58 protein-coding genes, 1 tRNA gene and 1 pseudogene (2 of these 60 only partly in view) are annotated in these 57,532 nt (G+C 49.3%); 49 read left to right on the top strand and 11 right to left on the bottom strand.

The features are described 5' to 3' along the window. The 6 genes from H9Q79_RS06510 to H9Q79_RS06485 all read right to left on the bottom strand — a co-directional run. Positions 1–203, bottom strand: partial view of an IS3 family transposase gene (locus tag H9Q79_RS06510; RefSeq protein ID WP_330596993.1) — the 5' portion only. Its footprint begins 595 nt before the window's first position; the window shows 203 of its 798 coding nt (coding positions 1–203); the start codon lies at positions 201–203; its stop codon lies off the left edge, out of view. Further along, complete coding sequence (locus H9Q79_RS06505) at positions 137–484, bottom strand: helix-turn-helix domain-containing protein (protein ID WP_249329465.1); 348 nt, start codon at positions 482–484, stop codon at positions 137–139. The genes H9Q79_RS06510 and H9Q79_RS06505 overlap by 67 nt, the downstream gene beginning before the upstream one ends. 77 nt (positions 485–561) lie before the next feature. Then, positions 562–1,518, bottom strand: coding sequence for a DUF1848 domain-containing protein (locus H9Q79_RS06500; protein WP_118646913.1), 957 nt, complete (start codon positions 1,516–1,518; stop codon positions 562–564). A gap of 28 nt (positions 1,519–1,546) precedes the next feature. Further along, positions 1,547–2,212 (bottom strand): DUF1638 domain-containing protein, encoded by a 666-nt coding sequence (locus H9Q79_RS06495; RefSeq protein ID WP_118646911.1) that lies wholly within the window; start codon positions 2,210–2,212, stop codon positions 1,547–1,549. 12 nt (positions 2,213–2,224) lie between these two features. Beyond that, on the bottom strand, positions 2,225–2,938 hold the full coding sequence (locus tag H9Q79_RS06490; RefSeq protein ID WP_118646909.1) for a GntR family transcriptional regulator: 714 nt from the start codon (positions 2,936–2,938) through the stop codon (positions 2,225–2,227). Beyond that, on the bottom strand, positions 2,922–3,572 hold the full coding sequence (locus tag H9Q79_RS06485) for a cobalamin B12-binding domain-containing protein (RefSeq protein ID WP_249329464.1): 651 nt from the start codon (positions 3,570–3,572) through the stop codon (positions 2,922–2,924). Before H9Q79_RS06485 ends, H9Q79_RS06490 begins: the two co-directional genes overlap by 17 nt. 167 nt (positions 3,573–3,739) lie before the next feature. On the opposite strand from H9Q79_RS06485, the gene H9Q79_RS06480 reads away from it, so the two are divergent. The 15 genes from H9Q79_RS06480 (at position 3,740) to H9Q79_RS06410 (ending at position 17,893) form a co-directional block, all read left to right on the top strand. After that, positions 3,740–4,552 carry a dihydropteroate synthase gene (locus tag H9Q79_RS06480; RefSeq protein ID WP_118646905.1) on the top strand — a complete coding sequence of 271 codons (813 nt, stop codon included), beginning with the start codon at positions 3,740–3,742 and terminating at the stop codon, positions 4,550–4,552. A 13-nt stretch (positions 4,553–4,565) separates the two neighbouring features. Continuing rightward, on the top strand, positions 4,566–5,213 hold the full coding sequence (locus tag H9Q79_RS06475) for a cobalamin B12-binding domain-containing protein (RefSeq protein ID WP_118646903.1): 648 nt from the start codon (positions 4,566–4,568) through the stop codon (positions 5,211–5,213). Between the two features lie 28 nt (positions 5,214–5,241). Further along, the gene (locus H9Q79_RS06470; RefSeq protein ID WP_249329463.1) at positions 5,242–6,507 is read left to right on the top strand and encodes an MFS transporter; all 1,266 of its coding nucleotides are present in this window, start codon (positions 5,242–5,244) and stop codon (positions 6,505–6,507) included. Positions 6,508–6,553: 46 nt separating this feature from the next. Beyond that, a complete protein-coding gene (locus H9Q79_RS06465; protein WP_249329462.1) occupies positions 6,554–7,954 on the top strand; it encodes a trimethylamine methyltransferase family protein in 1,401 nt (466 codons plus the stop codon). A gap of 161 nt (positions 7,955–8,115) precedes the next feature. Next, positions 8,116–9,066: an ABC transporter ATP-binding protein gene (locus H9Q79_RS06460; protein WP_249329461.1), complete on the top strand. Its 951-nt coding sequence runs from the start codon at positions 8,116–8,118 to the stop codon at positions 9,064–9,066. 1 nt (position 9,067) lies between these two features. Beyond that, positions 9,068–9,700: an ABC transporter permease gene (locus H9Q79_RS06455; protein WP_249329460.1), complete on the top strand. Its 633-nt coding sequence runs from the start codon at positions 9,068–9,070 to the stop codon at positions 9,698–9,700. Further along, positions 9,701–10,291, top strand: a complete 591-nt coding sequence (locus tag H9Q79_RS06450; protein ID WP_249329459.1) for an ABC transporter permease — start codon at positions 9,701–9,703, stop codon at positions 10,289–10,291. Beyond that, complete coding sequence (locus tag H9Q79_RS06445) at positions 10,288–11,196, top strand: glycine betaine ABC transporter substrate-binding protein (RefSeq protein ID WP_118646885.1); 909 nt, start codon at positions 10,288–10,290, stop codon at positions 11,194–11,196. Before H9Q79_RS06450 ends, H9Q79_RS06445 begins: the two co-directional genes overlap by 4 nt. A 200-nt stretch (positions 11,197–11,396) precedes the next feature. Then, complete coding sequence (locus H9Q79_RS06440; RefSeq protein ID WP_249329458.1) at positions 11,397–12,614, top strand: aminotransferase class I/II-fold pyridoxal phosphate-dependent enzyme; 1,218 nt, start codon at positions 11,397–11,399, stop codon at positions 12,612–12,614. A 31-nt stretch (positions 12,615–12,645) separates the two neighbouring features. Further along, on the top strand, positions 12,646–12,999 hold the full coding sequence (locus tag H9Q79_RS06435; protein ID WP_118646883.1) for an ArsR/SmtB family transcription factor: 354 nt from the start codon (positions 12,646–12,648) through the stop codon (positions 12,997–12,999). A gap of 47 nt (positions 13,000–13,046) precedes the next feature. After that, on the top strand, positions 13,047–14,408 hold the full coding sequence (locus H9Q79_RS06430) for a citrate/2-methylcitrate synthase (RefSeq protein ID WP_118646881.1): 1,362 nt from the start codon (positions 13,047–13,049) through the stop codon (positions 14,406–14,408). Positions 14,409–14,435: 27 nt separating this feature from the next. Further along, the gene (locus H9Q79_RS06425) at positions 14,436–15,308 is read left to right on the top strand and encodes a patatin-like phospholipase family protein (RefSeq protein WP_249329457.1); all 873 of its coding nucleotides are present in this window, start codon (positions 14,436–14,438) and stop codon (positions 15,306–15,308) included. After that, the gene (locus H9Q79_RS06420) at positions 15,305–15,883 is read left to right on the top strand and encodes a YqeG family HAD IIIA-type phosphatase (RefSeq protein WP_249329456.1); all 579 of its coding nucleotides are present in this window, start codon (positions 15,305–15,307) and stop codon (positions 15,881–15,883) included. Before H9Q79_RS06425 ends, H9Q79_RS06420 begins: the two co-directional genes overlap by 4 nt. A gap of 282 nt (positions 15,884–16,165) precedes the next feature. Beyond that, the gene (gene efp, locus H9Q79_RS06415; RefSeq protein ID WP_118646877.1) at positions 16,166–16,723 is read left to right on the top strand and encodes an elongation factor P; all 558 of its coding nucleotides are present in this window, start codon (positions 16,166–16,168) and stop codon (positions 16,721–16,723) included. A gap of 264 nt (positions 16,724–16,987) precedes the next feature. Continuing rightward, the gene (locus H9Q79_RS06410) at positions 16,988–17,893 is read left to right on the top strand and encodes a DUF5688 family protein (RefSeq protein WP_118646875.1); all 906 of its coding nucleotides are present in this window, start codon (positions 16,988–16,990) and stop codon (positions 17,891–17,893) included. A gap of 5 nt (positions 17,894–17,898) precedes the next feature. Here H9Q79_RS06410 and H9Q79_RS06405 read toward each other — a convergent pair whose 3' ends face one another. Further along, on the bottom strand, positions 17,899–18,129 hold the full coding sequence (locus tag H9Q79_RS06405; protein WP_118646873.1) for a hypothetical protein: 231 nt from the start codon (positions 18,127–18,129) through the stop codon (positions 17,899–17,901). 145 nt (positions 18,130–18,274) lie between these two features. Here H9Q79_RS06405 and H9Q79_RS06400 point away from each other — a divergent pair. The 14 genes from H9Q79_RS06400 (at position 18,275) to phnX (ending at position 32,559) form a co-directional block, all read left to right on the top strand. Beyond that, a tRNA-Arg gene (locus H9Q79_RS06400) sits at positions 18,275–18,347 on the top strand. 191 nt (positions 18,348–18,538) lie between these two features. Further along, complete coding sequence (locus tag H9Q79_RS06395) at positions 18,539–19,324, top strand: hypothetical protein (RefSeq protein ID WP_147371481.1); 786 nt, start codon at positions 18,539–18,541, stop codon at positions 19,322–19,324. Between the two features lie 200 nt (positions 19,325–19,524). Continuing rightward, positions 19,525–20,241 (top strand): pseudouridine synthase, encoded by a 717-nt coding sequence (locus H9Q79_RS06390; protein WP_249329455.1) that lies wholly within the window; start codon positions 19,525–19,527, stop codon positions 20,239–20,241. Continuing rightward, positions 20,234–22,186, top strand: a complete 1,953-nt coding sequence (ligA, locus tag H9Q79_RS06385; protein WP_249329454.1) for an NAD-dependent DNA ligase LigA — start codon at positions 20,234–20,236, stop codon at positions 22,184–22,186. The genes H9Q79_RS06390 and ligA overlap by 8 nt, the downstream gene beginning before the upstream one ends. Before the next feature lie 53 nt (positions 22,187–22,239). After that, positions 22,240–23,169 carry a homoserine O-acetyltransferase MetA gene (gene metA, locus H9Q79_RS06380; RefSeq protein ID WP_118646867.1) on the top strand — a complete coding sequence of 310 codons (930 nt, stop codon included), beginning with the start codon at positions 22,240–22,242 and terminating at the stop codon, positions 23,167–23,169. A gap of 149 nt (positions 23,170–23,318) precedes the next feature. Beyond that, positions 23,319–23,768: an N-acetyltransferase gene (locus tag H9Q79_RS06375; RefSeq protein ID WP_118646865.1), complete on the top strand. Its 450-nt coding sequence runs from the start codon at positions 23,319–23,321 to the stop codon at positions 23,766–23,768. A gap of 121 nt (positions 23,769–23,889) precedes the next feature. After that, complete coding sequence (locus tag H9Q79_RS06370) at positions 23,890–24,213, top strand: PadR family transcriptional regulator (RefSeq protein WP_118646863.1); 324 nt, start codon at positions 23,890–23,892, stop codon at positions 24,211–24,213. A gap of 14 nt (positions 24,214–24,227) precedes the next feature. Then, the gene (locus H9Q79_RS06365) at positions 24,228–24,920 is read left to right on the top strand and encodes a permease prefix domain 1-containing protein (protein WP_118646861.1); all 693 of its coding nucleotides are present in this window, start codon (positions 24,228–24,230) and stop codon (positions 24,918–24,920) included. 34 nt (positions 24,921–24,954) lie between these two features. Then, positions 24,955–25,941 (top strand): DUF4097 family beta strand repeat-containing protein, encoded by a 987-nt coding sequence (locus H9Q79_RS06360; RefSeq protein ID WP_249329453.1) that lies wholly within the window; start codon positions 24,955–24,957, stop codon positions 25,939–25,941. A gap of 256 nt (positions 25,942–26,197) precedes the next feature. Continuing rightward, entirely contained in the window at positions 26,198–27,067 is an 870-nt protein-coding gene (locus tag H9Q79_RS06355; protein ID WP_249329452.1) for a MurR/RpiR family transcriptional regulator, read from the top strand. A gap of 176 nt (positions 27,068–27,243) precedes the next feature. Further along, complete coding sequence (locus H9Q79_RS06350) at positions 27,244–28,011, top strand: ABC transporter ATP-binding protein (protein ID WP_249329451.1); 768 nt, start codon at positions 27,244–27,246, stop codon at positions 28,009–28,011. Between the two features lie 10 nt (positions 28,012–28,021). Next, positions 28,022–30,673 carry an extracellular solute-binding protein gene (locus tag H9Q79_RS06345; protein WP_408646473.1) on the top strand — a complete coding sequence of 884 codons (2,652 nt, stop codon included), beginning with the start codon at positions 28,022–28,024 and terminating at the stop codon, positions 30,671–30,673. Positions 30,674–30,689: 16 nt separating this feature from the next. Continuing rightward, a complete protein-coding gene (locus tag H9Q79_RS06340) occupies positions 30,690–31,790 on the top strand; it encodes a 2-aminoethylphosphonate--pyruvate transaminase (protein WP_249329449.1) in 1,101 nt (366 codons plus the stop codon). Beyond that, complete coding sequence (gene phnX / locus H9Q79_RS06335) at positions 31,783–32,559, top strand: phosphonoacetaldehyde hydrolase (RefSeq protein ID WP_118646855.1); 777 nt, start codon at positions 31,783–31,785, stop codon at positions 32,557–32,559. Before H9Q79_RS06340 ends, phnX begins: the two co-directional genes overlap by 8 nt. 75 nt (positions 32,560–32,634) lie before the next feature. Here phnX and H9Q79_RS06330 read toward each other — a convergent pair whose 3' ends face one another. Together H9Q79_RS06330 and H9Q79_RS06325 are read right to left on the bottom strand one after the other, a co-directional pair. Beyond that, positions 32,635–34,005 (bottom strand): DHHW family protein, encoded by a 1,371-nt coding sequence (locus tag H9Q79_RS06330; RefSeq protein ID WP_118646853.1) that lies wholly within the window; start codon positions 34,003–34,005, stop codon positions 32,635–32,637. Positions 34,006–34,068: 63 nt separating this feature from the next. Further along, positions 34,069–35,367 carry an MBOAT family O-acyltransferase gene (locus H9Q79_RS06325; RefSeq protein WP_249329448.1) on the bottom strand — a complete coding sequence of 433 codons (1,299 nt, stop codon included), beginning with the start codon at positions 35,365–35,367 and terminating at the stop codon, positions 34,069–34,071. Between the two features lie 468 nt (positions 35,368–35,835). Here H9Q79_RS06325 and H9Q79_RS06320 point away from each other — a divergent pair, with 468 nt between their 5' ends. From H9Q79_RS06320 to rlmD, 12 genes are all read left to right on the top strand, one after another. Continuing rightward, positions 35,836–36,795 (top strand): beta-ketoacyl-ACP synthase III, encoded by a 960-nt coding sequence (locus H9Q79_RS06320; RefSeq protein WP_249329447.1) that lies wholly within the window; start codon positions 35,836–35,838, stop codon positions 36,793–36,795. Positions 36,796–36,844: 49 nt separating this feature from the next. Continuing rightward, positions 36,845–37,783 (top strand): enoyl-[acyl-carrier-protein] reductase FabK, encoded by a 939-nt coding sequence (gene fabK / locus H9Q79_RS06315; protein ID WP_118646847.1) that lies wholly within the window; start codon positions 36,845–36,847, stop codon positions 37,781–37,783. Next, positions 37,776–38,696, top strand: a complete 921-nt coding sequence (gene fabD / locus H9Q79_RS06310) for an ACP S-malonyltransferase (RefSeq protein WP_118646845.1) — start codon at positions 37,776–37,778, stop codon at positions 38,694–38,696. Before fabK ends, fabD begins: the two co-directional genes overlap by 8 nt. Before the next feature lie 10 nt (positions 38,697–38,706). Continuing rightward, a complete protein-coding gene (gene fabG / locus H9Q79_RS06305; protein WP_249329446.1) occupies positions 38,707–39,447 on the top strand; it encodes a 3-oxoacyl-[acyl-carrier-protein] reductase in 741 nt (246 codons plus the stop codon). Between the two features lie 12 nt (positions 39,448–39,459). Continuing rightward, positions 39,460–40,698 carry a beta-ketoacyl-ACP synthase II gene (gene fabF, locus H9Q79_RS06300; RefSeq protein ID WP_249329445.1) on the top strand — a complete coding sequence of 413 codons (1,239 nt, stop codon included), beginning with the start codon at positions 39,460–39,462 and terminating at the stop codon, positions 40,696–40,698. 13 nt (positions 40,699–40,711) lie between these two features. Continuing rightward, positions 40,712–41,251, top strand: coding sequence for an acetyl-CoA carboxylase biotin carboxyl carrier protein (gene accB / locus H9Q79_RS06295; protein WP_249329444.1), 540 nt, complete (start codon positions 40,712–40,714; stop codon positions 41,249–41,251). 143 nt (positions 41,252–41,394) lie between these two features. Continuing rightward, on the top strand, positions 41,395–41,826 hold the full coding sequence (gene fabZ / locus H9Q79_RS06290; RefSeq protein WP_118646839.1) for a 3-hydroxyacyl-ACP dehydratase FabZ: 432 nt from the start codon (positions 41,395–41,397) through the stop codon (positions 41,824–41,826). 13 nt (positions 41,827–41,839) lie between these two features. After that, the gene (locus tag H9Q79_RS06285) at positions 41,840–43,180 is read left to right on the top strand and encodes an acetyl-CoA carboxylase biotin carboxylase subunit (protein WP_249329443.1); all 1,341 of its coding nucleotides are present in this window, start codon (positions 41,840–41,842) and stop codon (positions 43,178–43,180) included. 116 nt (positions 43,181–43,296) lie between these two features. Next, positions 43,297–45,117 (top strand): acetyl-CoA carboxylase carboxyltransferase subunit alpha, encoded by a 1,821-nt coding sequence (locus H9Q79_RS06280; protein WP_249329442.1) that lies wholly within the window; start codon positions 43,297–43,299, stop codon positions 45,115–45,117. Positions 45,118–45,271: 154 nt separating this feature from the next. Further along, positions 45,272–45,724 (top strand): MarR family winged helix-turn-helix transcriptional regulator, encoded by a 453-nt coding sequence (locus tag H9Q79_RS06275; protein WP_118646915.1) that lies wholly within the window; start codon positions 45,272–45,274, stop codon positions 45,722–45,724. Positions 45,725–45,850: 126 nt separating this feature from the next. Continuing rightward, positions 45,851–46,708 carry an arsenic efflux protein gene (locus tag H9Q79_RS06270; RefSeq protein ID WP_118643772.1) on the top strand — a complete coding sequence of 286 codons (858 nt, stop codon included), beginning with the start codon at positions 45,851–45,853 and terminating at the stop codon, positions 46,706–46,708. After that, complete coding sequence (gene rlmD, locus H9Q79_RS06265) at positions 46,708–48,132, top strand: 23S rRNA (uracil(1939)-C(5))-methyltransferase RlmD (protein WP_249329441.1); 1,425 nt, start codon at positions 46,708–46,710, stop codon at positions 48,130–48,132. Before H9Q79_RS06270 ends, rlmD begins: the two co-directional genes overlap by 1 nt. A gap of 331 nt (positions 48,133–48,463) precedes the next feature. Here the strand turns inward: rlmD and H9Q79_RS18265 are convergent, their stop codons facing one another. Together H9Q79_RS18265 and H9Q79_RS06260 are read right to left on the bottom strand one after the other, a co-directional pair. Further along, positions 48,464–48,589 (bottom strand): hypothetical protein, encoded by a 126-nt coding sequence (locus tag H9Q79_RS18265; RefSeq protein ID WP_283245096.1) that lies wholly within the window; start codon positions 48,587–48,589, stop codon positions 48,464–48,466. A gap of 15 nt (positions 48,590–48,604) precedes the next feature. After that, positions 48,605–48,883 carry a DUF3892 domain-containing protein gene (locus H9Q79_RS06260; RefSeq protein WP_249329440.1) on the bottom strand — a complete coding sequence of 93 codons (279 nt, stop codon included), beginning with the start codon at positions 48,881–48,883 and terminating at the stop codon, positions 48,605–48,607. Positions 48,884–49,200: 317 nt separating this feature from the next. Between H9Q79_RS06260 and H9Q79_RS06255 the strand changes: the two genes are divergently transcribed. From H9Q79_RS06255 to H9Q79_RS06220, 8 genes and pseudogenes are all read left to right on the top strand, one after another. Next, complete coding sequence (locus H9Q79_RS06255; protein WP_249329439.1) at positions 49,201–49,548, top strand: helix-turn-helix domain-containing protein; 348 nt, start codon at positions 49,201–49,203, stop codon at positions 49,546–49,548. 2 nt (positions 49,549–49,550) lie between these two features. Then, on the top strand, positions 49,551–50,186 hold the full coding sequence (locus tag H9Q79_RS06250; protein ID WP_249329438.1) for an ImmA/IrrE family metallo-endopeptidase: 636 nt from the start codon (positions 49,551–49,553) through the stop codon (positions 50,184–50,186). A gap of 58 nt (positions 50,187–50,244) precedes the next feature. Then, positions 50,245–51,264, top strand: coding sequence for a virulence RhuM family protein (locus tag H9Q79_RS06245; RefSeq protein ID WP_249329437.1), 1,020 nt, complete (start codon positions 50,245–50,247; stop codon positions 51,262–51,264). Positions 51,265–51,332: 68 nt separating this feature from the next. After that, positions 51,333–51,563, top strand: a pseudogene (locus H9Q79_RS06240) (hypothetical protein); the annotation flags it as partial. A 330-nt stretch (positions 51,564–51,893) separates the two neighbouring features. Further along, entirely contained in the window at positions 51,894–52,679 is a 786-nt protein-coding gene (gene mutM / locus H9Q79_RS06235; RefSeq protein ID WP_330596992.1) for a bifunctional DNA-formamidopyrimidine glycosylase/DNA-(apurinic or apyrimidinic site) lyase, read from the top strand. Between the two features lie 228 nt (positions 52,680–52,907). Further along, a complete protein-coding gene (locus tag H9Q79_RS06230) occupies positions 52,908–55,184 on the top strand; it encodes an ATP-binding cassette domain-containing protein (protein ID WP_249329435.1) in 2,277 nt (758 codons plus the stop codon). A 396-nt stretch (positions 55,185–55,580) separates the two neighbouring features. After that, positions 55,581–56,633, top strand: a complete 1,053-nt coding sequence (gene rsmH, locus H9Q79_RS06225; protein ID WP_249329434.1) for a 16S rRNA (cytosine(1402)-N(4))-methyltransferase RsmH — start codon at positions 55,581–55,583, stop codon at positions 56,631–56,633. Between the two features lie 150 nt (positions 56,634–56,783). Next, positions 56,784–57,532 carry the 5' portion of a MerR family transcriptional regulator gene (locus tag H9Q79_RS06220; RefSeq protein WP_249329433.1) on the top strand. It continues 70 nt past the right edge of the window, so the window shows 749 of its 819 coding nt (coding positions 1–749); the start codon lies at positions 56,784–56,786; the stop codon falls past the right edge of the window.

Here is a 57,532-nt window from a genome sequence, read left to right as displayed (position 1 = left end):
GCTGCAATTTCCGTTTTAGCCACTTCGTATTTGTCTGCGCAGCTTATCCGCTTTAGATGATAGTAGAAAGTTGCACGGGGAAGTTGAGCGATTGAAAGAAGGAGATCCAGAGCGTGTCTTTGCCTCAGCTTTTGAACTACCTGCGTTTTCTGCGCTGGCGTCGCTCGTCTTCCAAAACCAAGGCTTGCAAGTTTTTTAAGTATTCATTCTCCGCCCGCAACCGTTGAACTTCTGCCAGCAGATCCTCTTCTACCTCTTTCGGCAGCTTTCTCGGACGACCGGTGCTACCTCGGCCCCGGCGTTCGATTGCAAAGCCATCCGGCCCTTCTGACAGATAGATTCGTTCCCAGTCCTGCACGCGCTTGTGGCGAACTCCAAATCTTTCCGCTGTTTCACAATAGCCAAGATGCTCTTCTTGCATGGTTTCCACTACCAGCTTCTTGAATTCTGGTGTGTATTTTTTGTTCGGTACCCCTTTTGGCATAATTAAACACCCCACTTGTTATTCAGTATAACATACTGTCTAACAAATGGGGTGCAGTTCAATTACCGGCAGCTCCTTTATTTTCCGGAAAGGTCAAAAATTGTCAATTGGTCTTCTCTGAAAGAAACGGCTTTTCTTTCCCTGATGATATCGCCAGGCTGGGTGCTCCCGTACAGCAGAGGAGAGCGGGGATCGTGGGATTGATAATTTCTCCGCAGCGCCGCGGGGCTGTGGTTGGCGTAGCAATAGAGGCAACCATTCCGGCAGCTGTTGTAAGCTCCAATATCAATGCTTGACGCACAGCCGCATTCCGGGCGCTGGCCGGTATCCCGGCCGACAGACAGGCGGCAGCCGCCGATCCTCTCTAAGAGAGATTTGTCAATGCAGCAGCCGTGAGGGATTCCGAGAAATTCACTGTCAAGGGCCTCAGCGCAGGTATTCAGGCGGAAGCCGTGTGCCGCCGCTGTCTCAGAGAAGCGTTCCAGGAGTTCCAGCTGCTGGCCGGCGGAAGATGGATGAATCCGGAGCGGACGGGTGGCCGTAAAAGTATTGCTGTAGTAATCCAAAAAGCTCACCGTACAGGTCTCCATGCAGCCTTCCAGTTCTGAGGCCAGAAACCTGAAGCAGCGGCTATGGTATTCCAGCGTATAAGTATCGCTGAAGAAGACAGGGTCATACCGCCAGATCACCCGTTCTCTTCCGAGCAGAGAAGCAAGCTTCCGAAAAGCGGGAATCAGGACAGATTTCTTGGAAGGAAGGCCGGGCTCTGCGTCTTTTCCATAAGGGGTAAGGGTGAACTGAAAATAATAGCTGTATGGTTCCAGCACGGGGTCCTTTAACCGGTTCAGCATGGGCGCCGGGTTTTTCGTCCAGAAGACAATTCCGTCGACCACGCCGGGAGACAGGCTGACCTTCCCCACCTGCTTCTGGTTGACAGGATTTCTCACGAGAACATTTCCCTCTTCCAGACGGTGAAAGAACCAGTCGGAATAGTAAGACGGTATGTCGGTTCTGCGGCTGGCGCTGATGATCATCGGTTTCTCCTTTCAGTTTATTAGCCGTTCATTCCGGACAGGTACACTGTGACTGTTCCAGACGGGAATGGGGAGGAAGGATGATAAACCTTTCGGAGTCCCATTGGCCTGAGAGCAGTTCCTTCAGATAGTCTATGGTGCCGGGAAGCTGGATGTAGGAAAGATCCAGCTTCCTGGCTATTTCCTGTGTCTCGGCAATTGCCTTCTTCATGTCGAAGCATCCGGTGTCTATGAGCGCCAGGTTCCGGTAATTCTGAAACATGGTATCGAAGATTTCCTGCCCCAGCTCCGGTCCGTATTTGTGGATCGTGTATTCGTATTCCTTCCAGATATTCCGCTCGCCTTCCAGCCAGCCTTCGGTCATAAAATAGGTGCTGCCGGTGGCTGACTGCTCTTTGCGGCGGCTGACTGAGCCGAGAAGCAGAGAGATGCAGTCGTCGATGCGGGGCATAACAAGCTGGAAGTCATGAGTCTGGATTCCGGCCACTGAGTTCCCGCAGAAACCCATGGCGAGGAGGACCGTATCGCAATCTGTACATTGGTCGAGGAGGTCCTGCAGGGTGTTATGCAGTTTTTTAGGAAAATTGTGGAGCCCTGATTCGATCCAGCGGATCTCACAGGAATAACCGCAGGCAGACATCGCGGCTGCCAGTTCGTTTTGCAGGGTTTTACAAGCAACAATGATTGTACTCATAATAATCTCCTTCTAAAGTCGGTGTCCTGACATTCCATTCAGCTGCCCGTAGGGCTGTTTTACGTAAAACAGTGCGTAGCCGGCCAGACAGTCGTCCTGTTGGATGAAAAAACGTTCAATCAGAAGCAGAGGTTCACCTATGTCGCACTGCATGGTATCCGCCAGCTTCTCGTCTGCCGCAACGGCAGAAATACGGATACTGGTATACATGGAATAGGTGTCCATCTTGGGCAGGGTGATATCGGGAAAAACAGCGTAATTCAGTTCATTCTCCACGGAAGGGTGCGCCCGTTCATAGGGAAGATACTTTTTGCTGTAGGCGATGATTGCCCCGTCAGGATTGATTGTGAGCTGTTCGAATTCGATGACGACCTGCGAAGGGGAAATATCCAGCGCTTTTTGCACACGTTCATCCGGAAGCGTTCCATGGATATCCTTATACTGGGTGGTACATCCCTCGAAATACTCTGTAAAATTCACGGTAAAGTCGCTGTGGCGCGGTGTACAGACAAAATAACCGATCTTTGGGCGTGAATAAATCAGCCCTTCAGATTCCAGCTCCTTCAGGCCTTTGCGTACAGTTTCCCTGCTGGCATGGAATTCGGTACACAAATGACTTTCAGAAGGAAGCATTTCTCCCGGGAGAAACGACCCGTTAAAAATTTTAGAGCGCAGCTGTTTATAAATTGTGCTGTACAGAGGTCTCTTTTTAGTTGTTTTTGGCATAAGAATTCTCTATCACTTTCTTACAGAAGTCTACGGTATAAATAGTATCATAACCCCAGTTGTCGGCGCCGGTCTGCGTGCAGAGCTGCTCGCTGGCGCACTGGCCGCCGATGTAAATAATAGTATCCCTGCGGCCGGGTTCGGCGTTTAATTCTTTCATGGTCCTGGCGACGGCTGAGACGGATGCGCTCAGCAGGCCGCTTAACAGGATGATGTTCGGATGATAGGTTCGTAAGGCGTGTACAAAGCGCTGAGGCTTCACATCCACGCCGAGATCTATCACTTCGAAGCGTTCTGAGCGGAGCAGGCTGACGACAATATCCTTGCCGATATCGTGGATATCACCTTCGACAACGCCAATCACAGCCCGTCCTACAGGACGCGGATCTCCGGATTCTAGGGGAGGGATCAGAAGAGACAGCGCATGCTGGTAGATCATTCCTGACACGATCAGGTCAGCAATAAAATATTCGCCGTCTTCAAAATAGCTTCCCACCTCTTCAGAACCTTCTGTCAGGCATTTCCGAATGGCTGCGTGGGAGTAGCCTGATGCAAGCATTATTTGTACATACTTAAGAACGTTTTCTTCGTCCAGCTCAGCCATCGCTTTTGTTAATTTCTTTTGATAATCCATGCTAATCTCCATATACACGTATTTATTATTCAATTATACCAAAAAATAAAATATATAAAAGTGCTTTTTAACAAAAAAATAAAAAGAGATTGACTTATAAAAAAAATGGGGTATACTACTTGTATAGACAAAGTAAACATACAAAAAAGAAAGGAGGAAGATAAAGGGTGATAATCATAGGTGAGAAAATTAACGGAGCGATCCCCAGTGTCAAAGAGGCGATCGCACAGAGAAACGCCGATTTGATATGCCAGAGAGCGATTGCCCAGACAGAGGCGGGCGCCCATTATATCGACTGCGCTCCGAGTACGGCGCCGGACCAGGAATATGACGCCATGGTATGGCTGATCGGCCTGATCCAGGAAGTTACCGGTACGCCTGTCTGTATCGACAGCCCCAACGCGAAGCTGCTGGCAAGGATTATTGAAGAGGGCCATCTGAAGAAGCCGGGTATGGTGAATTCTGTCAATGAAGAAGGAGATAAATGCGAGACCATTTTTCCGCTGATCGCGGGCACAGAATGGAATGTTCTGGGCCTGACCTGCGACAAGGACGGTATACCCGCCCAGGTGGATAAGAAGCTCGACATAGCAAAACGGATCATTGATAAAGCGGTTAAATACGGAGTTGCGCTGGATCATCTGCACATCGATCCCTGCGTAATGGCATTATCCACAATGCCATCTTCGATGAAGGATTTTGAGCAGTGTATTATTGGAATCCATGAGTATGCTCCGGAGGTAAAGGTGACGGGAGCGATTTCCAACATCAGCTTTGAAATGCCAGCCAGAAAATACATCAACTCGAATTGTATGGCCTACGCCATCCGGGCGGGACTCGACTCTGCGATCATGGATCCCTGCAATGTGGACATGATGAGCACTGTATATGCCTGCGAAGCGCTGTGTATGTTTGATAAAGGCGGAAGAAAATACAACAGAGCTTACAGGAAAGGTATGATTGGAAAGAAACAAAAATAGGAGGAATTTTACCGTGATTGAATTTGAAGCTTTGGCAGAAGCAATGGGAGACCTGGATGAAGATGTGATGGTCGAAAGCCTGACACAGGTCATGGACGAAGGGGGTGCAGACGCACAAAAAGCCCTGGAAGCATGTCAGAAAGGTATGGATATTGTCGGAAAGCTGTTTGAGGATGGAGAGTATTTTGTCGGAGATCTGATTTACGCGGGAGAGCTGATGACAAAAGCCGTTGATATCCTGAAGGATGCTCTGGTGACAGGCGGCGATTCCGGAGAAAAGAAGACGAAAATGATTCTCTGCACCGTAAAAGACGATCTGCACGATATAGGGAAGAACATCGTGAGATCCATGCTGGAAGCAGCCGGCTTTGACGTAATGGATTTGGGGATCGACGTTCCGGCAGGGAAGATTGTGGAGACTGCGAAAAAAGAGGATATCCACATCATCGGCTTGTCTGGGGTGCTGACTCTGGCAATCGATTCCATGAAGAATACTGTCGACGCGTTCAAGGAAGCGGGGATGCGGGATCAGGTCAAGATTGTGATTGGCGGGGCACCGGTAAATGCGGAGGTTTGCGAACAGACAGGCGCAGACGCGTGGGCGAGCAGCCCCCAGACCACCATTCATTACTGCAAGGAGTGGGAGCAGGCTTTAGCATAAAATTTTGTGAGGTTTGAAGGAGGATTTTATGAGTAAAGGGTTACAATCAGCTAAATCTATCAGTAAGTTTACCAAATGGATGGTCATAGCGATCATCAGTTCAGGCGCCTATGTGGTTTATCTGACATATCTGGCGAGATATTCGTTCTATGACCAGGTAATTGACGGCCTGAAGATTTCCAACACTCAGCTGGGTGTTCTGTACGGGTTATATGGGACAACGGCAACGATTGCGTATTTTCCGGGAGGCGTCCTGGCAGATAAGATCAGAGTAAAATACTTGGCGACGCTGGGCTTCGCCATGAGTGCGGTGCTCACCTTCTGGTATTCAACGGTTCCCAGCTATGCGGAACTGAAGGTGATTTTCCTGCTGTTCGGTTTGTGTACCACATTGATTTTCTGGGGAATCCGTTACAAGGCAATCCGCCTTGTCAGCACCGAGGAAAATTATTCGACGGCGATCGGGTTTTCTTATGGAATTGTCGGCGTCGTAGGTCTCGTCGTAAGCTTTGTATCCATCGGGATTTTTGGCCTGTTCACAAATGCGACGGCAGGTTTCCACACTGTTTTAATGTTCTATGCAGCCATTAATGCGATATTTGCAGTGCTTTCCTTCATTTTCATTCCGAAGTTTGAAGATGAATTCGCTGGGGAACGCAAGAAATTCAACTTCAGCGAAGTGGTTCAGGCGTTTAAACATCCGGGCGTATGGCTCACGACCTTATGTATGTTCTTCATCTACACCATTTACACTTCCCTGGCTTATACGGTTTCGTTCCTGACAGCGATTGGAGCAGCTGCTGCCATAGCATCTATCGTAGGAACGATCAGGACATATGGGACCAGCCTTTTCTCTTCACCGATCGTAGGAGGCATTGCGGAGAAGAAGACACCGTCCAGAACCATTGTAGTGTGTACGGCTATTACGGGGGTTTGTCTCGCAATTATGGCTTTTGCGCCGAAGTCGCAGAGCTTGATCATTCCGTCCGTCATACTGATTATCGTGCTTTCCTTCTTCCTGAACGGCGCTTATGGAGTGACCTCCTCCATGATGACCGAGACAAAGGTGCCGGCTGCGATTTTTGGTTCTGCGTCGGGAATACTCTCTGTCATTGGATTCGTTCCGGACATGTTCGTATCTCCGATCGCCGGCAAATGGCTGGATACATATGATACAGCGGGAGCGTATACGAGGATTTTCGCAGTTCTCGCGGTGAGTGCGGTATGTGCGCTGATCTGCGCATTGCTGGTGAGGGTTTATAAAAGGAAATTGGCTGAAAAAGCGGCTAAGTGAGAGAGGATGCAGTTTCACTAAGATTTGATTATGGGAGAAAAAATTGATGGAATTAGAAAAATTTTTCTTTACAGAGGAAGACGCGGACTTTGTCCATGAACAATCTCTGAAAGTGCTGGCTGAGACAGGATGTGTCTTTGACGATGACAAGGCCATTGAGATCTTTAAAAAGCACGGGGCTAAAGTTGACGGGGTTACCGTATATTTTACGAAAGAACTGATTGATAAAGCTCTGTCCACGGTGACAGATTCCTTCGAGATCTACAGGCCGGACGGAACACTGTATTCCATGGGTAAGGGAAGCAAATCAATGTGTGCCGCGGGAAGCCCTCCGTACATATTGGACAATGACCAGTTTCGGTTTGCAGTCATGGATGACTATGTTAAAATCTGCAAGCTGGTACAGACAAGCGACTGCCTGGACATGACACATCTGAATCTGTGCGATGTGTATGATATTGACCGGAACGAGAGAGCGTATCATATGATGGCGGCACTGCTGAAATACACAACGCTGCCGATCTCAATAACGTCTCTGATGACTGCGAAAGAAGATACCGGTATGATCGCGGGCAACCTGATAGATATGGTATCACGGTTTATCGGCGTAAATGACGGCCATGTGCTGATCGGATGTGTGAGCCCGATCTCACCCCTGGCATATATCAAGGAGGCGTTGGACGCCCTGTACGTTTACTGCGAGAGAAATCAGCCGATCCAGCTGGCCACCTGTTCCCTGCCGGTTCTGACGAGCCAGGCTTCGCTGCTGGGGACAGTCATCCAGAACAATGCGGAGCTGCTGGCGGCAATCACGCTGATTCAGCTGATTAAACCGGGACTTCCGGTATTTTATGGGAATACTTCCACTTCGACGAATCTCAGAAAAGTGTCCATGTCTCTTGGATCAAGTGAGACAGCTCTGATCTCTCTTGCTACAGCGAAGATGGCGAAATATTACCATATGCCATTCCGGACCTCGGGCGCCCTGAATGATGCGGTGGACATCGACTATCAGGCGGGCGTGGAATCCACTCTGAATCTGATGTGCGGCGCTTTGAGCGATGTGGATCTGGTTTATTTTGCAGCGGGCATGCTCAGCGGATTTAATGTTACCTCCCTTGAAAAATATGTGGTGGATGAGCAGCTGATCAAGATGGTGAAGCGGCTGTACAAAGGAATGGCCATCGATAAGACAAAAGACTATACGGCTGAGATTAATAAGGTAGGACCCAGAGGAAGCTTCCTGAGAGGAAGGACGCCGAAGGAATACCGCGCGGAGCATTTTGTTCCAGATATATTTGTAAAACAAGATTACAAGTCCTGGGAATCGGAAGGAAGCGTCAGCATCAAAGAAAAGGCTTCCCAGGTAGTGAAACAGCGTCTGGAGGGTTATCAGGCACCGGATATTTCAGCAGAACAGCTGGCAATCATTGAAAAATACCTGTAATTGAAATGACGGCAACCCATTCGGATTGCCGTCATTTACTCGATTGAGGGAAAATGTCCTGAAGTTTCAGTACGACTTTCAGTTGTAATATTCAGTAGAAGAGACTAAAATGATTATAATGATATTTATTGCTCAGTATCGGATTATCACGGAGAAAAAAGATGATTGAATACAAGAATGTTAAAAAGTATTTTGGCGACCAGTTAATCATCCATGACGTCAGCATGACTGTGAATGAAGGAGAGTTTGTTGTAATCATCGGGCCTTCAGGATGCGGAAAGACGACGACCATCAAGATGCTGAACCGTCTGGTGGAGGCTTCTGAAGGGGATATCCTGATTGATGGCGTTAATAATAGAAAAATGGATCTGATACAGCTCAGGACTAGAATCGGGTATGTGATCCAGCAGATAGGCCTTTTTCCCAATATGACAGTGGAAGAGAATATATCAGTAGTCCCTCAGATCATGAAATGGGAGAAGGGAAGAACTGCCCAAAGGGTCAGAGAACTGATGGCTATGGTGAATATGCCATATGAACAATATGCGAAAAAATATCCGCGCCAGCTGTCCGGAGGACAACAGCAGCGGATCGGAGTTCTGCGGGCAATGGCGGTAAACCCGCCGATCATCATTATGGACGAGCCCTTTGGCGCGCTGGACCCTATAACGAGAGAGATCCTGCAGAATGAAGTTAAGAAGATACAGAAGAATCTGCACATCACCGTCCTGTTCATCACACATGATATGCACGAGGCAATGAAGCTCGCGGACAGGATCGTATTCATGGATCAGGGACGGATCCTTCAGGAGGCCACTCCCGGTGAGATGGTGCGGCATCCGGCAAATGAGACGGTTGCCCAGTTCATACGGCTGCAGGAAGTCAGGACCGAAGAGGGGCAGAAGGCAGCGGGAGAACTCATGCAGCCTGTTGCTGGACCTGTGGTGTCTGAGGGAGCGGTCTTCGTGCAGGAGAGCGACACCCTGGAGACGATCGGGAAGAATTATGATTTGTCTAACAGCAGGAAGATCTATGTGCAAGACCAGTCAGGCTCTGTGACAGGAGAAATTACGGTAGAGAGCCTGATCCTCAATTCTCTCAGGCAGGTGTGATATGCAGGAATTTATTGATAAATATGCGGAAAAATTAGGAGTTGCCATTCTACAGCATATCGGCTATGTGCTGGTGAGTGTGGGAATCGCGGTTGTGATCGCGCTGGTTTTGGCGGGCGCTCTGTCGAGGATCCGGAAGGCTGCCAGGGTTATCATACCGGTGATCAGCGTGTTCCAGACGATTCCCGGCATTGTATTTATCGGTTTGCTGATGCTCAGGCTGGGAATGACAAAGGTTACAGTGATATTCGCATTGAGCGTTTACGCCATCTTCCCCATTCTGAAGAATGCGTATCAGGGATTGGTGGATGTGGACCCGAGTATGATAGAGGTCGCTCAGGGCTGCGGAATGAACCGCAAGCAGATATTTTTCCGGGTGGAGCTTCCGCTCGCTATGCCGGCGATATTTTCCGGTATCCGCATGTCGATCATCTATACGGTGAGCTGGGCGATCCTCGCGGCGATGATTGGACAGGGCGGTCTGGGTGAATTCATATACAGGGGGATCGATGCAAACGTCAAAGAATACATCGTGATCGGTTCGATACCTATAGCTATTTTAGCGGTAGTATTTCGTCTGTTAATAGACAAGCTGGAAAAAATAATTGTTTCGAAAGGAATTCAAGGGGATTAAATGAGTCTAGAACTGGTTCTTGAACATTTATACTTAGTGGCAATTTCCTGCGTGGCTGTAATAGCGGTGGGTATCCCTCTGGGCATCTTCACATATTATCATGCCAGGGTAGGGAAGATAGTCCTTACAATAGTAGATCTGATCCAGACTGTGCCGGTCCTCGCCGTGATGGGTCTGCTCATGACTGTTTTCGGGGCGAACTCTGTTACGGTCATCATCGCCATGATACTCTATTTGCTGCTGCCCGTGGTTCGCAATACGAATACAGGGCTGAATCATGTGAATCCGCTGCTGAAGGAGACAGCGGACGCTATGGGAATGAGCGGCAGGCAAAAGCTGATGAAGGTAGAATTCCCTCTGGCATTTCCATTTATTCTGACGGGCATCCGCATCACCGTGGTCAATGCGGTGGGAGTGGCTGTGTTTGGGACGTTTGTCGGCGGCGGCGGGCTGGGCAGCATTTTATACCGGGGAATCCGGATACAGAACCTGAATTTAATACTGGAAGGGACATTGGCACTGATCGTAATATCCATGTGCTTTGATTATCTTCTGGGATTCTTTGAGAAAAAGATACGGAGGTTATTATGAGAAAATGGAAGAATCGGGTATTTCTGTTTTTTTCCTGTTTTGTACTGGGCTGTAATCTGGCCGGTTGTTCGGGTAAAAAAAACGAAAATACAATTACCGTCATCGACGGTGATTTTGCAGAAATGAAATTTTTTACCCAGGTTGCGAAAATCCTGATCGAAGACCAGACCACGCTGAAGGTGAATGTGCAGGATTCTATGGCCAGCAGCCTGGCGTTTGAGCAGATCAAATCAGGTAAGATGGATATTTATATGTCTTATGACGGTTCTCTTCTGGCTGCATATCTGGGCAAGGATCCGTCTGACGTCCCTGAAGGGACATCCCTGTATGATTATGCCAATCAGCTGGGACAGGAGACCGCAAATGTCATGCTGACTCCAAAGCTCGGTGAAGAGAATACATATATTATCGCAGTGAATAAAGAGCTGGCTGATAAATACGGTCTGGAATGTGTCAGTGACCTGAAAGAGTACGCGCCATCCCTGGTTTTTGCCGCAGAACATGAATTCTTTGACGAGGGATCGACCCACTATGACGCGTTTGTGGATTTCTATGGCCTTTCTTTTAAAGAAGGCACAACCATAGACAGGGGCCTGAAATATACGGGAATGAGTTCCGGTAATATGGACGTGACAGTCGTGTATACAACAGACGGCTTGAACCGCAAGTTTGACCTGGTCACCCTGGAAGACGACAAGAATTTCTTCCCGGAATACAACGGCGCTTATCTGGTGCGTGCGGACTTATACGAGGATCATCCGGAATTGGAGGGGGTGTTCGCTTCCCTGGAAGGGAAATTTACGAACGAACTGTGTACTGAGATGAATTACCGCATCGATGTGGAAAATGAAGATCCCCATGAGGCTGCCTATGATTTCCTGAAGGATAACGGGCTTATATCCTGAGAAAATGATAGTGTTTTGAGGCCGGTTAAGGTATGGTTACCGGGACGAAAAGCAGCGGGAGGCGTTCAGCCGTTCCGCTGCTTTTTGTCCCGGTATTCATGCTAAAATCCAAATATCTTGAAATTCTTGAAGGTTAATGCTAAAATAAACTATTATGGGCTTACTATTTAACGGTTGAGTCCGGAGAGGAGCAGATTAAAATGAGAACTTTTGGAAAATCCTCGAAGCTGGATCACGTTTTATATGATGTCCGCGGACCGGTTGTAGAAGAAGCTGCCAGGATGGAGGAAGAGGGAAAGAAGATCCTGAAGCTGAATATCGGGAATCCCGCTCCTTTTGGTTTTTCAGCGCCGGATGAGGTCATTGAAGATATGATGCAGAATGTCAGAGACTGTCAGGGGTATTCTGACTCGCGGGGTATTTTCTCAGCCAGGAAGGCGATCATGCAGTATTGCCAGCTGAAGGGGATTCCAGGCGTGATGATGAATGATATTTACACAGGCAACGGCGTCAGTGAGCTGATTAACTTGTCCATGCAGGCCCTTCTGGACGACGGGGATGAGGTTCTTATTCCAGCGCCGGACTATCCGCTGTGGACAGCTTGTGCGACGTTGGCTGGCGGGAAGGCAGTTCATTATATCTGCGACGAACAGGCTGATTGGAATCCGGACATTGACGATATCAGGAAAAAGATTACTGACAGGACGAAAGCGATAGTGATCATCAATCCCAATAATCCCACAGGCGCCTTGTATCCTAGAGAAGTTCTGGAGCAGATCGTGCAGGTGGCACGGGAACATGAGCTGATGATTTTTTCAGATGAGATTTATGACCGTCTTGTAATGGACGGGCTGAAGCATCTGTCGATTGCATCTCTGGCTCCGGACCTGTTCTGTGTGACTTTTTCCGGGCTGTCTAAATCGCACATGATTGCGGGCTTCCGCGTGGGCTGGATGGTTTTGAGCGGCGCCAAGGAGAAAGGCAGGGATTATATCGAAGGCCTGAACATGCTTTCTAACATGCGGCTCTGTTCTAATGTGCCGGCACAGTCGGTGATCCAGACGGCGCTTGGTGGTTATCAGAGCGTGGAAGAGTACATTTCACCCGGTGGAAGGATCTATGAGCAGAGAGAATTTATTTACAATGCGCTGAGGGATATTCCGGGGATAACGGTCGTGAAGCCGAAAGCGGCCTTTTACATTTTTCCGAGGCTGGACAGGACAAAATTTAATATTTCTGACGATGAGCAGTTTGCGCTGGACTTTCTTCATGAGAAGCAGGTTCTTGTGGTGCATGGCGGCGGATTTAACTGGGGAGAGCCGGACCATTTCCGGGTCGTGTACCTGCCGGATATCCGGACGCTGAAGCATGCGGCCGCTCAGCTGGGAGATTTCCTGGCAGGATACAGCCAGGCATGAACAGAGAATGCGTAAGCACAGGAGGAAAGGAATGTCTGAAAAAAAGAAGATAGAGGTATGCCAGGAATACTGTGTTCATGAACATATCACGAGGCAGGAGATTCCTTCTGACGATGAGCTTTACCGGTTGTCAGAATTGTTCAAAACCTTTGGCGACGTGACCAGAATCCGGATTTTAACAGCACTGTCCAAACAGGAGCTGTGCGTCTGCGATATAGCGGACCTTTTGGGTATGAGCCAGAGTGCCATATCACATCAGCTTCGCGTCCTGAAGCAGCAGGAGCTGGTGAAATTCCGCAGGGACGGTAAGACAGTTTTCTATTCCCTGGCGGATTCTCATGTATACACTATTCTGGCACAGGGATTACAGCATGTGAACGAATGAGGAGGGCGATTAACAGGTTAACAGCAATAGGAAAGGAGATAGACTGAATGAGTTTTAAGATGAAAGCAACACCGGAGATCATAGAGCTGACAGATGTCTGCGTCGAGAATTCGACGATGGACGTCGCATTATATGGGAAATATGACGTGAAAAGAGGGCTGAGAGATATTAGCGGAGCCGGCGTCCTGGCCGGGCTGACGCAGATATCCGATGTGGTATCTTTTAAGAATATCGACGGGGTGAAGGCACCCTGTGAAGGAGAATTATACTACCGGGGAATTAATATCGCACAACTGACGAAGGGGTTCCTGAGTGAGGGCAGGATGGGATTTGAAGAGACTGCTTACCTGCTGCTGTTCGGCTCGCTGCCGACGGAGGAGCAGCTGGCTGCCTTTGAGGGAATATTGAAAGCACAGCAGTCTCTGCCGAAGAATTTCGTGAGGGATGTTGTCATGAAAGCGCCCAGCAGGGATATGATGAACACCCTGGCCAGAAGCGTGCTGACGCTGTACGCTTATGATCCTCTGGCGGATGATATCACTCTTCCGAACGTGCTGCGCCAGTGTCTGACGCTGATCGCAGTCTTTCCTATGCTGTCTGTCTACGGATATCAGGCATATAATCATTACATTATGGGCAAAAGCCTGTACATTCACAATCCTTCTAAGAAACTTTCCACTGCTGAGAACATATTGCGGATGCTGAGACCGGATAAGAAATATACCAAGACAGAGGCGATGGTGCTGGATCTTGCGCTGGTGCTGCACATGGAGCACGGCGGCGGCAATAACTCCACATTTACGACTCATGTGGTGTCTTCCTCAGGCACGGATACTTATTCAGCGATTGCCGCGGCGCTGGGATCTCTGAAGGGGCCCAAGCATGGCGGCGCGAACATAAAGGTCGTCCGCATGTTTGACGATATGAAGAAAAATATCGGCGACTGGACAGATGAAGAAGAGGTAGGGAATTATCTCCGGAAGCTGCTGCACAAAGAAGCTTTCGACAATAGAGGGCTGATCTATGGGATGGGCCACGCGGTTTATTCCATTTCGGATCCCCGGGCATGTATATTTAAGAAGTTTGTGGAAAAACTGGCGAATGAAAAGGGAAGAGAAAAGGATTACCAGCTATATGCCATGGTAGAACGCCTGGCGCCGAAGATCATCGGCGAAGAGCGCCACATCTATAAAGGTGTCAGCGCAAATGTGGACTTTTACAGCGGCTTTGTCTACAGCATGCTGGATCTTCCGCTGGAGCTGTATACGCCCATGTTCGCCTGTGCCCGTATCGTCGGGTGGAGCGCGCACCGGATGGAGGAGCTGATCAACACCGACAAGATCATCCGTCCGGCTTATAAAAATGTGAAAGAAAAAGAGCCGTATGTACCGATAGGAGAGCGTTCTTAAAGAACGCTCTTATTAAGGAGGATTTCAATGAAAGAAGCAGGACTGATACTGGAGGGAGGAGCGATGCGGGGGATTTTTACGGCAGGGGTCCTGGACTATCTGATGGAACAGGATTGTTACCTTCCTTATGTGGTGGGGGTATCTGCCGGTTCTAGCAATGCGGTTGATTATGTGTCCAGGCAGATTGGACGGACGAGAGACTGTATGGCGATGAAGGAGAAGAGATACCGCTGCGTCAATAAGAACCCTCTCAGGGTGATCAGGACAAGAGAGATTTTTAATATCGATATGGTCTATAACAGATATCCCAATGAGCTGTTTCCTTTTGATTATGACACATATTTTCAGTCAGAACTGGCCTGTGAGCTGGTGGTCACCAACTGTCTGACCGGTCAGGCAGAGTATCTGGACGAACGGAAGGATAAAAAGCGGCTGATGGATATTAACGCGGCTTCCAGCAGTGTGCCAGTCCTGAGCCATATGATACAGGTGGACGGGATGCCGTGCCTGGACGGAGGAATCGCGGACCCGGTTCCCCTCATTCATTCTATGAAAAAGGGCTACCGCAAGAATGTGGTCGTCCTGACCCGGCAGAAAGGGTACCGCAAAAAAGAGAGCCGTCAGGTGAATGCACTCTATAAAACCATGTACCGCAAATATCCGGAACTGGTCAGAACCCTGTGCGGAAGAGTACGGAGATACAATCAAACCATGGACCGCATTGACAAGTGGGAAGAGGAAAGGAAAATTTTCGTGATCCGCCCTCAGGGTCTGACGGTAGGGAGGACGGAACAAGATTATGACCGGCTGATGGAGCTGTACAGGCATGGGTATGAGGAAATGAAGAAGAACTATGGAAGAATGCAGGAATATCTGGGAAATGAGGGGAACAGCCAGTGAAGAAAAAGGGTTTTCTTTCGGCCTTTTATCCTGACGAATGGGTGGATTCCACCTATTCCATTGATTTTGGCGACTGGTATGAGAGAGGCTTCCGGGGAGTGATATTTGATATTGACAATACGCTGGTCCCCCACGGCGCGCCGGCAGACGAACGGGCTCTGGCTCTGTTTGAACACCTTCACGAAACCGGATTTGCCACTTGCCTGATTTCTAATAATCAGCTGCCCAGGGTCAAGCCCTTTGCGGATGCGGTGAAATCAGCATTCGTGGAGGACGCCCATAAACCTTCGACGAAAAATTACCTGAAAGCCTGTGAAATGATGGGACTGGAAAAGGAACGGGTACTCTTTGTGGGCGATCAGTTGTTCACAGACGTCTGGGGAGCCAAAAGGGCTGGTATTTACAATATCCTGGTGAGACCGATCCATCCTAAGGAGGAAATCCAAATTGTATTTAAGCGGAAGCTGGAACGGGTCGTCCTGTATTTCTTCCGGAAACACCGCCCGGCCGCCCGATCGGTAACGGTGATTGAAAGCTATGAGAGCAATGGGAACAGCGGCAAAAAAAGTTGTTGAAAATTACCAGGAAATATTATAGAATAATTAATAGTTATGTTGCGTATAAAATGACGCATATCCCGCAGAGAACCCCGCGCCACGTATTTTGACGGCAGGGAGTTTTGTGCCGGATTGTTATACCCACAGGGCATTCCGCGGTGCATGCACTGTCGGGCGGGTGAACAGCTTCGCTGTTCTACAATGTATACCCACAGGGCACACCGTAACACATGCCCCTAACGGGGCGGGGAAACAGCTCACGCTGTTCCACAATGTATACATTTAAGGAGGAATATCAGGATGGTATCAGCAGGCGATTTCAGAAACGGCATTACCCTCGAGATTGACGGTAACGTTGTTCAGGTAATTGAATTCCAGCATGTAAAGCCAGGGAAAGGTGCAGCGTTCGTCAGAACAAAATTAAAAAATGTTATCAACGGCGGAGTAGTTGAGAAGACCTTCCGCCCTACAGAGAAATTCCCACAGGCCAGGATCGACCGCGTGGACATGCAGTATCTGTATAACGACGGGGATCTGTATTATTTCATGAACGTGGATACGTATGATCAGATCGCTATCAATAAAGAGACAATCGGCGATGCTCTGAAGTTTGTGAAGGAGAACGAGATGGTCAAGGTATGTTCCTACAATGGCAGCGTATTTGCCATTGAAGCTCCGCTGTTTGTAGAACTGGAGATCGTTGATACGGAACCGGGATTTGCAGGCAATACGGCGCAGGGCGCGACCAAGCCGGCTACCGTTGAGACCGGAGCGCAGGTTAATGTACCGTTGTTTGTTAATCAGGGCGATAAGATCAAGATTGATACCAGAACAGGCGAGTATTTGAGCCGCGTCTGATATTCAATTCTATTCTCAAAACGGGAAATTCTCTGCCGGTGCAGGCAGAAGGATGGATCTTTCAAGACGAGGAGAATGTGGCAGTCTCAGGACCGATTGCAGTTCTGAGGCTGTTCACTAAAATCTAATAATATTCATTTCAGTTATTCAACGTCGAACATCCCATTACAGATTAATTTTTATATTTGCTTCATCATGTCAGCATCCGCCTGCAAAGGGGCTGTTGTGTCTTTTTGCCGCGGAAAAATAAAAGGAGGTAGTGCTATGAACTACGAAATGTTTCAAAATACCCTTGCGGAGGAGGTCAGAAGGCAGTCCGGAGGGGAGGTAACAGTAACCCTGCAGCAGCTTCCCAAGAATAATGGCGTAACTGTAGAGGCGTTGGAAATCCGGGCCGCGGGCGATCTGCTGTCTCCGTCGATTTATATGGACTGCTTTTATGAGCAGTTTTTGAAAGGGGTTTCGGTGACGCATCTGGCGAAGCTGGTAATCGGGCAGTACAGGGAGTTTAAAGAACAGAACAGATTTCCAGAGGATTTTTTTACAGAATTCGGGACCATATCGGAGAATGTCTTTTGTAAAGTGATTAATTATGATAAGAACAGAGAGCTTTTAAAAAATGTTCCCTGCAGACCCTGGCTGGATCTGGCGATCGTCTATTATTATCAGGTGGAAGAAAGCCTGATAGAGGACGCTACGATACTGATCAGGGACTGCCATCTGAAGCGTTGGAAGATTTCAGCCTCAGAGCTGGAAAAACAGGCCTGGGAGAACTCAGTAGAGAAGCTTCCCCCGGTGATCCAGAAGCTGAGCCGGGTGCTCCGGCAGTGGGGAGAGCTGGAGGACGAGGATGAAGAAACACTGAACAGCAATTCTCTCTATCTTTTGACCAACAGCAGAAAATGTCTGGGCGCGGCCTGTATCTGTTATCCGGGACAGGCAGAGGAGATTGCCAAAATCCTGTGTTCTGATTATTATGTATTGCCTAGCAGCATCCATGAATGCCTGATTTTACCCGCTGACGGCCAGTACTCTGCAGAAGAGCTCCAGGATATGGTGAGAGAAATAAACAGTACCCAGCTTCAGCCGCAGGAAGTTCTATCGGACCACGTCTATTATTACGACTGGGCGCTTCACCGGCTGAGCCTGGGTACAGTCCATGAGGATTAACAATTTTAAAATGTATCGGATGCATCCGAGGAACTGGATGTCTGGTTCTGTGAATACTGGCTTTTTGCGTTTTCTTTTGCTTCTTTTACGGCTTCTTTCATGGCCTTGCCCTGTTCAACGGCCTGTTCTCCTTTTTTTGCCAGCGTGTCAACAACCTGTTTTGCAGCTTCTGCAGTGGTGGCCACCGCGCCTACGCCGGCCAGAAAAGTCTTTTTAATTCCATCTTCTAATCCCATAATAAACTCCTTTCACTGGAAGTATCATTTTTATTCTCTGTCCCGGTTAGTATGGCAGATTTGCTGATTTTTTATGCACCGTTGACAATTTTTGTGGTATGTGATATTATTTTATTGTTGTCAAAAAACAGGTGACAGCGAATCAGCGTTTGTAGCTCAGGGGATAGAGCAACGGTTTCCGGTACCGTGTGTCGGGGGTTCGAATCCCTCCAGACGCGGTTTGCCTTAAACAGCCGGATAAATTCATATTTATCCGGCTGTTTTCATTTATGCGGGCAGCAAGCTAAGGGGACAGGCCGGCACATTGGGACGGCGGCTGCCGCATGATCGGGTAGAATTTGTGAAGTGTTTTCCAGCTCGTACAGGAAGCCGTGGGATGCTCACAGGGGATGATAAGGGGAGCAGTTATATGGAAGATAACAAGGATAAGAAGCCAGTGAATAAGGGGAATCCGGTCAGAGAATGGATTTCTGATAACCTGCGGTATATTATTTTGATTGTAGCGATTATCGCTATCGTTGCTGCCGTAATTTTTGGCGTGAGGGTAATATCCTCACATCTGAACAGCAATGAGGACCAGCCATCGCAGAAGAGTACCAGCCAGGAACAGCCGGAGGGCAGTCCGGAGCCAACAGCCGCGCCAAAAGTCACGGATACGCCTGAAGCAACAGCCACGCCGGAGGCCACAGCTACGCCTACGGCAACGCCGACGCCTAGCGAGGAACCAGAGAAGCTGACGGCAGCGGGCAATGGTGTAACGGAGGTAGTGGTCGGCTATTTTAATGCTTTGGCAGGCCGGGACGCAGACACGCTGTCAGCCTTCGTGGACCAGCTGACAGAGGAAGACAAAGCTGCGGTGGAGAATAACCAGTTGATTGAATCATACAGCGGTATCACGGTGTACACCTATCCGGGTCCGGAGAAGGATACGTATGTGGCATTCGCTTCTTATAATTATAAATATAGAGGCTATGATACGGAGATTCCCGCTCTGACTCAGCTGTATTTATATAAGAAAGAGGATGGAAAGCTGTGTATTGCTTCTGAGGTGACTGAAGAAACCGTGAACGGCTATATCAGCCAGATCCTGGAGAAGGAAGACGTGAAACAGCTGATAGCAGATACTCAGGAAGATTATGAGAACGTTTTGAACGCACATGCGGATCTGAAGGCATATGTGAGCAGCTTAAACTGACGGACAAGCCTGCTGCCCTGTGGAGCTGTTGTCCGGGAGTTATCTTAAATAAGTGGAATCTATGAGTCTCCGCATGGAAGCATGCTCCGTTTCATGGCTGCCGGCCGGGGCTTTCATAGTAAATGAACAGGGAATGGTCGAAGGCTGTCTTAAAACAGAAGAAGGTTTTGAGACAGCCTTCCTTTGACGGAAGGTATCGTATGAGGATTAATAAATATTTGAGCGGCTGCGGCCTGTGTTCCAGGCGTGAAGCAGACCGTCTTGTGGAAAAGGGATGTGTCACGGTGAACGGCCGTCAGGCTGCCGCCGGAATGCAGGTGGAAGCGTCAGACCATGTATGCGTCAACGGACGGGAGGTGCATCTGGAAGAGCAGAAGGTCTATCTGAGATTTTATAAGCCCAGAGGAATCGTCTGTACGTCGGACAGGGATGAAAAGAATAATCTGACGGACTTTCTGGACTACCCGAAGCGGATCACCTATGCGGGCCGCCTGGATAAAGAATCAGAGGGGCTGCTGCTTCTGACAGATGACGGGGAGCTGATAGACCGGATGATGAGGGCGAGAAACTGCCATGAAAAAGAATACGAAGTGTCTGTGGACAGGAAAATAAAAGATTCTTTTCTGGAAATAATGAAGAAAGGTATCTATCTGGAAGAGCTGGGAGTGACAACCCGGCCCTGCCAGGCCGTTCGCACCGGGGAAAAGAGCTTCCGGATCATTCTGACCCAGGGGTTAAACCGGCAGATACGGAGAATGTGTGAAGCGGAAGGCTATCACGTCTGTACCCTGAAACGGGTCAGAGTCGTGAATCTGACGCTGGACGGCCTGCGGCCCGGCGAATACCGGGAGCTGACGGAGGCGGAATTGCAAAAGCTTCAGGAGACTGTGAAAAGGCAGGAGATCAAACATGGATGATGCGAAGAGAATGAAAGAGCTTGTTGATAAGCTGAACGAGGCTGCCCGGGCATATTATGCGGAAGACCGGGAGCTGATGAGCAATTACGAATATGATAAATTATACGATGAGCTGGAAGAGCTGGAGCAGAAGACAGGCATGGTACTGGCCAATTCACCTACGGTAAATGTGGGATTTGAGGCGGTGGATGAACTGCCCAAGGAGGTTCACGAGAGTCCCATGCTCTCATTGGATAAGACGAAAGATCTGGAAGCATTGCGCTCCTTCATCGGGGACAGGAAAACGCTGCTGTCCTGGAAGATGGACGGTCTGACGATCGTTTTGACTTACCGGGACGGACGGCTGGACAAGGCGGTCACAAGAGGAAACGGGATTGTGGGAGAAGTAGTGACGAACAATGCCCGCGTATTCGCAAATCTCCCATTGCAGATTCCCTGCAGAGGGGAACTGATTCTGAGGGGAGAAGCTTTCATCACCTACTCAGACTTTGAAAAGATCAACGAAGAGATCGAGGATGTGGACGCCCGGTATAAGAACCCCAGGAATCTCTGCAGCGGTTCTGTACGTCAGCTGAACAATGAAATTACGGCCAGAAGAAGGGTACATTTCTGGGCCTTTGCCCTGGTAAAAGCAGAAGGAGTGGATTTCCATAATTCGCGCCAGGAGCAGATGGACTGGCTTTCCTCCCAGGGATTTGAGACGGTGGAATACAGAGTAGTGGATGGAAAAAGCCTGGATGAGGCCATGGAATATTTTTCAGCGAAGATCGCGGTAAATGATTTTCCCTCTGACGGCCTGGTGGCGATCTATGATGATATCGCTTACGGCGATTCCCTTGGAACGACGGCAAAATTTCCCAGAAATGCCTATGCGTTCAAATGGGCGGATGAGAAGAAAAAGACCCGGCTGCTGGAAATTGAATGGAGCCCGTCGAGGACCGGCCTGATTAATCCCATTGCGATCTTTGAGCCTGTGGAGCTGGAGGGCACCACGGTATCCAGAGCCAGCGTCCACAATATCAGCATCATGAAGGAACTGGAGCTGGGGATCGGTGATGAGATCGAGGTGTACAAGGCCAACATGATTATTCCGCAGATCGCGGAAAATGAGACGCGCAGCGGCGTAAAGGGCATACCGGACAACTGCCCGGCCTGCGGGGAGAACACGCAGATCTCTGATACGAATGGGGTGGAGACGCTTATCTGTACGAATCCAGGCTGTCCGGCTAAGGCGATGAAGGCCTTTACCCTGTTTGTAAGCCGGGATGCGATGAATATTGACGGGATGTCGGAGGCAACGCTGGAAAAATTTATGGCGCACGGACTGGTACACGATTATGCGGACATTTTCGAGCTGGACCGCCACCGTGAGACGATTGTGGCGATGGACGGTTTTGGAGAAAAATCATATGAAAAGCTTTGGCAGGGAATCCAGAAGGCGCGGGATACCACCCTTTCCCGGGTGATCTACGGAATGGGCATCCCTAACATCGGCCTGGCTAACGCGAAGCTGATCTGCAGAGCTTTTGACGGAGATCTGGATCAGATACGGAACGCGACAGTGGAAGAGCTGAGTGCCATTGACGGAATTGGCGGCGTCATTGGAGCCAGTTTCACGGACTGGTGGAAGAAGGAACGGCACGGTGAGATGTTTGACCGGCTGCTGCCTCATCTGAATATCCAGGAAGAAAGCAAAGGGGAAGGGCCGCAGAAGCTGCAGGGTATGACCTTTGTCATCACGGGAAGCCTGTCCCATTTTCCGAACCGGAATGCGCTTAAGGATCGGATCGAGGAGCAGGGGGGCAAGGTGACAGGAAGCGTCACCTCTAAGACGACTTATCTGATCAATAATGATACGGCTTCCAATTCCTCAAAGAACAAAAAAGCCAGGGAACTGGAAATCCCCATTCTGTCGGAAGAAGATTTTATGAAGATGCTGGAATGAACCAGGGAATTGTGTTATACTGGTGAAAGCTGAACGAAAGGGGAAAGAAATAGATGCCTATTAAAATACAAAGCGACCTGCCGGCCAAAGAGATTCTGGAGAAGGAAAATATTTTTGTCATGGATGAGATCCGCGCCCTTCACCAGGATATCCGCCCGCTGCAGATCCTGATCCTGAATCTGATGCCCCTGAAAGAAGAGACGGAACTGCAGATTTTGCGCTGTCTGTCGAATTCTCCGCTGCAGATTGACGTTACTTTTCTGATGGTATCGTCTCATGCCCCGAAGAACACGTCTGTCAGTCATTTGAATAAATTTTATATCCATTTCGAGGACATCAAGAAAGACTATTTTGACGGGATGATCATTACGGGAGCGCCCATTGAATTTCTGGAGTTTGAAGAGGTCGACTTCTGGGACGAGCTGACCAAGATCATGGACTGGACGGAGACCCATGTGACCTCTACTATGTATCAGTGCTGGGGAGCGCAGGCGGCCATGTATTATTTTTATGGAATCAGGAAGCGTATCCTGCCGGAAAAGATGTTCGGGCTGTTCTGGCATAAGGTGAACGACCGGAAGATTCCTCTTGTCCGGGGGTTTGACGATATATTCCTCGCGCCCCATTCCAGACATACAGAGGTTAACCTGGAGGAAGTCAAGGCCTGTGAGAAGATCACCGTCCTGGCGGAATCAGACGAGGCAGGCTTCTTCCTGGGCATGTCTGACGACGGCCGGAAGATCTTCATCCAGGGCCATCCGGAATACGACCGCGTGACATTGGACGGAGAGTATAAAAGAGACGCAGAGAAGGGAATGGAGATTGCGCTCCCGAAGAATTATTACAAAAACGACGACCCCTCCAGCAGGCCGCTGCTGATGTGGCGGGCGCATTCGGCGAATCTGTACATGAACTGGCTCAATTATTACGTATATCAGATCACTCCCTATAACCTGTACGGGGCGCCGGAATTCGGGAAATAATGGCGCATTTATGGGATGCGAGGAGAATTTGTGAAGTACGGAATAACATTTTGAACATCGTTTTCCTGGGAAAGTCGCAAGGCGTAAGCTTTACGGCTTTCATTATTTTAAATAGATGTGTGTCTCACAATGAAAGGAAATGATAGGTCATGATCAGAGAACTGAGGGAAGCAGACCTGGACCAGGTTATGGAATTGTGGCTCCAGAGCAATGAGCAGGCACATGCTTTTATAAAAGAGGAATATTGGAAAGGTCATTATCGGGAGGTCAGAAAGCTGCTTCCCAGGGCCGAGGTATATGTTTATGAAGAAAATGGAGAGATAAAGGGGTTTATAGGAGCGGATGGGCCGTATATCGCCGGAATATTTGTAGATTTCCGTTCACGGTCCATGGGGATCGGAAAACAGCTTCTGGATTATGTGAAACTTAGGAAATCAACGCTTACGCTGCAAGTCTATGAAAAAAATGAACGGGCTGTCAGTTTTTACCGGAGAGAAGGGTTTATAGTAAGGGAAAAACTGGTAGATGAAGAAACAGGCGAGACAGAGTTTCAGATGGATTATACCGGAGAGCAGACGGCGTGGGATATAGCTCGCTAGGGAATACACCAGGAAAAAAAGAAAATTGGCTTGACTCGCACAATTTTCTTTTTTTATGTGAAATACATTGACAGATGAGGTATAATGATTTATGATGTAACAAAAGAAGGGAGGTATATCAATGTCCATTACAGCCGACATATTGAGAGGACATACGGAAGCGATTATTTTATCACATCTGATGGACAGTGACAGCTACGGCTATCAGATCAATAAAGATATACTGGAAAAGACAGATAACCGGTATGAATTGAAGGAAGCTACACTGTATACAGCCTTTCGCAGGTTGGAGAAGGCCGGATACATCAGCACCTACTGGGGTGACCAGAACACAGGCGCCCGAAGAAGGTATTATTCTATTACAGAATCAGGGAAGACTGCCTATGCTGCATATAAGCAGGACTGGACGGAAGCCAGAGAGCTGATTGATAAATTGTTGAAGTGAGGAGGATCATAGAGATGAAAGAAAAAATAAGAGCCTTCATGGACGATTTGCTGAAGGACGTGACCAAGACGAGGAAGGTGCTGGAGTTGAAGGAAGAGCTGATCGGCAATATGGAAGAGCGGTACGATGATCTGATCCGTCAGGGGTATCGGGAAGAGGATGCCTATCAGTGCGCGCTGGATTCGGTGGGAGATGTGAGAGAACTGTTCCGTGAGTTTGCGGATAACGGTGCTCAGGATTATAGCGGCCGGTCTGCAATGGAACCTCTCGGGGACAGGAAGAAACGGGCGTTTCTCCATGCGGTGGGAATCAGCCTCTATATTGTGGGCTTTGCCGTCTGGATGTTGATCATAGCAATCGGTATTGGATTCGGAGAAGGCGAGGATATGTTCGGGCTGATTGGATTTATTGTCATGCTGATCTTTTCTGCGGTTGCTACGGGTATTATGGTCTACTGCTCCAATATGTATCCGAAATATCAGAAGCAGGACGACACGCTGGTGGAAGAGTTCAAAGAGTGGAAGAGCGGCAATACGAGGAACAAGGAAGTGAAGAACGCGGTAAGTTCTGTGATCTGGCTGATTGCAACAATTCTCTATTTCCTCATCAGCTTTGGAACCGGCGCATGGTATATCACCTGGCTGATCTGGCTGATCGCACCCTGCGTACAGACTGTTGTAAATCTGCTGATGAATCATAATCAGTAAAAAGCTAAATAGTGGGGATTGAGAGGTTTTGTATATGAAAAAAGGGAAGGGAATATTAATAGCGGTCTTATGTGTTCTGATCGCTTCCATGGTTGGAGTGATGATCTGGATGATTACACTGGGCGGGACGGGAGCACGTGAGTTTTGGAAGAATTTTAGCTTTAGTTTTTCTTCCGGAGACGCTAAGCTGGTCAATGAACAGGAGTTAGACGTCACTGGTTATTCGGAGATTTCAATTACCTACCGTTCGGCCGACCTGATTTTTGAAACCAGTGAAACCGGCAGCTTTACCGTTTCCGAATACATGGCGGGCAAGCCGGAGGAAGAGAATTTGGCCAAAATACAGAATGATACAAAGAATGGCACCCTGTCCGTGGAGGAAGGGAAAAGCTTCTACGCCATAGGATTTCTGAATTTCGGAACTGGCATCCGTTATGTGAAGATTGGAATTCCGGCAAAGTTCCGGGGATCATTGAACATCAAGACGGGCAGCGGCAATGTCACCATGTCTGACAGCAAGGCAGGCGACTTGTCTGTCACCGTTGGAAGCGGCGACGTCACACTGCTGAGAATCGGTGGTAAGACAGTCACCTGCAGGTCGGGCAGCGGTAATCTGAATCTGAACCAGATCGAAGGGGATCTGGATGTGCTGACTGGTTCCGGAGATGTGAATATTACCGGGATTAAAGGAAATGTGATATCTGAGACAGGTTCCGGAGAACAGCAGATAGCGGACAGCACGGGAGATGTGAAGAGCCAGGCGGGAAGCGGCGACCTGTTCCTGGATCGTATCGGCGGAGGGATCGACGCGAGGACCGGAAGCGGGGACATAAGGATTACTGGCCTGGAGGAAAAATCCTTCACGCTGCAGGCAACGACCCATTCAGGCGATATCGGGGGAAAGATGGACAGCGGTTTGTCTTACAATAAAAAGGGAACGGAAGCGACAGGAAGCTTTGGAGAGAAACCGGAGTATCTGATAAGCCTGGATACCGGAAGCGGTGATATTACGCTGAACTGATGCGGCAGGCCGGGTTTTCGGGCGGTGGATATGGATTTTACGAAGAATTTACGAGAATTTTTCGGAAATCGGATATCCGCCGTTTCTTTTTGCTTTTATAATGGAAAAAATGGGAAGAGTCTTCGGCGAACAAAAATTAAGAATTTACAGAGATTTAACGTAGTTGGATGCCGGGGAAACCAAGAGGCGCAGCCGTTTCAGACGGCTGATTAGCCGGGGTATTTTGTAGAAAACTTACATGCCGGGGGACAGAGGGATGAGAAATGGAATTGCGCTGCGGATTGAAGAAAAGTACGGAGATCTGAGAAAATCTGAAAAAATAGCCGCAGATTATATTCTGGAGCATTTGAACCGTCTAGCGGAGCTGCCGCTGGACCGGCTCGCAGAATATTCCGGTGTGAGCCAGCCCACGGTCCTGAGGATGGTAAAGGCGATCGGATATGGCGGCTACCGGGAGTTCCGGTATGCGCTGGTGGCAGAGGAGGCTCGCAGGAATACAGAAGAACAGGGGACGGTGGAGCCCATGTACGGGTATTCGCTGACCGGAGGAGAGAAGCTGTCGGAGATTCCAGGGAAAATAGTCAGGACGACTTCCAAAATCATGGAGGATAACCTGAAAAGCATTTCCCTGAAAACCTATGAAAAAATCATTGAAACGCTGAACTGCGCCAGACTCATAGATATTTACAGTGTGGAGAATTCCAATGTGACGGCTCGTGATTTGCTGACGAAGCTCTTGTATCTGGGGCTTAACTGCCGCCATTTTGACGATTATTACCACCAGAGGATCAGCGCCAGCAATTTGACCGGGAGGGATGCGGCAATTGGTATTTCCTACTCGGGATGTTCAAGAGATACGGTGGACGTGATGAAAGCGGCTAAAAAAAGCGGTGCGGTGACCATCGTACTGACAAATTTTAAAGACTCGCTCATCAGCAGGTATGCAGATCTTCTTCTTTGCACTTCTCAGGAACAGCTGTTTTACGGGGACGCCATCTTCTCCAGGACGACGCAGCTGCTGCTGGTGGACATGATCTATATGGGGCTACTGGCGTCGGATTACAACAGGTATGCGGGCCGGCTGGACAAGAGCAGCAGGGTAATCAGGGATAAGGCTTATGAATGAAAACGGAAACTGTGTAGATTTACTACACGGTTTTTTTATGGGATTTTACAGTGAGCTAACAAAGAGTTGAAATTGATTTTGTTGTTTTCTAAAATGGCGCTTGCTATAATGAGGCCGTCTCATAAAAAGGCGCTTTTGGACCTGCGCATACCGCAGAGAATGAGGAGATTTTAAGTATGCTGAAATTAGAAAATGTTAAAAAAGCTTACGACGGAGTGACGATTTTGGAACATATCAACCTGGAAATTGAGGACGGTGAAATTGTATCCATTCTCGGTCCGTCCGGATGCGGAAAAACTACGCTTCTGAACCTGATATTGGGGATTACAGAGATTGATGCCGGTAAGCTGTATTTCAACGGCGAGGATATCACAGAAGTCCCCATGGAAAAGCGGGGATTCAACATCGTTTTTCAGGATTATGCCCTGTTTCCGAACCTGAATGTCTATCAGAATATAACCTATGGACTGAAGAACCGGCCATCCATTTCAACGAAGAAAGAGGTGGATGAGCTGATCGGGCTTCTGGGGCTGCAGGAGCATCTGAAGAAAAGGATCGATCAGCTTTCCGGCGGACAGAAGCAGAGGGTAGCTTTGGCCAGAACCATGGTCATGAAGCCCAGGATTCTGTTATTGGATGAGCCCCTGAGTGCTCTGGACGGGGTAATCAAGGAATCAATCAAAGACCGGATACGGGCCATCGCCCAGGAGTATCATCTCACTACGATTATCGTGACACATGACCCGGAAGAGGCTTTAACGCTGTCGGACCGGGTGATGATCGTGAACGAGGGGGCAATTGCCCAGTTTGGAAGACCTGGGGATATCATAGAGAAGCCAGGCAACGAGTTTGTGAAAAAGTTTATACTGAATCAGCTGGAAATTAAAAAGAATAATATCTTCGCCCTGTTCGGCGCAGGCTGCCCGAACGTACAGGTATCATGAGGGCAGAATGATGAAAAGTAAAAAACAGACAGAAATTAAAGTGATATTCTGGGTCCTGGCAGCATTATTCCTGATGTTTCTGGCCGCACCGGTGGTGCAGCTCCTGCTGAAATCTTTTGCTTCCGGTCAGGGAACGGGAGTAACCCTGCAGAACTATGGAGAAGTTTTGGGCGGCCGGGGATTTCTGAACGCGCTGGGGAACAGCTTTCTGGTTTCCTCCGCCAGCGCTCTGATTACGACTGGCCTGGCCTTTGTGCTTGCCTACACGATCCATTATACAAACGTAGGAAACAGATATAAATCTTTCCTGCGGGGAGCCGCGGTACTGCCCATGCTCCTGCCCACCATCACCTATGGCTTTGCCATCATTTATTCATTCGGCAAGCAGGGGCTGCTGACCCGGCTGTTCGGGCGCCAGATTTTTAATATTTACGGATTTAACGGGCTTCTGCTGGGTTATGTGATCTACACACTGCCTATTTCCTTCATGCTGTTGAACAATACGATGGGTTATATTGATAAAAAATATGTGATCGTATCAAGACTCATGGGGGACAGCGGATTCCGGACCTTTCGGATGACAGTTCTGCGCTCGCTGGCAGGGACGCTGGCAGCATCCTTTATTCAAGCCTTTTTCCTGAGTTTTACGGATTTTGGAATCCCCGCCTCGGTGGGGGGAAAATTCAATGTGGTGGCCGGAGTTCTTTATAATGAGATGTTGGGCAGCATTCCCGATTTTGGAAATGGGGCGGTGGTGGCTCTGGTCATGCTTATCCCCTCTGTCGTGAGCATTGCGGTGCTGCACATTTTGGAAAAGTATAATGTGAGATACAACAGGATCTCTGCGATTGAATTGAAGAGAAGCAGAGGACGGGATGCAGTATTCGGGGCAGCCAGCGGCCTGATCCTCCTGTGCGTGCTCGCGGTCTTTGCTGTGATCTTTGTTGTGCCTTTTGTATCGGACTGGCCCTATCAGGTCAGCTTTACGCTGGAACATGTTCGGGCGGTGTTTGCAGACAGCAGTCTGTCAGGGGTATATGTCAATTCGATTCTGGTGGCGGCGGCTACCGCCCTGGCCGGAACGCTGATGGCTTATGGGGCGGCGCTGATTACGGCCAGAAGCAAGGTGCCTCCGGTTATGAAAAATATTATAGAAGGGATCGCGCTGGTCACCAATACCATCCCCGGAATGGTGATCGGCCTGGCGTATCTGTTTTGTTTTTCGGGGAGCCCTCTTCAGAATACATTCCTGATTCTGATTATCTGTAATACGGTACATTTTTTTTCCACTCCGTATCTGATGATGAAGAATTCTCTGTCCAAAATGAATGCGTCCTGGGAAACGACGGCAATGCTGATGGGGGATAGCTGGGTGAAAACAATCCTCCGGGTGGTGACTCCCAATGCTTTTGCTACGCTGATAGAGGTGTTCAGCTATTTCTTTGTGAATGCCATGGTGACAGTCAGCGCAGTTATTTTCCTGGCAGGGGCCAGAACGATGGTCATCACCACCAAAATTAAGGAATTGCAGTATTTTAATAAATATAATGAGATATTCGTATTATCCCTGCTGATTCTATTCACGAATCTGGTATGTAAAGGCATATTTCAAAAGCTTGCGAATAAAAACCATAAAAAGGAGAAAGCAGTTAAAATGAAAAACAGTAAAAAGAGTGTATGGAAACGAGCAGCTATGGTAACGCTGGCGGTGATTCTGGGAGCCGGAGTGGCCGGGCTTTCCGGCTGCGGGGGCAGTGCGGATTCAGGCAAGGTTGTCATCTATTCCAACGCTGACGATGAAGCGGTAACTGCCATGAAGAATGCCCTGGACAATCATGGCTTCAAGGACCAATACCTGTTCCAAACCTTTGGAACCTCTGAGCTGGGAGGAAAGCTTCTGGCCGAGGGCAGTAAAATAGAAGCAGATCTCGTGACGATGAGCACCTTCTATGTGGACAGCGCCCAGGAACTGAACCAGATGTTTCTGGACCTGGATTTTGACGTAAATACGCTGGATGAATTCCCATCCTATTGTGCACCGATTACCGCGCAGGAGGGAACCATCCTGGTGAATACGGAAATGCTTCAGGAGAACAGTCTCCCGATGCCCGAATCTCTGAAGAGCCTGGCGGACCCGGTCTATGAAGACTTTCTGTCAGTGACGGATGTTGCCTCCTCTTCCACGGCCTGGCTGCTGATCCAGGGGTTGATCTCGGAGTATGGAGAGGATGGAGCCAAAGAGATCCTGAAGGGGATCTATAAAAATGCGGGAGATCATATAGAGGATTCCGGTTCTGCGCCTCTGAAGAAGGTTCGCGCCGGGGAGGTGGCTGTCGGGTTCGGGCTTCGCCAGCAGGCTGTGGCCGATAAAGCAAAAGGGCTTCCCATTGACTATGCGGATCCCGTGGAGGGTAATTTTACCCTTACAGAGTCAGTTGCAGTCGTAGATAAAGGAGATAAGACAAATGGAAAGGCCATGGAAATGGCAGCCTGCATCATACAGAACGGCAGAGAGGAGTTGCAGTCTTATTATCCGGTAGCGCTGTATGAGGGAGAGAAAACCGACAGCGCCAACCAGTCAGGAAATCCTAAGAGCTTCAGTGAACCGCTGACAGTGGAGCTTCTGAAGAAACACCAGGAACTTTCGGAAGAATGTAAATAGAAAAGGAGTGATCGTAATGAAAGATTATAAATTACTGACGCCAGGTCCTCTCACGACTACTGATTCTGTAAAGCGGGAAATGATGTTTGATCATTGTACCTGGGATGAGGACTATAAAGAAATCACTCAGGAAATCCGCAGAAATCTCCTGAAGCTGGCTCATGTGACGGATGAGGAATATACCGCGGTCCTGATGCAGGGAAGCGGAACCTTCGGGGTAGAGTCTGTCCTGACCAGTGTGACGGGTCCGGAGGATAAGCTTCTGGTCGTGGCGAACGGGGCCTATGGCGGCAGGATGGGGGAGATCGCGGAACATGCGGGCATTCCCCATGAAATTTACAGGGAACGCTTTGACCGGGTGCCAGAAGCTTCTGTCATTGCCGGGTGGCTGGATTCAGATCCGGCGATCACCCATGTCTCTATGGTACATAGCGAGACAACGTCGGGAATTTTGAACGATATAGAAGCTGTGGGGAAAGCTGTAAAGGAACGAAACCGGGTATTCATTGTAGATGCCATGAGCAGCTTTGGCGGCATAGATATTCCGGTGGCGGAATGGGGGATAGATTTTCTGGTCAGCAGTGCCAATAAGTGTATCCAGGGGGTTCCCGGGTTCTCCTTTATCATAGCGAGGAAAAGCCTGCTCCTGGCCAGCGCGGGTAATGCGCGCAGCCTCTCACTGGATCTGTATGACCAGTGGAAAACTATGGACGTGGATGGAAAATGGCGTTTTACCTCCCCCACCCATGTGGTGCTGGCTTTTGCGAAAGCATTGAAGGAATTGGAGGAAGAAGGAGGGATTCCAGCCAGGGAAAGGCGTTATTCCGAAAATAACCGTCTGCTGATCCGGAGGATGGAGGAACTGGGAATCCATCCATACATAGAAGGGAGTCATCAGGGCCCGATTATTACAACCTTCTACTATCCGGAAAATAAAAAATTCTCCTTCGGGGCCATGTATCATTATGTCAAAGACCGTGGATACGCGATTTATCCGGGCAAGGTCACAGAGGCTGAAACCTTCCGGATCGGTAACATCGGAGAAATTTATCCGGACGATATTGAAAAGCTGTATGAGATCATGAAGGAATTTCTGGAGGAACAGGAGCATGCGTGAAATAAAAACAGTTATCTTTGACTGGGCGGGCACAACAGTAGACTACGGCTGCTTTGCCCCGGTTCGGGCATTCATGGAGATTTTTAAGGAATATGGCGTGGTTCCTACTATAGAAGAGGTGAGAAAGCCCATGGGGATGCTGAAGATAGATCACATCCGGACAATGCTCGGTATGGAGCGGATTGCAAAAGCCTGGCAGCAGGCCCATGGAAAACTGCCCGGGGAAGAGGAGGTACGGCAGCTATTTCATATATTTGAAGAAAAACTGCTGGATATCCTTCATCTGTACGGAGAACCGAAGCCGGATACGCTGGAAGCGGTAGGGCGCCTGAGAGAGCAGGGAATCGCAATAGGCTCCACAACAGGCTATACAGACAGGATGATGGAAATTGTCACCACAGCGGCCGAAAAAAAAGGCTTTGCGCCGGACGTTTGGTTCAGCCCTGATTCCACAGGGGGCAAGGGCCGCCCCTGGCCGTATATGATTTTCCGTAACATGGAGGCTTTAGGCGCCCGGAATGTCCGCGAGGTACTGAAGATCGGAGATACAGTAGCTGATATCCTGGAAGGAAAGAACGCGGGGGTATGGACTGCGGGAGTGATCGTGGGAAGCTCGGAAATGGGATTGTCGGAAGCTGAATATAACAGCATGACAGAAGAAAGGAGAGAAGCTGAATGCAGAAGAGTAGCGGAGGTATATGAGAGAGCAGGGGCGGACAAAGTGTATAAGACATTGAAAGAGCTGGCCGATGAGCTGACGGCAGGCTGAAAAGGGAAGAGGGTGAAAACATAAAATGTTCTCGCCCTCTTATTGATCGTTCATTTTGGTTCCGGCTGTCCGGTATCAGGGGAACAGTCCCAGCATAGTCTCTGAATTCCTCTCTGACAACGCATCGGCATTGTTCAGGAAAAGCAGGTCATCCACGCCCTTCTCCTGGATAAACTGAGTCAGATTGCCCTGATAGTACCGGTAGTCGATCACGTAGACTGTCTGGTAATGATCTACTAAAAATGGAACAAAGGCATTTCCGTAAGATTCTTTGATGATTACGCAGGAAGAACCATCGGTTATCGACGGATTATTGATCTCCGTGTAGGGATTGTCGCCGCCGATAAAACAGTTGTATTTCTGACCTGCGCCATATTCGCTCACGTCATTCACAATATTCCAATTGACTGTCTCCCCGTTGACATTCGTAAGTGTCGCGTCATTTGTCCCTATCGGCACATAGGCATAGACCGTATCCGGGTTATTCTTCAGGGCTTCCGATTGGTTACTGTAAGAATAGAAGGTGCCGAGAAATCCAGGATAAACCTGTTCCGTATAATCGGAAAGCTCATGGGGTGTAATCCCTTTTACCTGAGCAAACTGGCGGTACGCGTAATAAGCGCCCAGGGCTGTCCAGTGGTGGTCGGTGTTATAGTAGAGATATTCGGCATTGTGGCGGACCAGTTCATCGTATACGGGTACCTGTCTGACAGAAGGATCCAGCATTCCATAGATGTAGTTAAATGCATCCTTCTGGCTGGAACCGCCCAGTGAGCTTTGGACATTCTCATCCAGACAGACACCGAAATTCGTGGGCGCCAGCAGGCTGTAGACGTTTACCTGGCTGCCTACCTTTGATTTAACGGTATTGATCATGGAAGCATAGGCATCCGCGCCTCCGTGGTTGAAATAGTAAATTTCGAATCCGCGGTTGTCTGCCACATAGATAGTTCCGGCAACTTCAGGCGTATTGTGGATAGAACCGTCCGGCAGATCTTCGGGAAGATCCTCCGGATCACCGGCAGGCTCCGGCGTGGTGGTGATGACCGGCGCCGGCGTCACGGTAGGCGCGGTATCAGAGGCGGTGGGTATCTCGTCGGCCACCTGTCCCGTTTTTCCATAAATTTCTTCGCCCCTCAGGCCATACAGGCTTTCTACCCCTGCTTCTGCGGAGAGCAGCTGTTCTCTAAAAGGGAAGGTGTCAGCGAACCAGGTGCTCACGTCCTCAAAGAAACTTCCATCCCAGAGGGCGGCAAAAGAAAAGGCAGGAAATTTGGCCAGCTCTCGTTTTTCCAGATCGGATTCCCTGGGCCTCAGAGGAAGACACAGGCCTAGGACAAAGAGAGCAGCAAAAAGGATCACGAATACCTGAACCAGGATACGGCTCCATTTCCGCCGGGCTTTTTTTGCGTTTTCATTATAGACACGGCTGTCATGCTTTTTCATTGTTTCCTCCAGTGGTGCGGCTGCGGCGCCTGATGTCAGGGGTGGGTAGCCGGCCGGTTGCTGTTAAAACTGATAATAAAGGAACGGGCTGTAACTGTTGCCAACCAGCGCGAGGATGGACAGTAACAGAAGCAGAACGGCGATCACCAGCTTACCGGCATGTACAGGAACCTGGGACTGGCCTCTGCTTTTTAAATAATTCTCCGCGTAACTTCGCAGACGGCCGAACAGCGGAGTGACGGCCAGGATCGCGAAGATCAGGAAAAAGATGTTATTTTCCAGTGTAATTGCCACGCTCGTGTTGGAAAAGCCGTTCTGATTCAGGCCGAACATTCCCAGAAACGCGGTGCCGAGGTTTGAAAAATTCTCAAACCGGAAGAAGATCCAGCCCACATATACCACGGCAAGGGTGTACACATGATTCAGCACCGGATGCCAGGGCTTAAACTCCTTCTTGCGGCGCCAGTTTTCAAATACGATGAAGGCAAAATAGTACAGCCCCCACAGTACATAGTTCCAGCTTGCGCCGTGCCAGAGCCCGGTCAAAGCCCAGACAGCCAGCAGGTTCAGCGTGGTGCGCCGCAGGCTGCAGCGGCTTCCTCCCAGGGGGATATAGACATAATCCCGGAAAAAAGTGCTCAGCGATATGTGCCAGCGTTTCCAGAAGTCCTTGACGGAACTGGCAATATAGGGATAGTTAAAGTTCTCTTCATAATGAAACCCAATCATCCAGCCCAGGCCGATCGCCATATCGGAATAGGCCGAAAAATCCAGATAAATCTGCAGCATATAAAACAGTGCTCCCAGCCAGATACCGGCTGCCGGAATTGTAGTCAGATCGCTGGAGAGGGGTAGCAGTGAGTCTGCAAGCACACCGCAGTGATTGGCAAGTATGGATTTTTTGGCTAGTCCGATGCAGAAGCGGTAGATGCCGGCGGCGATGGCTTCTATGGAAATCTTCCGGTCTGTCAGTTCATTCTTAATGGAAGTATACCGTACAATAGGGCCGGCCATGCAGTGATGGAACAGTCCGGTGTACAGCAGCATGATCCAGTAGCTTTTTTCAGCCTCGGTTTTCTCATTATAAACATCCGCTATGTAGGAAATCAGCTTAAAGGTGTAGAAGGAGATTCCAAGCGGCAGCGCGAACTGCAGGAACTTCCAGTCCTGGCGGAACAATGCGCCGAAGGTGCCCAGGAAGAAACCGGTATATTTAAAGATTCCGAGCACTGCCAGCAGAATGGCAATGGATGAAACCAGCCAGCGCTTGCGGAGCTTATGATTCTTATCGTACTTCTGTATCTGGAGCGCGAAGAACCAGCCGACGGCCGTCATTGCAAAAAGAAGCAGCAGATAGCGCACGCCTCCCCAGGCATAAAAAACCAGAGAGAAAATGAGAAGAACCCTGTTTTTTCTCTCAATATCAGGCATCTTATAATAAATCAGCAGACATAGTGGTAAAAAGAACAGAATAAAAAATAAGCTTGAAAATATCATAATCCCCTCAGAAAACGACCCCTTAATTTCAGCGGGCAAGGAGACGGGAGGTAATAGCTGCGTTCCTGTCCGTCGCATGCCGCGAGAGTCGAATACCCCGTCGAGACGGCGGAGTATTTGACTTGATTGATCAGTTAAATAAAGGCAGGAACTACAGTGAGCACCTGCTTATGTTAATTATACCGTTGATTCGACAGATGTCAAGATAGTTCGACATAATTTTTTCTTGACAAATCCAGGAATTCTTATATACTTTAACTATCAAACTATTTTATAGTAAAAGCATATTTGCCGTCCGGTGCTTTCATAGTATATGGAAAATGGAGATTAGATATGACTGGAAGAATTATTGGAACAGGCGCCTGTGTGCCTGAAAGAGTCGTCAGTAATGATGACCTGTCTAAGATGGTTGAGACTAATGACGAATGGATTCGCGAGCGCACAGGGATCGCGCGGAGACATATTATTTCCGGAGGGGAGACGACGGTGACCCTGGCAGCGGAAGCCGGCAGGCGGGCGCTGGATATGGCGGGAATCGCGGCAGAGGAGCTTGATATGATCCTCTTGTCGAGCATTTCCTCGAATGTTATCCTGCCCTGTGCGGCCTGTGCGGTGCAGGGACTGATCGGTGCGGTCAATGCGGTCTGCTATGACCTGAATGCGGCCTGCAGCGGGTTTGTATTTGTCTATAATGCCGCCCAGGCGCATATCATGTCGGGGATGTGCAGGACGGTTCTGATCATTGGCGCGGACTGCCTCTCCGATCTGACGAATTGGAAAGACCGGAGCAGCTGTATCCTCTTTGGAGACGGGGCCGGGGCGGCTGTGGTCCAGGCGGCGGAGGGCGTCCCCTTTGAGTTCGCCATGCATTCGGACGGGAACAGAGGCGGCTCGATGACCTGTCAGAGCAGGAATCAAGAAAATTGCCCGCCGCGGGAAGAAACCTATATGCAGATGGACGGAAAAGAGATTTTTAAGTTTGCCTCTATGAAGGTGCCGGCCGTCCTTCATGAGCTGCTGGAAAAGGTTTCCCTGAAGCCGGAAGAGATCGACGCTTACCTTTTGCACCAGGCAAATGGCCGGATTATCGAAGCGATTGCCAGGAGGATGGGGCTGGATATCAGCAGATTTCCGATGAATGTGGCGGAGTATGCGAATACGTCGTCGGGCACGGTGCCGATCCTGCTGGATGAGCTGAACCGGAAGGGGAAACTTCTGAAGGGCCAGAAGCTGATCATGTGCGGTTTTGGAGCCGGCCTTTCCTGGGGCGCCGCCTATCTGGAATGGCAGTAAAGCAGGCGGATAGTCGAAGTAATAACATTAAATTGAGAAAGGATTTAAAATGAAGACAGAAGTATCGCAATTATTGGGAATTGAATATCCGATCATCCAGGGAGGGATGGCCTGGGTGGCTGAGCACAAGCTGGCAGCGGCCGTATCTGAGGCTGGCGGCCTGGGTCTGATAGGAGCGGCGAATGCCCCGGCCGAATGGGTTCGTGAACAGATCCGTGAGGCGAAGAAACTGACAGAAAAACCATTTGGCGTGAATATCATGCTGATGAGCCCTTATGCGGATGAGGTTGCACAGGTGGTAGCGGAGGAAGGCGTTAAGGTAGTGACTACAGGCGCCGGCAATCCGGGCAAATATCTGGAACTTTGGAAGCGTGCAGAGATCAGGATTATTCCGGTAGTAGCGTCTGTTGCTATGGCCAGGATGATGGAAAAGGCAGGGGTAGATGCTGTCGTTGCGGAGGGTACGGAGTCCGGCGGCCATATAGGAGAGACGACCACCATGGTGCTGGTTCCCCAGGTGGCGGATGCGGTGAAAATCCCGGTAATTGCGGCCGGAGGTATCGCCGACGGCCGTGGTGTTGCGGCAGCCTTCATGCTGGGCGCCAGAGGCGTACAGCTGGGCACTCGGTTTGTGGCTACGAAAGACGCGGTCGTCCATGAAAATTATAAACAGTACATCTTAAAAGCGAAGGATATAGATACCCGGGTCACCGGAAGGACGACCGGACATCCGGTACGTGTCCTCAGGAATGCAGTCACAAAGAAATATCTGGAGCTGGAAAAGAACGGAGCCACCTTTGAGGAGCTGGAAGAACTCACCGTCGGCGGCCTGAGAAGGGCAGTGACTGAGGGAGACACGCAGACAGGAAGTATGATGTCAGGACAGATTGCAGGACTGATCCATGATGAGCCGACCTGTGCGGAGGTGATTCAGCGCCTGGTGAGCGAGACAGATGAATTGATGAAAGGAACTGGCATTTATGAGTAAAACGGCATTTCTTTTTCCGGGACAGGGAGCCCAGAAGCCGGGAATGGGAAAAGATTTTTATGAAAACAGCCCTTTGGCGGCAGAAATATTTGACTGTGCGTCGGAACTGCTGTCTATGGATATGAAAAAACTGTGTTTTGAGGAAAACGACTGCCTGGATCTGACCGAATATACCCAGGCGGCCCTGGTAACGACTTGCCTGGCTATGGAACGAGTGGTTAGAGCGTCCGGGATAAAGGCAGATATAGCTGCCGGCCTGAGCCTGGGAGAATACTGTGCGATTTACACCGCAGGGGGAATGTCCGCGGCAGACGCCATAAAGACCGTGCGGGCCCGTGGGATACTCATGCAGGACACGGTCCCGGCGGGGAAGGGAGCCATGGCGGCCGTCCTCGGAATGGCGGCGTCAGCTATAGAAGAGACGCTGCAGAGTCTGGAGGGCGTGTGGATCGCCAACTATAACTGCCCTGGCCAGATTGTGATTACCGGGGAAGCCGGAGCTGTTGACAGCGCGTCCGCTGCCCTGAAGGAGAATGGAGCCAGACGGGTGCTTCCGCTGAATGTCAGCGGGCCCTTCCATTCGCCGCTGCTTCGTCCCGCCGGAGAGAAGCTGCTGGAAGCGCTGGAACAGGTGCGGTTTACGGAACTGTCCATTCCCTATGTGACCAATGTGACGGCAAAGCCGGTCACGGACATCCGGGAAGCGAAAGAGCTTTTAAAAGTCCAGGTTTCATCTTCTGTGCGCTGGCAGCAATCTGTGGAATACATGTTGAGGGACGGAGTGGATACCTTTGTGGAAATCGGGCCTGGAAAGACACTGGCGGGTTTTCTGAAGAAAATAGATAGAAATGCAGTTGTTTATAATGTGAGCTGCCTGGAAGATGTGGATCAGGCTGCGGCAGCCCTGGCGTAAGGAGGATCTCATGACAGAAAAGAGTATAGCAGTGGTGACGGGCGCGTCCCGGGGAATCGGCCGCGCGGTGGCCCTGGAGCTGGCCGGCCGTGGGAATCTGACTGTAATTAACTATAATGGCTCGGCAGAGAAGGCCGAGGCGGTGAAAAAAGAAATTGAGGCTGCAGGAGGGGAAGCGGCGCTGTTCCAGTGCGATGTGTCCCGGTATGAGGACTGTGAAGCCTTTATCAAACAGGTCGTCCGTGATTACGGGAGGCTGGATATCCTGGTGAATAACGCAGGAATCACCAGGGATTATCTGATTATGCAGATGAAAGAAGAGGCCTTTGACCAGGTTCTGGAAGTGAACCTGAAAGGTACTTTTAATACCATTCGTTTTGCCGCCCGTCAGATGGTGAAGCAGAGAAAAGGGCGGATCGTGAACATGGCCTCTGTAGTCGGCATTCATGGGAACGGCGGGCAGTCCAATTACAGCGCGTCAAAAGCCGGAGTGATCGGCCTGACGAAATCAGTGGCCCAGGAGCTGGCGCCCAGAGGCATTACAGTGAATGCGGTGGCTCCGGGCTTCATCGAGACAGAGATGACAGGAGCGCTGCCGGAAGAGGTACAGGAAAGCGCCAGAAAAGGAATCCCGCTGGGTACGTTCGGGCACCCGGAGGATGTGGCGGCTGCCGTTGGATTTCTCACGTCAGACGCCGCGGGATACATTACCGGGCAGGTGTTGTGCGTAGACGGCGGCATGGCAATGTGAAGGAGGGAAAGCATGAAGAGAAGAGTTGTAGTGACAGGACTTGGCGCCGTGACGCCGATTGGAAATAATGTAGAGGATTTCTGGAAGAGTATCCGGGCCGGGAAAGCAGGCATCGGACCGCTTACAAAATTTGACACATCAGAATATAAAGTAAAGCTGGCCGCAGAAGTGAAGGATTTTAAGGCGGCGGATTATATGGATGCAAAAGCCGCCCGGAGGATGGAAGCATTTTCTCAGTACGCGGTGGCGGCGGCAAAGGAAGCCTTTCAACAGTCGGGAATCCGGATGGAGGAGGAAGATCCCTATCGCGTGGGCGTGATTATAGGCTCAGGCGTGGGCAGCCTTCAGGCGATCGAGAGGGAATATGAAAAGCTGCTTACAAAAGGTCCTTCAAGGGTGAATCTTTTGCTGGTGCCGATGATGATTTCTAACATGGCTTCCGGCAATGTATCCATACAGCTTGGCGCTAAAGGAAAGTGCACGGATGTAGTGACAGCATGTGCGTCAGGAACCCACAGCATCGGAGATGCGTTCCGGGCGATCCAGTACGGAGATGCCGAAGTGATGATCGCCGGAGGGGCGGAAAATGCCATTACGCCCATCGGAGTTTCCGGATTTACGAATATGACGGCGCTTACTACCTGTGAGGACCCCGCAAGAGCCTCTATTCCCTTTGATAAAGACAGGGCTGGTTTTGTGCTTGGGGAGGGAGCTGGCGTTGCAGTTTTGGAAGAGCTGGAACATGCGAAAAAGAGAGGGGCGAAGATCCTGGCAGAGGTCGCGGGCTACGGCGCCACGGCGGATGCTTACCACATCACCGCGCCGTCAGAAGACGGAGAGGGTGCGGCGCACGCCATGTCTCTGGCCATGAAGGAGGCGGGGATTACGCCGGAACAGGTAGATTATATCAATGCCCATGGAACCGGAACCCACCTCAATGACCTGGCAGAGACAAAGGCGATTAAACTGGCGTTCGGAGAAGCCGCCTATGGCGTGAAAATCAATTCTACAAAATCCATGACCGGCCATCTGCTGGGCGCAGCGGGTGGGGTGGAATTCGTTGTCTGTGTCAGGAGCATCCAGGACAGTTTCATCCATCAGACAGTCGGATCTGCTGAAACCGATGAGGAATGTGATCTGGACTATTGCATCGGCGCTCCTGCGGAGCAGAAGGTCAATTACGCCATTAGCAATTCCCTGGGCTTCGGCGGCCATAACGCGACGCTGCTCATCCGGAAATATGAAGACTGACAGGAGGAGAGGAATGGAAATAGAAGAATTATGTCAACTCATTCAGGCGGTTTCAGAATCAAACCTCGGTGAATTTTCCTATGAGGAGAACGGGGTAAAAATATCCATGAGCGGTAAAAGCTGCGGCAGCCTGGCGGAACCATTTACAATGCCTGCAGGTACCCCATCGGGAGCAGACCAGCCGGGAATCCTTCCAACTGCGGCGGCGCCATCAGCCCATCAGCCCCTGACGGCGGTCGGCTCGGAGATGTCTTCATTGAACGCTGATGTTCAGCCGTCAGCCCGGGAGGAAGAAAAGCCTGGAAGCCTGGTGACTTCTCCACTGGTGGGGGTATTCTATACGGCGCCGTCTGAGGACGCCGCGCCTTTTGTTAAAATAGGGGATCAGGTAAAAGAAGGCCAGGTGATTGCCATTGTAGAGGCAATGAAGCTGATGAATGAAATTGAATGTGACTGCAGCGGGACAGTGGCCGAGATCCTGGTGGAAAATGGTCAGGCGGTGGAATATGGCCAGCCGCTGTTCCGGATAGTATACCCACAGGGCACCCCGTAATACATGCCCCTGGCGGGGCGGGGGAACAGCAGACGCTGTTCCACAAGGTATACCCACAGGGCACCCCGTAATACATGCCCTGGCGGGCGGGGGCACGGCCGGCCTGTTGGACAGTTGCTGTGCAGCGCTATAAGGAGGTTTTCATGAACAGATTAGGTATTAAAGAAATTGAAGCGATTATTCCCCACAGGCATCCGTTCCTGCTGGTAGATTATATAGAAGATTTCGAGCCGGGCGTGTTCGCAACAGGCTATAAATGCGTTACCTTCCGGGAAGATTTTTTTGCCGGGCATTTCCCGCAGATGCCGGTGATGCCGGGCGTGCTGATCATAGAAGCGCTGGCCCAGGTAGGCGCTGTGGCGATTCTCTCCAAAGAAGAGAACAAGGGGAAAATCGCCCTGTTTGGCGGAATCGATAAATGCCGTTTCAAAGGCCAGGTGCAGCCGGGTGATAAGCTGAAGCTGGAAACCCGGATCATTAAAGAAAAGGGCCCCGTGGGCGTGGGAGAAGCCATTGCCAGCGTTGACGGTAAAATGGTGGCCAAAGCCGAAGTGACATTTATGATAGTGGCCTAGGTTAGGAGAAAATATGATTAAGAAAATTCTGATTGCAAACCGTGGAGAAATTGCGGTCCGTATCATCAGGGCCTGCCGGGAAATGGGAATCGAGACGGTAGCCGTCTACTCGGAAGCAGATGCCGAGGCGCTTCATGCCCAGCTGGCGGACGAAGCTGTCTGCATCGGTCCTGGCCCTTCAGCCAAAAGCTATTTGAATATGCAGCAGATCATCAGCGCTACGGTCATCACTGGGGCGGACGCCATTCATCCGGGGTTCGGTTTTCTCTCAGAGAACAGCCGTTTTGCGAGGCTCTGCGAGGAATGCAAAATCACGTTTATCGGACCGGGCTCTGAGATCATCGATAAGCTGGGCAATAAGTCAGAGGCACGGAACACGATGATTGAAGCAGGAGTGCCCGTTATACCGGGGACAAAAGATCCGGTCTACGACGTCCGCCATGGGAAAAAGGAGGCTGAGAGGATCGGTTATCCGGTCATGATCAAGGCCGCGCTGGGCGGCGGAGGAAAAGGCATGAGGACGGCCTTTTCCGCAGATGAATTTGATCTTGCATTTCAGACAGCTCAAAAGGAAGCCAGTATGGCTTTCGGGGATGATACGATGTATATCGAGCATTTTGTGGAGCATCCCCGCCATATTGAATTTCAGATCCTGGCTGACAGCCAGGGGAATGTTGTCCATTTGGGAGAGAGGGATTGTTCGATTCAGAGGAATCACCAAAAGGTAATTGAAGAAGCGCCCTGCGGAGCGATTTCTGAAAAGCTCAGGAGGAGGATGGGCGAAGCTGCAGTCCGCGCCGCTAAAGCTGCCCACTATGTGAATGCCGGCACCATTGAGTTTCTTCTGGATAGAAATGAACAGTTTTATTTTATGGAGATGAATACCAGAATTCAGGTGGAGCATCCGGTGACGGAGATGATCACGGGGCTGGATCTGATCAAAGAGCAGATCAGGATCGCTGCCGGCGAGCCGCTTTCTGTCTCTCAGAAAAATATAAATATTTCCGGTCACGCGATTGAATGCAGGATCAATGCGGAAAATCCAGATAAAAATTTCAGGCCTTCTCCGGGGACGATACAGACTCTGTATCTGCCGGGCGGCTGCGGTATCCGCATGGATACTGCTGTCTACAGCGGCTATACCATACCGCCTTATTATGATTCCATGATCGCCAAGCTGATTGTACACGGAAAGGACCGGGCAGAGGCCATCGCCAAGATGACCAGCGCTCTCGGTGAAGTGATCGTGGAAGGCATTGATACTAATGCAGACTATCTCTACCGGATTTTAAATGAACCAGATTATCAGGCCGGCCGCACTGATATAGAATACCTGAATACCCATACTCTGTGAAATGAGAGGTACTCGGGAATATATTGTGGAACAGCAAAGCTGTTCCCCTGCCACGCTGGGGCATGCGTTACAGGGTACCCTGCGGGTATGAAATCTGAAAGCAGGAATATTAGACGATGGAATGGAAAGAATTGTTTAAGAAAACCAGAAGAGCGGACAGCGAACCAGCTGGAAGGCGCTCTCATCCGGAGGTGCCGGAAGGCCTTTTAAAAAAATGTAATGCCTGCAAGGCCGCCATATTGACGGAAGATGTGAAAAAAGGTTACTATACCTGCCCCAAATGCCATAATTATTTTCGGGTTCACGCGTACCGCAGAATCGAGATGATTGGAGATGAAGGCAGCTTTGAAGAATGGGACCGGGGCCTGCCTGAAACAAACCCGCTGAAATTTAAAGGCTATGATGAAAAACTAGTTTATCTGAAAAACAAGACAAAGCTGGATGAAGCCGTGATTACCGGGCAGATCAGGATAGACGGGCAGGCGGCTGCGGTGGGTGTCTGTGACGGGCGTTTTATGATGGCCAGCATGGGCCAGGTGGTAGGAGAGAAAATCACCCGCGCGGTGGAGCGGGCAACGGAGGAAAAGCTTCCAATGATCCTGTTTGCCTGCTCCGGCGGCGCCAGAATGCAGGAGGGGATTGTGTCTCTGATGCAGATGGCTAAGACGGCAGCCGCCCTGAAACGGCACAGCGATGCCGGACTTCTATATATCACAGTTTTGACAGACCCGACAACCGGAGGGGTTACCGCCAGCTTCGCCATGTTGGGAGATATCATACTGGCAGAGCCGGGAGCGCTGATCGGGTTCGCTGGCCCCCGCGTCATTGAGCAGACCATTGGAGAGAAGCTCCCGAAAGGTTTTCAGCGCTCAGAGTTCCTGCTGGAGCACGGGTTTGTTGACCGGATATTGGAACGGGAGGAGCAGAAACAGGTACTTTCTCAGATTCTGAAGCTGCATGGGGATTCAAGCAAGAATGCTTTCGCCCCAGAGCCGTTCCGTGCGGTCCAGGGCCTGTCAAAAACAGCCGCTGACGCCGGCCAGGCTGAGAATGTTACCTTCAGCCAGACTGAGAACGCTCTACCAGGGCGGGGTGATCATTCTCCCGCAGGGCAGGCAGGGAACGCTTCCGCAAAAGGACGGAACCGGGAGAAACAGCTGTCAGCCTGGGACCGGGTTCTGTTGTCCAGGAGAAAAGACCGTCCGGTGGGTACAGACTACATTCAGGGACTGTTTACTGAATTCATAGAATTCCACGGAGACCGGTATTGCAGGGACGACCGGGCGATTGTGGGCGGAGTGGCCAGATTCCACGGCACTCCTGTCACAGTCATCGCCCAGGAAAAGGGCAAGACGACCCGGGAGAATATGAACCGTAATTTCGGCATGCCATCTCCCGACGGTTACCGGAAAGCCCTTCGTCTGATGAAACAGGCAGAAAAATTCGGCCGTCCGGTCATCTGTTTTGTGGATACGCCGGGAGCATTCTGCGGTATGGAAGCGGAAAAGCGGGGCCAGGGAGAGGCCATTGCCCGGAACCTCTATGAGATGTCGGCACTGAAGGTGCCTGTACTGTCTCTTGTGATCGGAGAGGGCGGCAGCGGAGGCGCGCTGGGTATGGCGGTAGCCAACGAAGTATGGATGATGGAAAACGCCGTCTATTCAGTGCTGTCGCCGGAAGGCTTCGCGTCTATCCTCTGGAAAGACAGCAAGAGAGCTGCCGAAGCAGCCGGAGTGATGAAGCTGACCTCCAGAGATCTGCAGCAATTGGGCGTCATTGACCAGGTGATACCGGAGCCTGAGCCGCTGAATCAGGCCGGGCTCCGCCCGGTGCTCTGCTGTCTGCGGGTGAAAATCGACGCATTTCTGCAGAAATACCGGACGATGACAGGAGAACAGCTGTCGGCTCACAGATACGGGCGGTTCCGTAAAATGTAGAAAGCTGTAAATCTGCCGGCCATGGGATGAACAGTAGTTGAGCGAGTTCTCCCTATTTAATGAAAGAAAGATTTTGAAAAGACGCTGCGGGTATGCTATACTAAAGGCGGAAAATGATTCTGGAAATCTGACAAAAGGCAACAGGAGAATTGATTTGAACGCACACGATACCATCAATGATGTTCTGGTTTATCTGTTCAATGAGATATGGGAACTGGAAGAACAGGCGATCATTACGGAAGAATTTAGAGATATTACGAATAACGACATGCATGTGCTGGAGGCTGTAGGCCTGTCGGGCAATAATATGTCTGCGATTGCGAAAAAACTGAATATCACGGTGGGTTCGCTGACGACGGCCATGAACAGTCTGGTGAAGAAACACTATGTGGACAGAAGCCGCAGTGAGGAAGACAGACGGGTGGTGAACATTAACCTGACGGCTAAGGGCCGGAGGGCCTATGACCATCACAAGGACTTCCACGACCAAATGACGGAAGCAGTCATTCAGCATCTGAGCGGGCCGGAAGTGGAAGTGCTGGCCCATGCGCTGGATAACCTGTCAGATTTTTTCCGGACCTATGGGAATAGGCAGAAGACAAAATGATTCACACCCCCGGGGGGCCGCATACAATCATGCGGCCCCCCGGGGGTGTTGTCTGTCCGAGTGAACGCTTGCTTTTCAGCATTATATTAGATATAATGAAACAACAAAACTCAAAGGGGAAATCATATGCTGGTAGATGTAGTGTTAGATACGCTGAAGGATACGGCTAAGCTGCTGCCGTTTTTATTTTTGACTTATCTCGTTATGGAATATCTGGAGCACAAAACGGGGGAAAAGTCTGCCCGTATGATGGGGAAAGCCGGCAGGTTCGGCCCTCTGTTCGGCGCCGCTGCCGGTGTGGTGCCGCAGTGTGGGTTTTCAGCCGCAGCTTCCAGCCTGTTTTCCGGCGGGGTGATTACCGTGGGGACACTGCTGGCCATTTTTCTTTCTACTTCCGACGAAATGCTTCCGATCTTTTTATCTGAGGCAGTCAGAATACCGACGATTCTAAAAATTTTGCTCACTAAAGCAGCTATCGGTGCGGTGACCGGGCTTTTGATAGATTTTCTCTTCCGAAGCCTGAAGGCCGGACGCGGGAAGGAAAAGGATATCCATGACCTGTGCACACACGAGCACTGCCACTGTGAGGACGGTATTTTAAAATCTGCTCTGAATCATACGCTGCGGATAGCAGTGTTTATATTTCTGGTTTCTTTTGGAATCGGCCTGATGATTGAAAGTGCCGGGGAGGCGGCGATTTCGGGATTCCTGTCGAACCAGCCGGTTTTGGGTGTGTTTCTGGCAGGGGTCATCGGCCTGATCCCGAACTGTGCTTCCTCCGTGGTCATAACCGAGCTGTATCTGCAGGGACTTCTGGGCGCAGGACAGATGATGTCCGGCCTTCTGGTGGGAGCCGGCGTTGGTATTCTGGTACTTTTCAGAACTAATCAAAATCTCAGGGAAAATCTGAAAATTACAGGAATTCTCTATGGGGCTGGTGTGCTGTGGGGGTTGCTGATTGAGGTGACGGGGGTGGTATTCTGATGGATAAATACTGTAAAATATCAAAGAAATGCGGCGGCTGCGCATATCAGGGAATTCCCTATGAAGAACAGCTGAGAAAAAAAGAAACCCAGGTGAGAAAGCTGCTGTCAGACATTTGTCCGGTGCGCCCCATCATGGGGATGGAGGAACCGTACCATTACAGGAACAAGGTGCATGCGGCCTTTGCCCGGAAGCATGACGGAAAGGTTATCTCAGGCGTTTACGAAGAAGGCACTCACCGGATAGTTCCTGTGGAGTCCTGTCTGATAGAGGATGAAAAAGCAGACGCCATCATCGGGACGGTCCGCAGCCTTGTAAATCCATTCCGGATCAGGATTTACAACGAGGACAGCGGTTATGGCCTGCTGCGCCATGTGATGGTGCGGAGAGGCTTTCAGAGCGGTCAGATCCTGGTAGTTCTCGTGCTGGCGTCGCCTATCCTGCCGGCAAAAAATAACTTTGTAAAAGCTCTGCGCAAGGAGCATCCGGAGATCACCTCCATCGTACTCAATGTCAACGCCAAGCGGACCAGCATGGTGCTGGGCGAGCGCAATATTGTGCTTTACGGCAAGGGGTATATCGAAGACACGCTCTGTGGAAAAACCTTCCGGATATCTCCCCAGTCATTTTATCAGGTAAATCCCGTGCAGACAGAGAAGCTTTACGGAAAAGCGGTGGAGCTGGCCGGACTGACGGGAAAGGAACGTGTGATAGACGCCTATTGCGGGATAGGGACTATTGGGCTGATAGCTTCCGGCAGAGCGAAGGAAGTCATCGGCGTGGAGCTAAACCGGGATGCGGTAAAGGATGCGATCTATAATGCCAGGATAAACGGCATAAAAAACGCCAAATTTTATGCCGGAGATGCCGGCGAATTCATGACCGTCATGGCGGCGGAGGGTGAAAAGGCGGATGTGCTTTTCATGGACCCGCCGAGAGCCGGAAGCGGCGAGGCATTCCTGTCGTCGGCCGTGAAGCTGGGGCCGGAGAAAATCATATATATTTCCTGCAATCCGGAAACACTGGCAAGAGACCTGAGATATCTGAAGAAAAAGAAATATGAAGTGAAAGAGGCCTGGCCGGTGGACTGCTTTGCGTGGACGAATCATGTGGAAAGTATTGTGTTGCTTTCAAAACTTAAATCTAATAAGTTGAAGCATATCGATGTGGAGTTAGAGATGGATGAGCTTGATTTGACGGCGGCGGAAAAGAAAGCGACCTATCAGGAGATTAAGGATTATGTGATGGAACATAGCGGCTTGAAGGTGAGCAGCTTATACATTGCTCAGGTGAAAGGGAAATGTGGTATTATTGAACGGGAGAATTATAATAAAGCGAAGTCTGAGGATGCCAAGCAGTCACAGTGTCCAGCGGAGAAGGAAGCAGCTATAAGAGAGGCGTTAAAGTTTTATGGTATGATATAAGTAATTAAAGTATTATGTTTGAGGGAGATCTGTATGTCAAATAATATCATTGCGAAATGTATAAGTATATCAAAGGCTTGTTTTATAAATATTCCATATAAAGCACAGACCACTATAGAAATGTATGCGTCGAATGGTTTTGCAAACAAAGCAACTGGAATATGCCACTATTGTACGATTGATACGCGAGGTTTGATGAACGCCGGTAAGGAAGTTTTGAAAACAAACTAACTTAACGACTGGCAAACAGGGAGCTAAAAGGCGGCATTGCATTCTTTTTAGTGCGATACCGCCTTTTGACAACGTACAACTTCCTATAACAAATTACTACTTAGTGCTTTTCATGTTTATGATTAGCTAAAGTTTTTCCCGCTTTACTTTTAGCACTTTTACTTGAAGATTTTTTTGCTAAGGTTTTTCCAGCAGCCCCAATTTTTCCGCCATGATGAACAGCCATATTCTTTCACACCTTTCATACTCTTGGCAATTTAAGTAAATTGTCTCGTTCCGTATCATTAGGTTCCGAACGAACATATTTTTCACCACGAGAACTTAGTGCAGGCAGTACATCAGGATAAGGAGAAATATAGACTTTGATACTTCTGGGATTCTTTTTTAAATAATCATAAAGAACAGACTTTTTAAAGTATCCCGGATTATTGCAACCGTCAATGTAAATTTCTTCAATCTCCTGAACATTGTTTGAGTTACTACATCCGTATTTCATTTTAATTTTTTTTGCGTACATCATAATGTGTCCTCCTTCTAAAAATCTCCAGATAGGTTGGTATCTTGTATAAGAAGGCACGACGCATACAAGATATAGCGATTGTTTTTTCGGTACTAAAATGTTAAAATAATTACAGGAAGTTGGTGCTAAATTCTTGTGAAAGTGCCATTAGAGAGGACAACAGAGCGTGAGTGCGAATCATAATCTGTTGTCTTTTTTATACAACTACCGTTCCATCTGTGCAACAATAGTATATCACATGCGTTCCTTAAAAGCAACACCTTTTTGTTGCTTTTGTGGAACGGTTATGTTATACTCTTTTTGAAAGGAGTATTCGTATGGAAAATTCGTTTGGGAAATATCTCGTTCATTTAAGAGAACAGAAATCAATTAGTCAAAGGAAACTGGCTGAATTAGCTGGCGTAACTAATTCAACAATCAGCCGGCTTGAAGCAGATTTGGTAACACCTGACTTAAAAACTCTTGAAAAACTTGCTAATGCTTTAAAGATTGACAAAGCATTCTTGCTAACAAAATGTGGGTATAGTGAAATTCCCGAGGAGTTTGTTATAATAGCGCGTAAAACAGGAGAATTATCAGAGGAGAAACGAGCAGAAGCATATAAAATATTTAATGATACCATTGATAAATTTCTTCTTGATGATGACGACGATGAGGAGGATTGATTATGCGTTTCGACTGGGCGAAAATTACCTCCTTAGCGTACTTAACATTATTAGAACTTGATATACATGAATTTCCTATACCTGCAAAAAAAATCAGATGTAAAGATGTTATAATTAGTAGTTATCAAAAGTATGCTAAAATAACAGGGCTACCCATTGAAAAATTAACTCTCGGACATGAATTGGAAGATGCTTTTCTTCTTAAAGGTTTACGTCCTGATGTAACACTGATTTTGTATAACAAAGAAAAATATGGTCCGCGAATGAAACATACTTTGTGGCATGAGATTGGACATATTAAATGTGGACATAAAAAACATAGTGAGCGTGAAGAAATCGAAGCGCATTTTTTTGCTGCGCAGGCGAATGCCCCAAATATTTTAATTAAAGCCATATCTCAGCGAGGATATTCTATCAATGTTCCATTTTTGGTGGAATGTTTTGGCCTAAGTAAAGAAGCAGCAGAGAAAAAAATGGAATATTTACAAAAATACAGTTTCAATCATTGTAACGAGTATGATGATCTTGTACAGTTACAATTTGCTCAATACTTGAACCAAAAATATCCCACCAAAACTAACCACTATTATGATGATTACTTTGAGGATATGGAAAAAGAACGTCAAGGTTGGTATTGAAAAATTATACTTTTGAGAAAATATCAATGAATGGTTTTGAATGATGGGATGGTGAAAAATGAAGAAATCAGAAGACAGATTACACATAGTGGAGAACGAAATCCTCATCTATCAAACGGAAGACGGACAGACGAAAATAGACGTTAAAGTTAAAGACGAAACCGTTTGGCTTACGCAGGCACAATTATGTGAACTTTACCAAACCAGTAAGTCTAATATCAGTGAGCATATTAAGCACATTTTTGAAGAAGGAGAACTAGAAGAAGCCGCAGTTGTTCGGAAATTCCGAACAACTGCGGCTGATGGGAAAAACTATAATACAACACACTATAATCTTGATATGATTATTTCTCTTGGATATAGAGTAAAATCTAAAATTGCTACAAATTTCCGTCGGTGGGCTACCGAACGATTAAAAGAGTACATGATAAAAGGCTTTACGATGGATGATGAGCGGCTGAAAAATCTGGGTGGAGGTAATTACTGGAAAGAGCTATTAGACCGAATTCGGGATATTCGCTCATCGGAAAAAGTTATGTACCGACAGGTACTTGACCTTTATGCAACGAGTGTTGACTATGATCCCAAGAGTAGTGAATCCATTGCGTTTTTTAAGATGGTACAGAATAAATTACATTATGCAGCACACGGACATACAGCAGCAGAGGTTATATACGAGCGTGCGGATGCCAGTCAGCCTTTCATGGGATTGAAAAGTTTTTCTGGTGATTTTCCTGTATTGAAAGATATAAGTATTGCAAAAAATTATCTTAATGATGAAGAATTGAAAATTCTAAATAATATTGTATCAGGTTACTTTGATTTTGCGGAGATTCAGGCCATGCGGCATAACCCTATGTATATGGCAGATTATGTAGAGCATCTTGACAATGTTTTGAAAACTACGGGTGAAAAGGTGTTGCAGGGAGCTGGAGTGATTAGCCATGCACAGGCAATTGAAAAAGCAACAGAAGAATATCGAAAATATCAGGCACAGAACTTGTCGCCGGTTGAAGAGGAGTATTTGGAGAGTATTAAAAATATTCATAGCGCAGTAAAGAAAAAGGGGGAGAATTGAGTTTGGACAATGGTCATCAAGTCGAGACTGTTGTACTGCTTTCCCGCAAAAAACTGACAGCATAATCAGCGTACAAGCCAAAAGAGCGAGTTACCTACAAAATGATAAATGAATACATAGATGCTAAAAATGGCTTCAAGGTACATACTGCTTATATAGCAGAGGTAAAAAGAAGTTTGGGCTTGCCAGTGTATGATGCTCCTAATACAGCAGAAGCGTTGAAACAACCGAGGAAACATCCGACAGCAGAGAAGGTGGAAGCGATTCAAAATGCTTTAAAGCATTCTGAAGCCATTTAAAATCAAGGCGTATCATTAGAGATAGTGATACGCTTATTTTTTGCCGAGATCGCACATTTGAGCTGTTCTCCATTCCCACATATAATGAGAGTGAAGAAATGGAGGTGGTTCGTATGATAGAACAGAAATTCCACATTTATCTGGATAGCCATGAAAGGACAAGGACAATCCTGTTACATAGCCTTGTGGAATTGAAAAATTAGCTCCTTGCGCAAGGCAGATATGCGGACTGTGTTGACGAAATGATTAAGAAATCAGCAAAGAAAGGTAAGAATGTTCATGCCTGAAATGCCCGAAGTAGAAACTATAAAAAGAATGATTGAACCATAAATTAAGGGACAAACCATACGGTCTGTGATTGTAGGAAATCCTCAGGTTATTGCTTATCCAGGTGAAGTCACATTTGTAAAACAGTTAACTGGACAAACTATAAAAAATATGAGCCGCAGAGGAAAGTTTCTTTCAATTCATTTCGAGAGTGGTGATTGCGTAGTGATTCATCTTAGGATGACAGGGCAGCTTCTTGTCACTCCAGTGGACTACCCGGAAGAAAAACATACGCATCTTATTTTGAATTTGTTGTCAGGTGGAAATCAGATCAGATACATAGATGTAAGACGCTTTGGTCGGTTCTGGTATTTGAAAAAGGGCGAAGAAGATACTGTTACGGGATTGGATAAATTGGGAGTGGAGCCATTGGATGATACGCTCACTGCTGAATATTTGAAAGAAATGCTTGGGAAAAGGAAAAAAACAATAAAAGCAATGCTTCATGATCAGTCCATCGTTGCCGGAATCGGAAACATCTATTCTGATGAAATTTTATCAGAAGCAGAGATTTACCCAGAGGAAAAATGTACTGATTTGACGGATGGTAATTGGGAGAATCTCGTAGTAAAAATCAAAGAGATTATTGCGTGGGGCATCAACACCAATGAAATGACACCAGAGGAATATCTTGCGGGAAAAGGAGAAGAATATAGTAATATTCAAAACCTAAGAGTATATGGTCGAGAGGGACAGCTCTGCAGAAAATGCCAATCAACGATTCAACGAATTGTGATTGGAGGCAGGAGCAGTTGTTATTGTCCCTTGTGCCAGGTGAAGAAAAGCTGAAAAAGTAAAATACTTTATGGGCACATGACACTTAGCGGTGTGATGTGCCTTATTTGTGATTGAGACTTAAATGAATCTATGGTATACTTCTCCCTATACATGCAAAGCAGCGTAAGATGCCGCGCCTCCTTGGTGGGGGTACTTTACGTTATTTATACGCAATATAAGAATGAAAACGTTGCATGCAGGCTGTGACTAAGCCTGCAGCAGGTTACTAAGGAGGCCAGAATGAGAGAATCAATTGAAATTACCGGCGCGTCAGAGAATAATTTAAAGCATTTAAACATCAGCATTCCCAAGGAGAAGCTGGTGGTGTTTGCCGGTATTTCCGGATCGGGGAAAAGCTCTCTGGCATTTGATACTGTGGCGGCTGAGAGTATCCGCCAGTGGCAGTCGACCTACCCCCTGTTTTTACGCCACCGTTTGCCTAGCTATAAGCGTCCGGCGGTGAGCGATATCCGCAATCTGACTCCCTGTGTGGTGGTGGACCAGCGTCCGATTGGGGCCAACGCCCGTTCCACGGTAGGGACTGCTGCGGATGTGTCGCCCCTGATCCGGCTGCTGTTCTCACGGGTGGGCATTCCCAGCGCCGGGGGAGCGATGGCATACTCCTTTAACCATCCACATGGCATGTGCCCGGCCTGTACAGGGCTGGGTGAAAAGGTACGGCTGGATGAGAAGCGTATGTTTGACCCGGATAAATCCATCAATGAAGGGGCTATCCGTTTCAGCCAGTTCTTCGGGGGAAGCTGGCAGGATTTTTATTATCGCTATAACCCTCTGCTGGACGCGGATAAAAAGCTCCGGGATTATACGGAGGAAGAGTGGAAGGTTCTGCGCATCGGGCCGGATAAGCCTCTGGTGATGGACTACATCCGCAACAATACGGGGCAGGTGTCAAAACTGCCCTATGAAGGGGTGGTGGCACGGTTCAACCGCCTGTATCTGAACAGGGATATTTCAGGTCTGAAGAAGGAAGCACAAGAGGAGGCCATGCGCTTTGTACAGCGGGAGCCCTGTTCCGTCTGCGGCGGCAGCGGCCTGAATCCCAAGGCTCTGGCATCCAGAATCAACGGGCTGAATATATCTGACTATTATTCCATGCAGGTCAGCGATCTTCTTCCTGTGCTGAAAGAGATTGACGATCCTCTGGGACGCTCTATCGCGGAACAGATTGCCCGGTGCCTGGGGCACATGGTCCAGGTGGGCCTGGGCTATCTCAGCCTTTCACGGCGCACGGACACGCTCTCAGGCGGAGAGGCGCAGCGGCTTAAGATGGTCCGTCATCTGGGGAGCAGCCTGAGCAATATAACGTATGTTTTTGACGAGCCTACGGCCGGGCTGCATCCTTCAGATGCCCGGAAAATCGGCGAACTGCTGTTAGACCTGAGGGATAAGCATAATACGGTTCTGGTAGTCGAGCATACGCGCCAGATGATTGAACTGGCAGATCACGTGATTGAGCTGGGGCCTCTGGCCGGGAGCCGGGGCGGTGAGATTGTCTATGAAGGCGGACTGGAAGGCCTGCGGCAGAGCGGCACGATCACTGCCGCCTCACTCCGCGGAGGCATACGGCCGAATCCGGCACCCCTGCCCTGGCAGGAAGGCTTTGAGATTAGAAACGCCAGCCTGCACAACCTGAAGGATGTTACCGTCTCCATTCCCAAAGGTGTGCTCACGGCAGTGACCGGCGTGGCCGGTTCTGGAAAAAGCAGCCTTATCTGCCAGGAGTTTGTGTCACGCTATCCGGAGGCTGTGGTCATCGACCAGGGGCCGATCGGAACCTCTGCCCGGTCGACCCCGGCTACCTATACAGGCGTGATGGATGAGATCCGCAAGCTGTTCGCCAAAGAGAACGGTGTCAGCGTCCAGTGGTTCAGCTTCAATTCCAAGGGAGCCTGTCCTGCCTGCAAAGGCAAGGGTGAAATCAAACCCAATGTGGCTTTTGCAGATCCGGTGGCCATACTGTGTGAGGAATGCGGCGGCAGCCGTTATAATCCAACGGCTCTGAGCTACACTTATCAGGGCAGGAATATCCAGCAGGTTATGGAACTGACCATCAATCAGGCACTGGTATTCTTCACCCAGCCAAAGCTCCTGAAACCTCTGCGGACCCTTCAGGAGGTAGGCCTTGGGTATATGACTCTGGGACAGCCGACCAGCACACTTTCCGGCGGCGAGACTCAGCGGTTAAAGCTGGCCAGTGAGCTCCATAAGGAGGGCAACATCTATGTGTTGGACGAGCCCACGACTGGCCTGCATAACCAGGATGTGGAGCATCTGCTGGCTCTGCTGCGCCGGCTGATCAGCCAGGGCAATACCGTAGTGGTTGTGGAACACAGAATGGAACTGATCGCTGCTGCCGACTGGATCATAGATCTGGGCCCGGCAGGCGGCAATCAGGGCGGTGAGATCCTTTTCACCGGCACCCCCGGGGACTTGATTAACTGTCCCCATTCGGAGACCGGCCGATATCTGCGCCGTTTCTGTGTGGAAGAGGCATGAGCCAAGATGAGAGAGGCAGATGCTTCGACATACATATTTTGGGCAGCGGGTCATATTTGGACCTGGATATCATCTGTCCCGGCTGTTTATCGAAATGCAGAAGGTTCTGACAGGATGGAAGAACTGTAAGGGCTGTACTTATTGCAAATGCCCCGAGGGATGACGCAAAATGATTGATATTTGCAGGGCGGCGGCTAAAAGTCTGAAAGCTGCGCCTTGCGGAATGAAAGTTTTGCGGCATCCCTGTTTGTGTATATTCGTCACTTTCTCGTGCCTGTTCGTTTAACACAAGCTTTAGGCCTGTCTGCTTTCTCTGTTCCTTTTTGTAGGCAGATTTGGTAAAATATAGACAGCTATAACTGAAAAATCAGATGAGAAAAGGAAAGAGGTAGTTACATGGAACATCAGGAAAGACCTCACAGGCGCCGCGTCCGCTATTCTGGCGCTTATCCCAGGAACTACAGGGAAAAATACAAGGAGCTTCAGCCGGAAAAATATGCGGATACGGTCTCCAGGGTTATCAGTAAAGGGAGTACGCCTGCCGGCATGCACATTCCTATCTGCGTAAAGGAAATCCTGGAATTTCTTCAGATACGGCCGGGCCAGCAGGGGCTGGACGCGACTCTCGGATACGGGGGCCATGCGCAGGAAATGCTGAAATGCCTGGATTCCAGGGGGCATTTGTACGCGTTGGACGTGGATCCTATAGAGTCGGCCAGGACGAAGGAACGCCTGGAACGGCTGGGTTATGGGCCAGAGATACTGACCGTGCGCCTTCAGAATTTTGCGGATATCGACCAGGTGGCAGAAGAAGCAGGAAAGTTTGATTTTGTGCTGGCCGATCTTGGCGTGTCTTCTATGCAGATTGACAATCCCGACCGGGGGTTTACCTATAAGGCAGAAGGCCCGCTGGATCTCCGGATGAATCCGGGGCAGGGAATCAGCGCTGCTGAAAGGCTGTGCCATATCACGAAAGAAGAGCTGAAGGGAATGCTCATGGAGAATTCCGATGAGCCATATGCGGAAGAAATCGCTTCAGAAGTGACGGGCAGGCTGAGGAAGGGAGAGGAGATAGCCACCACTACCCAGCTGTATCAGGCGGTAGAGGGAGCACTTTCCTTCCTTCCGGGTAAAGAGCAAAAGGAGGCGGTGAAGAAGGCGTGTCAGAGAACCTTTCAGGCACTGCGGATCGATGTGAATAACGAATTTGAAGCCCTGTACGCGTTTATGGAAAAGCTGCCGGAGGTTCTGGCTCCCAATGGAAGAGCTGCGGTTTTAACCTTTCATTCGGGAGAAGACCGCCTGGTAAAAAAAGCGTTTAAAAAGTTTTACAGGGAGGGGCTTTACAGTGAAATCTCCGATGAAGTCATCCGGCCGTCCCGGGAAGAATGTGTGAAGAACAGCCGCGCCCGTTCTACCAAGATGAGATGGGCCGTCCGCGCAGGATGATCCGGCGGAGCGTCCGGACATACAGGAAAGCCAGGAACCATCGTCTGCGGATGAAAAGAAAAATCCGGATTCTGGGGTTGACTCTCACATTGTGGTATACACTACAGTAGAAGTGAGCTCAGAAATACACATATATGTGAGGTGAAATTGATGTTAAGAATCGGTGATTTTTCGAAACTGTCAAGAATAAGTATCCGCATGCTGAGGCACTACGACGAATGCGGTCTGTTGAAGCCGGAGAAGGTGGACCGGTTTACCGGCTACCGGTATTACAGTGAATCACAGCTTCCCCTGGCGGGCAGGATACAGATGCTGAAAAATCTGGGGTTTAAGATTTCCGCAGCGGGAGAAATCCTGGATAAGTATGAAAATGCTGAGGAGATGGAACAGTTCCTGACCATTAAGAAACGGGAGCTCGAAGGCCAGGAGCAGATCCTCCGTCAGCGGATACGGCAGCTTGACAGCACAATCGAATGGCTACGAAAGGATGGTAATATGATGGGATATGACGTAAGCTTGAAGGTGCTGCCAGAGCGGTATGCTGCGAGTGTGAGACAGGTGATTCCGGCTTATGATAAAGAGGGTGTTCTGTGGAACATCATGATGGAGGATACGGCCGGGCTGAACCTTCAGGATGGGAACCCCTGTTACACCACCGCGGTTTTCTACGATGGCGAATACAAAGAACAGGATGTGGAGGTAGAGGTGCAAAAGTCAGTCAACGGCACCTATCCGGATACCGGCCGGGTGAAATTCCGGACCCTTCCGCCGGTTCAGATAGCCAGCGCCACCTACAAGGGCAGCTATGAACAGATTAACCAGGTGAACGAGGCGGTAGCGAAATGGATCGTTGATAACGGATACGAATTCGACGGGCCCGCTTTCAATATATACCATGT

Origin of the sequence: Wansuia hejianensis (genome assembly GCF_014337215.1) — a bacterium.
Classification (GTDB): Bacteria; Bacillota; Clostridia; order Lachnospirales; family Lachnospiraceae; genus Scatomonas; species Scatomonas hejianensis.
This window is presented reverse-complemented; position numbering and strand designations above follow the sequence as displayed.

Bases quoted from the DNA above. Each gene is read 5' to 3' on its own strand.
- H9Q79_RS06425 (WP_249329457.1), top strand. From the start codon at position 14,436: ATGAAAGAAGCAGGACTGATACTGGAGGGAGGAGCGATGCGGGGGATT.
- fabK (WP_118646847.1), top strand. From the start codon at position 36,845: ATGAAGACAGAAGTATCGCAATTATTGGGAATTGAATATCCGATCATC.
- H9Q79_RS06250 (WP_249329438.1), top strand. From the start codon at position 49,551: ATGCGTTTCGACTGGGCGAAAATTACCTCCTTAGCGTACTTAACATTA.
- H9Q79_RS06495 (WP_118646911.1), bottom strand. From the start codon at position 2,212: ATGAGTACAATCATTGTTGCTTGTAAAACCCTGCAAAACGAACTGGCA.
- H9Q79_RS06270 (WP_118643772.1), top strand. From the start codon at position 45,851: ATGCTGGTAGATGTAGTGTTAGATACGCTGAAGGATACGGCTAAGCTG.
- H9Q79_RS06355 (WP_249329452.1), top strand. From the start codon at position 26,198: ATGAGAAATGGAATTGCGCTGCGGATTGAAGAAAAGTACGGAGATCTG.
- H9Q79_RS06500 (WP_118646913.1), bottom strand. From the start codon at position 1,518: ATGATCATCAGCGCCAGCCGCAGAACCGACATACCGTCTTACTATTCC.
- H9Q79_RS06470 (WP_249329463.1), top strand. From the start codon at position 5,242: ATGAGTAAAGGGTTACAATCAGCTAAATCTATCAGTAAGTTTACCAAA.
- H9Q79_RS06435 (WP_118646883.1), top strand. From the start codon at position 12,646: ATGTCTGAAAAAAAGAAGATAGAGGTATGCCAGGAATACTGTGTTCAT.
- efp (WP_118646877.1), top strand. From the start codon at position 16,166: ATGGTATCAGCAGGCGATTTCAGAAACGGCATTACCCTCGAGATTGAC.
- H9Q79_RS06360 (WP_249329453.1), top strand. From the start codon at position 24,955: ATGAAAAAAGGGAAGGGAATATTAATAGCGGTCTTATGTGTTCTGATC.
- H9Q79_RS06410 (WP_118646875.1), top strand. From the start codon at position 16,988: ATGAACTACGAAATGTTTCAAAATACCCTTGCGGAGGAGGTCAGAAGG.
- ligA (WP_249329454.1), top strand. From the start codon at position 20,234: ATGGATGATGCGAAGAGAATGAAAGAGCTTGTTGATAAGCTGAACGAG.
- rlmD (WP_249329441.1), top strand. From the start codon at position 46,708: ATGGATAAATACTGTAAAATATCAAAGAAATGCGGCGGCTGCGCATAT.
- H9Q79_RS06405 (WP_118646873.1), bottom strand. From the start codon at position 18,129: ATGGGATTAGAAGATGGAATTAAAAAGACTTTTCTGGCCGGCGTAGGC.
- H9Q79_RS06350 (WP_249329451.1), top strand. From the start codon at position 27,244: ATGCTGAAATTAGAAAATGTTAAAAAAGCTTACGACGGAGTGACGATT.
- H9Q79_RS06505 (WP_249329465.1), bottom strand. From the start codon at position 484: ATGCCAAAAGGGGTACCGAACAAAAAATACACACCAGAATTCAAGAAG.
- H9Q79_RS06455 (WP_249329460.1), top strand. From the start codon at position 9,068: ATGCAGGAATTTATTGATAAATATGCGGAAAAATTAGGAGTTGCCATT.
- H9Q79_RS06450 (WP_249329459.1), top strand. From the start codon at position 9,701: ATGAGTCTAGAACTGGTTCTTGAACATTTATACTTAGTGGCAATTTCC.
- H9Q79_RS06490 (WP_118646909.1), bottom strand. From the start codon at position 2,938: ATGCCAAAAACAACTAAAAAGAGACCTCTGTACAGCACAATTTATAAA.
- rsmH (WP_249329434.1), top strand. From the start codon at position 55,581: ATGGAACATCAGGAAAGACCTCACAGGCGCCGCGTCCGCTATTCTGGC.
- H9Q79_RS06245 (WP_249329437.1), top strand. From the start codon at position 50,245: ATGAAGAAATCAGAAGACAGATTACACATAGTGGAGAACGAAATCCTC.
- H9Q79_RS06460 (WP_249329461.1), top strand. From the start codon at position 8,116: ATGATTGAATACAAGAATGTTAAAAAGTATTTTGGCGACCAGTTAATC.
- H9Q79_RS06440 (WP_249329458.1), top strand. From the start codon at position 11,397: ATGAGAACTTTTGGAAAATCCTCGAAGCTGGATCACGTTTTATATGAT.
- H9Q79_RS06465 (WP_249329462.1), top strand. From the start codon at position 6,554: ATGGAATTAGAAAAATTTTTCTTTACAGAGGAAGACGCGGACTTTGTC.
- fabG (WP_249329446.1), top strand. From the start codon at position 38,707: ATGACAGAAAAGAGTATAGCAGTGGTGACGGGCGCGTCCCGGGGAATC.
- fabF (WP_249329445.1), top strand. From the start codon at position 39,460: ATGAAGAGAAGAGTTGTAGTGACAGGACTTGGCGCCGTGACGCCGATT.
- H9Q79_RS18265 (WP_283245096.1), bottom strand. From the start codon at position 48,589: ATGGCTGTTCATCATGGCGGAAAAATTGGGGCTGCTGGAAAAACCTTA.
- phnX (WP_118646855.1), top strand. From the start codon at position 31,783: ATGCGTGAAATAAAAACAGTTATCTTTGACTGGGCGGGCACAACAGTA.
- H9Q79_RS06230 (WP_249329435.1), top strand. From the start codon at position 52,908: ATGAGAGAATCAATTGAAATTACCGGCGCGTCAGAGAATAATTTAAAG.
- H9Q79_RS06395 (WP_147371481.1), top strand. From the start codon at position 18,539: ATGGAAGATAACAAGGATAAGAAGCCAGTGAATAAGGGGAATCCGGTC.
- H9Q79_RS06330 (WP_118646853.1), bottom strand. From the start codon at position 34,005: ATGAAAAAGCATGACAGCCGTGTCTATAATGAAAACGCAAAAAAAGCC.
- H9Q79_RS06445 (WP_118646885.1), top strand. From the start codon at position 10,288: ATGAGAAAATGGAAGAATCGGGTATTTCTGTTTTTTTCCTGTTTTGTA.
- fabD (WP_118646845.1), top strand. From the start codon at position 37,776: ATGAGTAAAACGGCATTTCTTTTTCCGGGACAGGGAGCCCAGAAGCCG.
- H9Q79_RS06260 (WP_249329440.1), bottom strand. From the start codon at position 48,883: ATGATGTACGCAAAAAAAATTAAAATGAAATACGGATGTAGTAACTCA.
- fabZ (WP_118646839.1), top strand. From the start codon at position 41,395: ATGAACAGATTAGGTATTAAAGAAATTGAAGCGATTATTCCCCACAGG.
- H9Q79_RS06370 (WP_118646863.1), top strand. From the start codon at position 23,890: ATGTCCATTACAGCCGACATATTGAGAGGACATACGGAAGCGATTATT.
- H9Q79_RS06390 (WP_249329455.1), top strand. From the start codon at position 19,525: ATGAGGATTAATAAATATTTGAGCGGCTGCGGCCTGTGTTCCAGGCGT.
- H9Q79_RS06485 (WP_249329464.1), bottom strand. From the start codon at position 3,572: ATGGATTATCAAAAGAAATTAACAAAAGCGATGGCTGAGCTGGACGAA.
- H9Q79_RS06320 (WP_249329447.1), top strand. From the start codon at position 35,836: ATGACTGGAAGAATTATTGGAACAGGCGCCTGTGTGCCTGAAAGAGTC.
- H9Q79_RS06375 (WP_118646865.1), top strand. From the start codon at position 23,319: ATGATCAGAGAACTGAGGGAAGCAGACCTGGACCAGGTTATGGAATTG.
- H9Q79_RS06345 (WP_408646473.1), top strand. From the start codon at position 28,022: ATGAAAAGTAAAAAACAGACAGAAATTAAAGTGATATTCTGGGTCCTG.
- H9Q79_RS06365 (WP_118646861.1), top strand. From the start codon at position 24,228: ATGAAAGAAAAAATAAGAGCCTTCATGGACGATTTGCTGAAGGACGTG.
- H9Q79_RS06285 (WP_249329443.1), top strand. From the start codon at position 41,840: ATGATTAAGAAAATTCTGATTGCAAACCGTGGAGAAATTGCGGTCCGT.
- H9Q79_RS06430 (WP_118646881.1), top strand. From the start codon at position 13,047: ATGAGTTTTAAGATGAAAGCAACACCGGAGATCATAGAGCTGACAGAT.
- H9Q79_RS06280 (WP_249329442.1), top strand. From the start codon at position 43,297: ATGGAATGGAAAGAATTGTTTAAGAAAACCAGAAGAGCGGACAGCGAA.
- metA (WP_118646867.1), top strand. From the start codon at position 22,240: ATGCCTATTAAAATACAAAGCGACCTGCCGGCCAAAGAGATTCTGGAG.
- H9Q79_RS06255 (WP_249329439.1), top strand. From the start codon at position 49,201: ATGGAAAATTCGTTTGGGAAATATCTCGTTCATTTAAGAGAACAGAAA.
- H9Q79_RS06340 (WP_249329449.1), top strand. From the start codon at position 30,690: ATGAAAGATTATAAATTACTGACGCCAGGTCCTCTCACGACTACTGAT.
- accB (WP_249329444.1), top strand. From the start codon at position 40,712: ATGGAAATAGAAGAATTATGTCAACTCATTCAGGCGGTTTCAGAATCA.